At 71.7% G+C, this 57,671-nt stretch carries 50 protein-coding genes, 1 tRNA gene and 1 pseudogene (2 of these 52 cut by a window edge); 9 read left to right on the plus strand and 43 right to left on the minus strand.

The features are described 5' to 3' along the window. Both N3K63_RS07755 and lnt read left to right on the plus strand, forming a co-directional pair. Positions 1-1,931, plus strand: the 3' portion of a protein-coding gene (locus tag N3K63_RS07755; RefSeq protein ID WP_261579585.1) for a DEAD/DEAH box helicase. The gene continues 532 nt to the left of window position 1, outside the view; 1,931 of the gene's 2,463 nt are visible here — the last part of the coding sequence; its start codon lies off the left edge, out of view; its stop codon occupies positions 1,929-1,931. Further along, positions 1,931-3,529: an apolipoprotein N-acyltransferase gene (gene lnt / locus N3K63_RS07760; RefSeq protein ID WP_261579586.1), complete on the plus strand. Its 1,599-nt coding sequence runs from the start codon at positions 1,931-1,933 to the stop codon at positions 3,527-3,529. The genes N3K63_RS07755 and lnt overlap by 1 nt, the downstream gene beginning before the upstream one ends. A gap of 34 nt (positions 3,530-3,563) precedes the next feature. Here the strand turns inward: lnt and N3K63_RS07765 are convergent, their stop codons facing one another. The 4 genes from N3K63_RS07765 to N3K63_RS07780 form a co-directional block, all read right to left on the minus strand. Further along, a complete protein-coding gene (locus N3K63_RS07765; RefSeq protein WP_261579587.1) occupies positions 3,564-3,941 on the minus strand; it encodes an RNA polymerase-binding protein RbpA in 378 nt (125 codons plus the stop codon). A 137-nt stretch (positions 3,942-4,078) separates the two neighbouring features. Continuing rightward, the gene (locus tag N3K63_RS07770) at positions 4,079-4,849 is read right to left on the minus strand and encodes a glycerophosphodiester phosphodiesterase family protein (protein ID WP_261579588.1); all 771 of its coding nucleotides are present in this window, start codon (positions 4,847-4,849) and stop codon (positions 4,079-4,081) included. Then, positions 4,846-5,850 carry an SPFH domain-containing protein gene (locus tag N3K63_RS07775; RefSeq protein WP_261579589.1) on the minus strand — a complete coding sequence of 335 codons (1,005 nt, stop codon included), beginning with the start codon at positions 5,848-5,850 and terminating at the stop codon, positions 4,846-4,848. The genes N3K63_RS07770 and N3K63_RS07775 overlap by 4 nt, the downstream gene beginning before the upstream one ends. Continuing rightward, positions 5,850-6,341: an NfeD family protein gene (locus tag N3K63_RS07780; protein WP_261579590.1), complete on the minus strand. Its 492-nt coding sequence runs from the start codon at positions 6,339-6,341 to the stop codon at positions 5,850-5,852. The genes N3K63_RS07775 and N3K63_RS07780 overlap by 1 nt, the downstream gene beginning before the upstream one ends. A gap of 145 nt (positions 6,342-6,486) precedes the next feature. Here N3K63_RS07780 and N3K63_RS07785 point away from each other — a divergent pair, with 145 nt between their 5' ends. Beyond that, complete coding sequence (locus N3K63_RS07785) at positions 6,487-7,266, plus strand: SDR family oxidoreductase (RefSeq protein WP_261579591.1); 780 nt, start codon at positions 6,487-6,489, stop codon at positions 7,264-7,266. 2 nt (positions 7,267-7,268) lie between these two features. Then, complete coding sequence (locus N3K63_RS07790; protein WP_261580068.1) at positions 7,269-9,236, plus strand: S9 family peptidase; 1,968 nt, start codon at positions 7,269-7,271, stop codon at positions 9,234-9,236. A 68-nt stretch (positions 9,237-9,304) separates the two neighbouring features. Here N3K63_RS07790 and N3K63_RS07795 read toward each other — a convergent pair whose 3' ends face one another. Both N3K63_RS07795 and N3K63_RS07800 read right to left on the minus strand, forming a co-directional pair. Next, positions 9,305-9,865, minus strand: coding sequence for an HdeD family acid-resistance protein (locus N3K63_RS07795; protein WP_261579592.1), 561 nt, complete (start codon positions 9,863-9,865; stop codon positions 9,305-9,307). Positions 9,866-9,984: 119 nt separating this feature from the next. Next, a complete protein-coding gene (locus tag N3K63_RS07800; protein WP_261579593.1) occupies positions 9,985-10,908 on the minus strand; it encodes an AEC family transporter in 924 nt (307 codons plus the stop codon). Between the two features lie 100 nt (positions 10,909-11,008). Between N3K63_RS07800 and N3K63_RS07805 the strand changes: the two genes are divergently transcribed. Beyond that, a complete protein-coding gene (locus N3K63_RS07805) occupies positions 11,009-12,943 on the plus strand; it encodes a GMC family oxidoreductase N-terminal domain-containing protein (RefSeq protein ID WP_261579594.1) in 1,935 nt (644 codons plus the stop codon). Positions 12,944-12,950: 7 nt separating this feature from the next. Here N3K63_RS07805 and N3K63_RS07810 read toward each other — a convergent pair whose 3' ends face one another. Next, positions 12,951-13,112: a hypothetical protein gene (locus N3K63_RS07810; protein ID WP_261579595.1), complete on the minus strand. Its 162-nt coding sequence runs from the start codon at positions 13,110-13,112 to the stop codon at positions 12,951-12,953. A gap of 298 nt (positions 13,113-13,410) precedes the next feature. On the opposite strand from N3K63_RS07810, the gene N3K63_RS07815 reads away from it, so the two are divergent. Continuing rightward, complete coding sequence (locus tag N3K63_RS07815) at positions 13,411-13,827, plus strand: AAA family ATPase (RefSeq protein ID WP_261579596.1); 417 nt, start codon at positions 13,411-13,413, stop codon at positions 13,825-13,827. 261 nt (positions 13,828-14,088) lie between these two features. Here N3K63_RS07815 and N3K63_RS07820 read toward each other — a convergent pair whose 3' ends face one another. From N3K63_RS07820 to N3K63_RS07840, 5 genes are read right to left on the minus strand one after another with little or no spacing between them, the layout of a single operon-like run. Next, the gene (locus N3K63_RS07820; RefSeq protein ID WP_261579597.1) at positions 14,089-15,480 is read right to left on the minus strand and encodes a DUF1254 domain-containing protein; all 1,392 of its coding nucleotides are present in this window, start codon (positions 15,478-15,480) and stop codon (positions 14,089-14,091) included. Positions 15,481-15,522: 42 nt separating this feature from the next. Then, positions 15,523-15,978: an SRPBCC family protein gene (locus tag N3K63_RS07825; RefSeq protein ID WP_261579598.1), complete on the minus strand. Its 456-nt coding sequence runs from the start codon at positions 15,976-15,978 to the stop codon at positions 15,523-15,525. Continuing rightward, positions 15,975-16,760, minus strand: a complete 786-nt coding sequence (locus tag N3K63_RS07830) for an alpha/beta fold hydrolase (protein WP_261579599.1) — start codon at positions 16,758-16,760, stop codon at positions 15,975-15,977. The genes N3K63_RS07825 and N3K63_RS07830 overlap by 4 nt, the downstream gene beginning before the upstream one ends. A gap of 44 nt (positions 16,761-16,804) precedes the next feature. Beyond that, a complete protein-coding gene (locus N3K63_RS07835; RefSeq protein WP_261579600.1) occupies positions 16,805-18,052 on the minus strand; it encodes an RNA polymerase sigma factor in 1,248 nt (415 codons plus the stop codon). Then, positions 18,049-18,468, minus strand: coding sequence for a YciI family protein (locus tag N3K63_RS07840; protein ID WP_261579601.1), 420 nt, complete (start codon positions 18,466-18,468; stop codon positions 18,049-18,051). Before N3K63_RS07840 ends, N3K63_RS07835 begins: the two co-directional genes overlap by 4 nt. 198 nt (positions 18,469-18,666) lie before the next feature. Between N3K63_RS07840 and N3K63_RS07845 the strand changes: the two genes are divergently transcribed. Beyond that, complete coding sequence (locus tag N3K63_RS07845; RefSeq protein WP_261580069.1) at positions 18,667-19,923, plus strand: MFS transporter; 1,257 nt, start codon at positions 18,667-18,669, stop codon at positions 19,921-19,923. Between the two features lie 33 nt (positions 19,924-19,956). Here the strand turns inward: N3K63_RS07845 and N3K63_RS07850 are convergent, their stop codons facing one another. The 6 genes from N3K63_RS07850 to polA form a co-directional block, all read right to left on the minus strand. After that, positions 19,957-20,211 (minus strand): DUF6458 family protein, encoded by a 255-nt coding sequence (locus N3K63_RS07850; RefSeq protein ID WP_261579602.1) that lies wholly within the window; start codon positions 20,209-20,211, stop codon positions 19,957-19,959. A 75-nt stretch (positions 20,212-20,286) separates the two neighbouring features. Further along, positions 20,287-21,048 (minus strand): SGNH/GDSL hydrolase family protein, encoded by a 762-nt coding sequence (locus N3K63_RS07855; protein WP_261579603.1) that lies wholly within the window; start codon positions 21,046-21,048, stop codon positions 20,287-20,289. Positions 21,049-21,066: 18 nt separating this feature from the next. Then, a complete protein-coding gene (locus N3K63_RS07860) occupies positions 21,067-22,422 on the minus strand; it encodes an MFS transporter (RefSeq protein WP_261579604.1) in 1,356 nt (451 codons plus the stop codon). Positions 22,423-22,470: 48 nt separating this feature from the next. Continuing rightward, on the minus strand, positions 22,471-23,505 hold the full coding sequence (locus N3K63_RS07865; protein WP_261579605.1) for an LLM class flavin-dependent oxidoreductase: 1,035 nt from the start codon (positions 23,503-23,505) through the stop codon (positions 22,471-22,473). Positions 23,506-23,572: 67 nt separating this feature from the next. Beyond that, the gene (locus N3K63_RS07870) at positions 23,573-25,246 is read right to left on the minus strand and encodes a DUF885 domain-containing protein (protein ID WP_261579606.1); all 1,674 of its coding nucleotides are present in this window, start codon (positions 25,244-25,246) and stop codon (positions 23,573-23,575) included. A gap of 38 nt (positions 25,247-25,284) precedes the next feature. Further along, a complete protein-coding gene (polA, locus tag N3K63_RS07875) occupies positions 25,285-27,939 on the minus strand; it encodes a DNA polymerase I (protein ID WP_261579607.1) in 2,655 nt (884 codons plus the stop codon). Between the two features lie 60 nt (positions 27,940-27,999). On the opposite strand from polA, the gene N3K63_RS07880 reads away from it, so the two are divergent. Continuing rightward, the gene (locus N3K63_RS07880) at positions 28,000-28,428 is read left to right on the plus strand and encodes a hotdog fold thioesterase (RefSeq protein ID WP_261579609.1); all 429 of its coding nucleotides are present in this window, start codon (positions 28,000-28,002) and stop codon (positions 28,426-28,428) included. Between the two features lie 204 nt (positions 28,429-28,632). Here N3K63_RS07880 and N3K63_RS07885 read toward each other — a convergent pair whose 3' ends face one another. Next, complete coding sequence (locus N3K63_RS07885) at positions 28,633-29,253, minus strand: ANTAR domain-containing response regulator (RefSeq protein WP_261579610.1); 621 nt, start codon at positions 29,251-29,253, stop codon at positions 28,633-28,635. 57 nt (positions 29,254-29,310) lie between these two features. On the opposite strand from N3K63_RS07885, the gene N3K63_RS07890 reads away from it, so the two are divergent. Further along, positions 29,311-29,391, plus strand: a tRNA-Leu gene (locus N3K63_RS07890). A 10-nt stretch (positions 29,392-29,401) separates the two neighbouring features. Here N3K63_RS07890 and N3K63_RS07895 read toward each other — a convergent pair. The 24 genes and pseudogenes from N3K63_RS07895 to carA all read right to left on the minus strand — a co-directional run. Then, positions 29,402-29,785 (minus strand): SHOCT domain-containing protein, encoded by a 384-nt coding sequence (locus N3K63_RS07895; protein WP_315943084.1) that lies wholly within the window; start codon positions 29,783-29,785, stop codon positions 29,402-29,404. A 96-nt stretch (positions 29,786-29,881) separates the two neighbouring features. Beyond that, positions 29,882-31,330 (minus strand): pyruvate kinase, encoded by a 1,449-nt coding sequence (gene pyk, locus N3K63_RS07900; RefSeq protein WP_261579611.1) that lies wholly within the window; start codon positions 31,328-31,330, stop codon positions 29,882-29,884. A gap of 49 nt (positions 31,331-31,379) precedes the next feature. After that, positions 31,380-32,849, minus strand: a complete 1,470-nt coding sequence (locus tag N3K63_RS07905) for a glutamate synthase subunit beta (protein WP_261579612.1) — start codon at positions 32,847-32,849, stop codon at positions 31,380-31,382. Next, a complete protein-coding gene (gene gltB / locus N3K63_RS07910; RefSeq protein WP_261579613.1) occupies positions 32,842-37,425 on the minus strand; it encodes a glutamate synthase large subunit in 4,584 nt (1,527 codons plus the stop codon). Before gltB ends, N3K63_RS07905 begins: the two co-directional genes overlap by 8 nt. A 52-nt stretch (positions 37,426-37,477) precedes the next feature. Next, a complete protein-coding gene (gene lgt, locus N3K63_RS07915) occupies positions 37,478-38,449 on the minus strand; it encodes a prolipoprotein diacylglyceryl transferase (RefSeq protein WP_261579614.1) in 972 nt (323 codons plus the stop codon). Positions 38,450-38,485: 36 nt separating this feature from the next. Continuing rightward, complete coding sequence (trpA, locus tag N3K63_RS07920) at positions 38,486-39,268, minus strand: tryptophan synthase subunit alpha (RefSeq protein ID WP_261579615.1); 783 nt, start codon at positions 39,266-39,268, stop codon at positions 38,486-38,488. Next, the gene (gene trpB, locus N3K63_RS07925) at positions 39,265-40,521 is read right to left on the minus strand and encodes a tryptophan synthase subunit beta (protein ID WP_261579616.1); all 1,257 of its coding nucleotides are present in this window, start codon (positions 40,519-40,521) and stop codon (positions 39,265-39,267) included. Before trpB ends, trpA begins: the two co-directional genes overlap by 4 nt. Then, entirely contained in the window at positions 40,518-41,327 is an 810-nt protein-coding gene (trpC, locus tag N3K63_RS07930) for an indole-3-glycerol phosphate synthase TrpC (protein WP_261579617.1), read from the minus strand. The genes trpB and trpC overlap by 4 nt, the downstream gene beginning before the upstream one ends. 1 nt (position 41,328) lies before the next feature. Beyond that, positions 41,329-41,559, minus strand: a complete 231-nt coding sequence (locus tag N3K63_RS07935) for a DUF6704 family protein (RefSeq protein WP_261579618.1) — start codon at positions 41,557-41,559, stop codon at positions 41,329-41,331. A 33-nt stretch (positions 41,560-41,592) separates the two neighbouring features. Further along, the gene (locus N3K63_RS07940; protein WP_261579619.1) at positions 41,593-42,183 is read right to left on the minus strand and encodes a Trp biosynthesis-associated membrane protein; all 591 of its coding nucleotides are present in this window, start codon (positions 42,181-42,183) and stop codon (positions 41,593-41,595) included. Continuing rightward, positions 42,180-42,536 carry a phosphoribosyl-AMP cyclohydrolase gene (gene hisI / locus N3K63_RS07945; protein ID WP_261579620.1) on the minus strand — a complete coding sequence of 119 codons (357 nt, stop codon included), beginning with the start codon at positions 42,534-42,536 and terminating at the stop codon, positions 42,180-42,182. The genes N3K63_RS07940 and hisI overlap by 4 nt, the downstream gene beginning before the upstream one ends. Further along, positions 42,533-43,297, minus strand: coding sequence for an imidazole glycerol phosphate synthase subunit HisF (gene hisF, locus N3K63_RS07950; protein ID WP_261579621.1), 765 nt, complete (start codon positions 43,295-43,297; stop codon positions 42,533-42,535). The genes hisI and hisF overlap by 4 nt, the downstream gene beginning before the upstream one ends. Before the next feature lies 1 nt (position 43,298). After that, positions 43,299-44,141, minus strand: coding sequence for an ATP phosphoribosyltransferase (hisG, locus tag N3K63_RS07955; protein WP_261579622.1), 843 nt, complete (start codon positions 44,139-44,141; stop codon positions 43,299-43,301). A 69-nt stretch (positions 44,142-44,210) separates the two neighbouring features. Then, complete coding sequence (locus N3K63_RS07960) at positions 44,211-44,474, minus strand: phosphoribosyl-ATP diphosphatase (RefSeq protein WP_261579623.1); 264 nt, start codon at positions 44,472-44,474, stop codon at positions 44,211-44,213. 106 nt (positions 44,475-44,580) lie between these two features. Next, complete coding sequence (gene rpe / locus N3K63_RS07965) at positions 44,581-45,252, minus strand: ribulose-phosphate 3-epimerase (protein WP_261579624.1); 672 nt, start codon at positions 45,250-45,252, stop codon at positions 44,581-44,583. Positions 45,253-46,045: 793 nt separating this feature from the next. After that, positions 46,046-47,404: an RsmB/NOP family class I SAM-dependent RNA methyltransferase gene (locus N3K63_RS07970; protein ID WP_261579625.1), complete on the minus strand. Its 1,359-nt coding sequence runs from the start codon at positions 47,402-47,404 to the stop codon at positions 46,046-46,048. 146 nt (positions 47,405-47,550) lie between these two features. Further along, a pseudogene (gene fmt, locus N3K63_RS07975) lies at positions 47,551-48,471 on the minus strand (methionyl-tRNA formyltransferase); the annotation flags it as partial. Positions 48,472-48,479: 8 nt separating this feature from the next. After that, the gene (locus N3K63_RS07980; protein ID WP_261579626.1) at positions 48,480-50,435 is read right to left on the minus strand and encodes a primosomal protein N' family DNA-binding protein; all 1,956 of its coding nucleotides are present in this window, start codon (positions 50,433-50,435) and stop codon (positions 48,480-48,482) included. A gap of 16 nt (positions 50,436-50,451) precedes the next feature. Then, positions 50,452-51,645, minus strand: a complete 1,194-nt coding sequence (gene metK / locus N3K63_RS07985; protein ID WP_261579627.1) for a methionine adenosyltransferase — start codon at positions 51,643-51,645, stop codon at positions 50,452-50,454. Between the two features lie 119 nt (positions 51,646-51,764). Further along, positions 51,765-52,019, minus strand: coding sequence for a DNA-directed RNA polymerase subunit omega (gene rpoZ, locus N3K63_RS07990; protein ID WP_261579628.1), 255 nt, complete (start codon positions 52,017-52,019; stop codon positions 51,765-51,767). 80 nt (positions 52,020-52,099) lie between these two features. Continuing rightward, positions 52,100-52,996, minus strand: a complete 897-nt coding sequence (gmk, locus tag N3K63_RS07995) for a guanylate kinase (RefSeq protein ID WP_261579629.1) — start codon at positions 52,994-52,996, stop codon at positions 52,100-52,102. Further along, complete coding sequence (pyrF, locus tag N3K63_RS08000) at positions 52,989-53,828, minus strand: orotidine-5'-phosphate decarboxylase (RefSeq protein WP_261579630.1); 840 nt, start codon at positions 53,826-53,828, stop codon at positions 52,989-52,991. Before pyrF ends, gmk begins: the two co-directional genes overlap by 8 nt. A gap of 34 nt (positions 53,829-53,862) precedes the next feature. Further along, positions 53,863-57,153: a carbamoyl-phosphate synthase large subunit gene (gene carB / locus N3K63_RS08005; protein ID WP_261579631.1), complete on the minus strand. Its 3,291-nt coding sequence runs from the start codon at positions 57,151-57,153 to the stop codon at positions 53,863-53,865. Then, positions 57,153-57,671 carry the 3' end of a glutamine-hydrolyzing carbamoyl-phosphate synthase small subunit gene (gene carA, locus N3K63_RS08010; RefSeq protein WP_261579632.1) on the minus strand. It continues 633 nt past the right edge of the window, so only the last 519 of its 1,152 coding nucleotides appear in the window; its start codon lies beyond the right edge, outside the window; it ends in the stop codon at positions 57,153-57,155. The genes carB and carA overlap by 1 nt, the downstream gene beginning before the upstream one ends.

Genomic DNA, 57,671 nt, shown 5'->3' on the forward strand with positions numbered 1-57,671 from the left:
CGACCGTCTCCAACGCCGAGGAGTTCGGCGACTGGCTCGACACGGTGCGCGGCGACACCGAGGTGATCGTCTCCGAGACCCGTCCGGTGCCGCTCGAGCAGCACGTTCTGGTGCGCGGCGACCTGCTGCCGCTGTTCGACGACCGCGCCGGCATCGCCACCGCCCAGGTCAACCAGGAGCTCATGCGCATGCGCTCGGTGAATGGCGCGTCGTTCGAGAACAACCGCCGCGCCCAGGAGCACCGCTCCGGCGGCGGGCAGCGCCGCCCATTCAAGGGCGGCAAGCGTCCGATGCGCACCGCCAATGCGCAGCGCATCGAGCGGATGGACCGCCCGCAGGTCGTGCAGCTGCTCGAGCGCAGCACGCTGCTGCCGGCGATTTTCTTCATCTTCAGCCGCGCCGGATGCGACGGCGCCGTGCAGCAGGTGCGCCGCGCCGGCGTGCGCCTCACCAGCCGCGAGGAGCGCGACGAGATCCGGCGGGTCGTCGACGAGCGCACCCGCACGTTCGCCGACGAAGACCTCGGCGTGCTGGGCTTCTGGGAGTGGCGCGAGAACCTCGAGCGCGGCATCGCCTCGCACCACGCCGGCCTGCTGCCCGCGTTCAAGGAGATCGTCGAGGAGCTCTTCCAGCGCAAGCTGGTGAAGGTCGTCTTCGCCACCGAGACCCTCGCACTGGGCATCAACATGCCGGCACGCACGGTCGTGCTCGAGAAGCTCGAGAAGTTCAACGGCGAGGCCCGCGTGGCCATCACCGCGGGGGAGTACACCCAGCTCACCGGCCGGGCCGGGCGCCGCGGCATCGACGTCGAGGGGCACGCCGTCATCCAGTGGACCGAGGCGCTCGACCCGCAGGCGGTCGCCGCCCTCGCCTCCCGCCGCACCTACCCGCTCAACTCGAGCTTCCGGCCCACCTACAACATGGCCGTGAACCTCATCGACCAGTTCGGTCGCGGTCGGGCCCGCGAGATCCTGGAGTCGTCGTTCGCGCAGTTCCAGGCCGACCGCGCCGTGGTGGGCCTGGCCCGTCAGGTCAAGGAGGCCGAGGCCTCCCTCTCCGGCTACGCCGAGGCGATGACCTGCGATCGGGGCGACTTCGCCGAGTACGCCGCGCTGCGCAGCCAGCTCAGCGACGCCGAGAAGCTCAACCGCAGCGACCGCACCGCGCCGGCCCGCATCCGCGAGAAGCGTCAGCACGAGATCCAGTCGCTGCGCCGGCGGCTGCAGCGCCACCCCTGCCACGACTGCCCCGACCGGGAGCAGCACGCCCGCTGGGGCGAGCGTCACGAGAAGCTGCGCCGACAGGCCGAGAAGACCCGCCGTCAGATCCAGACGCGCACCGGCACGGTCGCGCGCATCTTCGACCGGGTCACCGACGTACTCGCAGCGCTCGACTACGTGCGGGTCGACGAGGCCGGCGAGGCCCGCCTGACCGAGGCCGGGGCCACGATGCGCCGCATCTACGGCGAGCGCGACCTGCTGGTGGCCGAGTCGCTGCGTCAGGGCCTGTGGCGCGCCCTCGACGCGCCCGCGCTGGCGGCCCTCGCGTGCTGCCTCGTGTACGAGCCGCGCCGCGACGAGAACGGGCCCGGCGAGCACGGCCTGCCGCGCGGCCCCTTCCGCGACGCGCTCGCGCGCACGCAGGAGCTGTGGGCGCAGCTCGACGACCTCGAGCGCGACCACCGTCTCCCCGGCACCGAGCCGGTGGCCACCGGGCTCGCCCCCGCGATGCACGCCTGGGCGCGCGGCGCCGCCCTCGACCGGGTGCTGACCATCGCCGACCTGCCCGCCGGCGACTTCGTCCGGTGGACGAAGCAGACCATCGACCTGCTCGACCAGCTCTCCCTCGTGGCCGAGCCCGACATCGCCCGCACCGCCCGTACCGCCCTGGATGCCGTGCGCCGCGGCATCGTCGCCTACAGCTCGATGTGATGGCCAAACCGGTTCTGCCGCTGTGGGCGGCCCTCCTCGTCGCGGCCGCCGGTGGCGCCGTGCTCGACCTCGCCTATCCCGACGTGGGCTGGTGGCCGCTGGCGTTCGTGGGCGTGGCCGCCGCCCTCGTGCCGCTGATCGGACGGTCGCTGTGGGGCGGTCTCGCCGTCGGCGCGGTGTCGGCGGCATCCTTCTACTTCCTGCACATCTCGTGGATCACCCGGTACCTCGGGCCGCTGCCGCTCATCGGGCTGGCCGGCATCGAGACGATCCTCACCGCCGTCGGCGGACTCGGCATCGTGCTGGCCTACCGCTGGCTGCCGCGCCTGGCCCCCGGCCGCTGGGTGCGCCTGATCGCGCTGCCCGCGCTGGTGGCGGGGCTGTGGACCGCACGGGAGCTGTGGGTGGGCTCCTGGCCCTATACGGGCTTCCCCTGGGCGCGCATCGGCATGAGCCAGTCCGAGAGCCCGCTGGCGCAGGTGGCGTCGTGGACCGGGGTGAGCGGGCTCACCTTCCTCATGGTGTTCGTGGTGGCCGCCGTCATCGAGCTGGTGCGCCTGGGCACCTGGCGCGACCTGCGCACCGCGCTGCCGGCCGCGCTGACGGTGCTCGTGCTGTTCGCCCTGCCGGCGTTCCCCACGCAGGATGCCGGGACGTGGCGGGTCGGGGCGGTGCAGGGCAACGGCCCGGCCGGCTACTTCGACGAGCGCGAGCCGTTCGCGGTGCTCGACGCGCAGCTGGCGGCCACCGAGCCGCTGCTGGACGAGGACCTCGACGTGCTGGTGTGGCCCGAGGGCGGCATCGACGGCGACCCGCTCAACAACGCGTCGGTGGCGCGGGTGCTCGACCGGCTCGCGGCCCGCGTCGACGCGCCGCTCATCGTCAACGCCGCCACGCAGCGCGGCGACGACGTGTTCAACACGTCGATGCTGTGGCAGCCGCGCGATGCCCGGGCGGCGGGGGAGGACAACCCCGTCGCGCTCCACGACAAGAGCCACCCCGTGCCGATGGGCGAGTACGTGCCCGACCGCTGGTTCTTCGAGCTGATCGTGCCCGATCTCATCTCCCTCATCCAGCGCGAGTACACCCCCGGCACCAACGCCCCGTTCTTCGATGTCGACGGCGTGGGGGTGGGACTGGCGATCTGCTTCGACGTCATCTACGACGACGTCATCTGGAGCGGCGCCCGCGACGGCGCAGAGCTCTACGTCTTCCAGACCAACAACGCCGACTTCCGCGGCACCGACGAGAACCTGCAGCAGCTCGCCTTCGCCCGCATGCGCGCCATCGAGACGGGGCGCAGCGTCGTCAACCTGTCGACGGTCGGCACGAGCCAGGTGATCGCGCCCGACGGCACCGAGATCGACGGTCTGCCGGAGGGTGAGGCGGGCGCGATGCTCACCGAGGTGCCGCTGCGCACCGGGCTCACCCCCGCGGTGATCGCCGGCCCCGCTGTGCAGCTGCTGCTGGGGTGGGGGAGCATCGCGGTGCTCGTCGTCCTCGGCGTGCTCGCCGGGCTGCAGCGTCGCCGGGCCGGTCGCGCCGCGCCGGAAACGACGATGCCGGCCCCCGAGGGGACCGGCATCGATCACGACTGAGTCGCGGGGCGGCGCCCGGTGCGGGCGCCGGAGCTCACGCGCTCAGGCGGGTGGTGTCGCCACCCTTGCCGCGACGTTCGCGCAGCAGCGCGAGGCGCTCCTCGAGGAGCTCTTCGAGCTCCGGGACGGTGCGACGCTCCAGCAGCATGTCCCAGTGGGTACGTGCGGCCTTGTCGCCGGAGTGGTCGATCTCGACGACGGAGTCGCCGACTCGCAGCACGGCCTCGGCGCCGCAGGTGCGGCATTCCCAGGCCTCAGGGACCTCGGCGTCAGCCGCAAAGGTCAGGGTTGATTCGCGTCCGCACTGGGTGCAGACGTAGGTGTGGTTCGCGCGCTCGTGGAACACGACGCCTTCCTCGCTCTGTAGGCTGGAAGCGCCGAGCCGGATGCCGCGCAGGCTGCGATCTGCCATTGTGTGGTCCTCTCGTCCGACGTTCAGGTATAACGCGTCCACCTGTGCGCATCATCCGAGCGGCGGCGTGGATACCGACTTTCACAGGGGATGCTCAGCCCCGTCTCCGGCCCGATCGGCGAAGATGCAGCGCGCCCTCACGCCCGCCCGGCCACGACGGCCAGCGCCAGGTCGGCGCGATCGGTCACCAGGCCGTCGACGCCCATCGCGAGCAGCCGTCGCATCGCGTCGGCGTCGTTGACCGTCCACACGTGCACCTCGACACCGGCGGCGTGCGCCGTCGCGACGAATCGGCGGGTGACCACCCGCAGGATGCCGTAGCGCTCGGGCACCTGCACAGCGTCCACGCCCCGCAGCGCACGGCGGGCGAGGGCGCGCGAGCGCAGCGTGTGCGCGAGCAGCAGGCGGGCGATCGTGCCCGTGCCGGCCGAGGCGGCGGGGGTGCCGCCGGCGGCGACGGCGGCGGCGACGGCCTCGCGGCGGCGCGCGTCGGAGAAGCTCGCCACGAGCACCCGGTCGGCGTGACGGGCGATGGCGCGGCCCAGCTGCTGCGCGGCCGAGGCCACCTTCACGTCGAGGTTGAAGCGCAGCGTCGGGAACGCATCCAGCGCCTGTGCGAGGGTGAGCAGCCCGCCCCGGGTCGACATGATCTCGGTGAGCTCGGCGGCGGTCACCTCGGCGACCTTGCGCGGGTCGCCGGTGACCCGCGAGAGGTCGTCGTCGTGGAAGAGCACGACCACGCCGTCAGCGGTCGTGTGGCAGTCGGATTCGACGTACTGCGCTCCGGCGGCGTGGGCGGCGGCGAACGCGGCGGCGGTGTTCTCGGCGATGCCCTCGGCGTCGGCGGGGACGAGCCCGCGGTGCGCGAGGATGCGCGGGGCCCTGCCCCGGAACCACGGATGCGTCACGACGATGCGGCGCCCTCGGCCGGCGACGGCGGAGAAGCGGCCGCCGGGGGAGCGGGAGCGGGGGCCTGGGTGGCCGGCGCTGCCGAGGCGGCACCGGCTGCCGCGGCGGCGCCCGCGCCGAACGCGCCGGTCATGCCCTTGAGCGCCTCGGTGAACTCGCTCGGGATGATCCACAGCTTGGAGGAGGCGCTGTCGGCGATCTTGGGAAGGGTCTGCAGGTACTGATAGGCCAGCAGCTTCTGGTCGGCGTCGCCGCGGTGGATGGCCTGGAAGACGGTCTCGATGGCCTCGGCCTCGCCCTGGGCGCGCAGGACCGCGGCCTGCTTGTCGCCCTCGGCGCGCAGGATCTCGCCCTGGCGGCGCCCCTCGGCCTCGAGGATCTGCGACTGCTTGGAGCCCTCGGCGGTGAGGATCGTGGCGCGACGCTCGCGCTCGGCGCGCATCTGCTTCTCCATCGAGTCCTGGATCGAGTGGGGCGGGTCGATCGCCTTCAGCTCGACGCGCGAGACCCGCAGACCCCACTTGCCGGTGGCCTCGTCGAGCACGACGCGCAGCTGACCGTTGATGTTGTCGCGCGAGGTGAGGGCCTCCTCGAGGTTCAGCCCGCCCACGACGTTGCGCAGCGTGGTGGTGGTGAGCTGCTCGACGGCGCTGAGATAGTTGGCGATCTCATAGGTGGCCGCCCGGGCGTCGGTGACCTGGAAGTAGACGACGGTGTCGATGGAGACCACCAGGTTGTCCTCGGTGATCACCGGCTGCGGCGGGAAGGAGACCACCTGCTCGCGCATGTCGACGAGGGGGCGCAGGCGATCGATGAAGGGGACGAGCAGGTTCAGTCCGGGGGAGAGGGTGCGCTGGTAGCGCCCCAGCCGCTCCACCACGCCGGTGTAGGCCTGCGGGATGATCCGGATCGAGCGGAAGATCACCACCACCACGAAGATCGCGACGACCAGCAGCAGGATCGCGATGAAGATCTGTCCGATCCACGGTCCGATGTCCATCAGGCGGGGCTCCCTTCACTCGATGACGTCGCGGGCGCCTCGGGGGCGACCTCGACGGTGGCACCGCGCACGGCGGTGACGATGACGCGCGACCCGGGAGCCAGACCCGGGTCGGCACCGATCAGGCGCGCCGTCCAGGTCTCGCCGTTGTCGAGGCGCACCGAACCGGCGCCCTCCACGAAGGGGACCATGACGCGGGCGCCCAGCCCGGGGAGGGCGTCGACGTTGGTGGGGTGCAGCACGCTCGAGCGGCGGAGCGCGCGCAGCAGCAGCGGCCGGATCGTGAACAGCAGCAGCGCCGAGATCAGGGCGGCCGCGCCCACCTGCAGCCACCACGGGCCGCCCAGCAGGTTCACCCCGAGCCCGCCGATCAGGGTGCCGGCGGCGAGCATGAGGAAGGTGAACTCGAGGGTGACCAGCTCGATGATCACGAACACCAGCGCGAGCACCAGCCACGCGATCCACAGATAGTCGGTGAGGTCGGGCAGCACTGTTGCTCCTCGGTCGCGTGCGCGGTGCGCGGGTCTTCTTCTCGCACCCTAACACCGGCTCCTCCCGGTGCGGCCGAAGCACGATCGGTAGACTCGACAGGCCCCGGCGCGCCCGCGGCGGGCGACCCCAGCACCAGGAGCACGCATGTCCCAGCCCATCCCTGCCGGCACCCTTTCGGGAAGGACCGCCCTGGTCACCGGATCGTCGCGCGGCATCGGCGCCGACACCGCCCGCTACCTCGCGCAGGCCGGGGCCGACGTCGTCATCAACTTCCGCAACAAGGCCCCGCGCGCCGAGAAGCTCGCCGCCGAGCTGCGCGAGCTGGGCGTCGAGGTGCTCGTGGTGGGCGCGGACCTCACCGATCCGGCATCCGTCGCCGAGATGTTCCGCCAGGTGAAAGAGACCTTCGGCTCGCTCGACCTGCTGGTGCTCAATGCGTCCGGCGGCATGGAGGGCGGCATGGCGGCCGACTACGCGCTCACCCTCAACCGCGACGCGCAGCTGAACGTGCTCGAGGCGGCCGTGCCGCTGCTGCACGAAGACGCCGGTCGCGGCGGCTCGCGCGTGGTGTTCGTCACCAGCCACCAGGCGCACTTCATCCGCACCACCCCGACCATGCCCGAGTACGAGCAGGTCGCGCTGTCCAAGCGCGCCGGTGAGGACGCGCTGCGCGAGCGCATCCCCGAGCTCGCCGAGAAGGGCATCGAGTTCGTCGTCGTGTCGGGCGACATGATCGAGGGCACCATCACCGCCACCCTGCTCGAGCGCGCCAACCCCGGCGCGATCGCCTCCCGCCGCGAGTCGGCCGGCAAGCTCTACAACGTGTCGGAGTTCGCCGCCGAGGTGGCCCTGGCCACCGTCGAGCCGATCGCCGCCGACAACACCCGCCTCGTGGGCGACATCTCGTCGTTCGGCGGCGAGTGACCGTGCGCCCCGTCGACATCGAGGGCCTCGTCACCGTCGGTCGCCCCACCATCGCGGCCGACGGCGGGTTCGCCGTGTTCGCCACCTCCCGCCCCGACGTCGCGGCCAACCGCAACGTCGGCCAGCTCTGGCGCGTCGACCTGCCCGGTGGCGCGCTGCGGCGGCTCACCCGCGGGGTCGCCGACCGCGCCCCGCAGCTGTCGCCCGACGCCAGGGCGGTCGCGTTCCTCCGCGCCGACGGCGCCGGCACGCCGCAGGTGTTCGTCATCCCGGCCGTCGGCGGCGAGCCGCAGCAGGCCACCGACGCACGCGGCGGGGTGACCGGCTTCGCCTGGTCGCCCGACGGCGCGCAGCTGGCCTTCACCGCGCGGATGCCGGAGGAAGGGCGCTACGGCACGGTCGAGGGGCTCGAAGCCACCGCCGAGGCACCGCGCCGCATCACGGGCGTGCGCTGGCACGCCAACGGCCTCGGTTACGCCCTCGACCGCCCGGCCCACGTGTTCGTGGTGGCCGCGCCCGCTCTCGACGCCGAGCCGCTCTACACCCCGGCCGCGCGCGTCGGCGAGCCGCTCACGCCCCGTGCCGTCGCCGCCGACGCGGTGCAGCTCACCACCGGCGCCGCCTCGCACGCGGGGGTCGTCTTCACCGCCGACGGCACCGAGATCCTCACCCGTCCCGACGAGATCGAGGCCGACGCCCGCGACCTGCGCAGCCGCATCATCGCCGTCCCCGTCGACGGCGGCCCGGTGCGCGAGGTGCTGGGTGCGCAGGCGGGGCTCGCCGTGGACGAGCTCATCGTCACGCCCGACGGCACCGTCGCCTTCCTCGCCGACGGGGTGGGGGAGTCGCGCGTCGATTTCGTCGCGCCGATGGTGGGACTGTGGCTCCTCGAAGACGGCGCACCCCGTCGCGTCACCGCCGACACCCTCGACCTCGGCGAAGCCCACCTCACCGCCGTCGGCGACGACGTGCTCGTGCAGGTGCGCACCCGCGGCCGCAACGACCTGCTGCGCGTCGCGCGCGACGGCACCACCCAGCCCGTCCGCACCGACGTCGAGGTGGTCGGTCACGCCGCCTCCGCCGACGGCGCGACCATCGTCGCCGCCGTCGCCACGCCCGAGAGCCTCGGCGAGATCGAGGTGATCGACGCCGACGGCATCCGCACGCTCAGCGACTTCGGCGGCGCACTGGCAGGGCGCGTCGTGCGCCCCCGAGAGCTCGAGGTCACCGCACGCGACGGTTCGCCGGTGCACGGCTGGGTCGCCACGCCCGACGGCGAGGGGCCGTTCCCGGTCATCCTGCAGATCCACGGCGGGCCGTATGCCTCTTACGGCATCCACCTGTTCGATGAGACCCAGGTGCTCGTGGCCGCCGGGTACGCCGTCGTGTACTGCAACCCGCGTGGCAGCGCCGGCTACGGCCGGGAGCACGGACGCAGCATCCGTCAGCAGATGGGCACGGTCGACTTCCACGACGTCATCGACTTCCTCGACGGCGCCGTCGCCGCCGACACGCGCCTCGACGGCGACCGTGTGGGCGTGATGGGCGGCTCGTACGGCGGCTACCTGACGGCGTGGGTCATCGCGCACGACCACCGCTTCGCCGGCGCGATCGTGGAGCGCGGGTTCCTCGACCCGGTCAGCTTCCAGGGCACGAGCGACATCGGCTCGTTCTTCGGCGACGAGTACGTCGGCATCGACCCGGAGCAGATGGCGCGGCAGAGCCCGATGGCCGTCGTCGACCGGGTGACGACGCCGACGCTCGTGCTGCACTCCGAGCTCGACTTCCGCTGCCCGCTCGAGCAGGCGACGCGCTACTACGCGGCGCTCAAGCGCCAGGGCACGCCCGCCGAGCTGCTGGTCTTCCCCGGCGAAGACCACGAGCTCACGCGGTCGGGTCAGCCGCGCCACCGGGTGGAGCGGTTCGACGCGGTGCTGGACTGGTGGCAGCGGCACCTGCCGGCCTCCTGAGCCGCAGCCGCACGACGAAGGCCCCCGGGATCACCCGGGGGCCTTCGTGTCGCTCAGGGCGCGGTGGGTCAGACCTTCGTCTTGCCGAACGTGAACGCGCGCACGACGTTCACGATGCCGACGACGATGAGGATGATGCCCAGCAGCCACCAGAGGGCGATCGCGCCGACGAACGGCGTGAAGATCAGGTAGATGCCCGCGATGAGCGAGATGATCGCGAAGATGACGGTCCACACCTTCGACGGCGCGTCACCGAGGGTCGAGAGCGAGACGATGCCCTCGATGATCCACGAGATGCCGATGAAGACCGCGACGAACACCGCGAGCCACGCGGTGGTGGCGCCGAGGTTCGCGAACGCGACGATGCCGGCGATGATGAACAGCAGACCGAGCACGATGTGCCCGACCCGCGCCCAGCCGCCCTTGGCCTTGGCGAAGATGCCGAGGCCGGCGTAGACCAGGCCCGCGGCGATGGCGTAGATGGCGAGGATGCCGGTGACGACGGCAGCGGTCTGGCCGGGCCAGACGAGGATGAGGATACCGGCCAGTACGGCCAGCACGCCCGCGATGCCGAGGGCCGTGCGGATGCCGTTGATGCTGGACTGCTCGAACGGTGAGGTCGTGGACATGGTCGTCCCTTTCTGAGCGTTTCCTGAGAGCTCTGGCCTCACGATAGCGCGCGCATCGGCGCACCGGTGGGATATGGGGGCGTGTTACGCCCGCGGCGGGGGAGCGGGCGGGTGGGCGATCACGGGGTCAGCAGCACCGTGGTCAGCAGCAGCACGGGCACGCATCCGAGCGTGGTGAGGAAGACGGTGTCGCGGGCGATCGTCTCGCCGACGTCGAACCGCTGCGCGTAGTTGAAGACGTTCTGCGCGGTGGGGAGGGCTGCCAGCACCGTGACCACGAGCACCTCCTGCGCGCTGAGGCCGAACGCGAAGCGGGCGACGGCCCAGGCGACGAGGGGCATCGCGATGAGCTTGAGCGCCGAGGCGAGCAGGATGTCGCGGCGCCTCCCGGAGGCACCCAGCACCCGCTGACCGTGCAGCGAGATGCCGTAGGAGATCAGCAGCACCGGCACGCACGCGTCGGCGAGCAGCTGCAGCGGGTCGAGCACGATCGGCGGCAGGTCGATGCCCGACACCGATACGAGCACGCCCAGCACCGAGCCGACGACGATGGGGTTGGTCACGGTGCGGCGCAGGATCGGGAACACCCGCCGCTGCCCGGTGGAGACCGCCTCGAAGATCGCCATGGAGATCGGGGTGAACACGAGCAGCTGCAGCAGGATGACGGGAGCGGGGTAGGCGGCGCTGCCGAGAAGGTAGACCGACAGCGGGATGCCCATGTTGTTCGAGTTCACCTGGCCCGCCGAGAGCACGCCGATGAGGGTCTCGCCGACGCCGCGGCGCCACACCCACCGCGCGATGACGAGGTACACGAGGAACACCGCCGCGGCGGCGATCGCCGACACCGGCAGCAGCGCCGAGAAGAGCGTGCGCACATCGGCTTCGGCCAGCACGACGAACAGCAGGAACGGCGACAGCACGAAGAAGGTGAGCCGGCCGAGCACATGGCGGGCGTGGGGGCCGAGCAGATCGATGCGCCCGATGAGCCAGCCGACGGCGATGGCCAGACCGACCACCACGAATCCGGTCAGCGCGTCCACCACCCCTGCAGACTATCGCCGCCAAGGTCGGGGGAGCGGGCCTCGGCCCGCCGCGGAGTGAATGCGTATTCACTTCTGGCGCAGGAATCGCTACAGTCCAGCCATGACCTTCACCGACCGGCACCGACGGGCCATGGCCCTCATCGCCGACACCTTCGCTCCCGGCAACGACGCCGGGATCCCGTCCGCCAGCGCCGTGGGCGCCCCCGAGATGGCACTGCACCTCGCGGCATCCGGCCCGCGCGTGGCCGACGCCCAGCAGCTCGAGAAGCTGCTGGGGCTGTGGGACTCGCCGCTGTTCGCCCTGGCGATGTTCGGCACACCGCGCCGCTTCTCCGCCATGTCGCGCGAACAGCGCGAGCGGGCGCTCGTGCGGCTGGGCGACTCGTCGTCGCCGTCGAAGCGCGCCCTGTTCCAGGCGTTGAAGGCCGGCGCCACGCTGCCCTACACCTTGGCGGTGGGGGAGCCGCTGTGGCAGACGATGGACTTCCCGGGTCCGCTGGGAGCACCCGCCAACGCCCCCGAACCGCCGCTGCATGCCGAGCACGTCACCGGCCCGACCACGCTCGACGCGGATGTCGTCATCGTCGGATCGGGAGCAGGCGGCGGCCCGGCGGCGGCGGTGCTGGCCGCCGCGGGCCTGTCGGTGATCGTGCTGGAGGCGGGGGAGTACTACGACGACCGTGACTTCGACGGCGACGAGGCCCGCGGGATCGGACAGCTCTACACCAACGTCGGCAGCGCCGACGGGCAGATCTCGCTGTTCGAGGGGCGCACGCTGGGGGGAGGGACCGTCGTCAACTATTCGACCGCGTTCCGCACGCCCGATCGCGTGCGCGCCGAGTGGGCGGCGCTGGGCGCCGGGCAGTTCGCGAGCGACGAGTACACGCGCGCGCTCGATGCGGTGTGGGAGCGCCTGGGCGCGACCCAGGACTACAGCACGCCCGGTCGACGCGATGCCGTGCTCGAGCGCGGTGCCCAGGCGCTCGGCTGGGACGCCGGCACGCTGTGGCGCAACGTCGACGGCTGCGATCAGGGCACCGTGTGCGGTCGCTGCGGACTGGGGTGCGCGCTCGGGGCGAAGAAGTCGACGGCCAAGACGTGGCTGCGCGATGCGCAGGATGCCGGAGCGCGCATCCTCGTGGGCGTTCAGGCACGCCGGGTGACGGTGGCCGGCGGCCGGGCGACCGGAGTCGAGGCGGCCACCGCCGACGGCATCCCGGTGACAGTGCGAGCCCGGGCGGTGTTCGTGGCGGCCGGATCGGTGCAGACCCCGTCGCTGCTGCTGCGTTCGGGCCTGGAGAACCCGAACATCGGCGCGCACCTGCGGCTGCACCCCGCCACGGCCGTGCTCGGTCTGATGGACGAGGAGGTGCTGCCGTGGACCGGCACGATGCAGGCCCGCTACGTCGATCGGTTCGCCGACCTCGATGGCGAGGGATACGGTGCGATCCTCGAGACCGCGCCGATCACACCCGCCCTCGGCAGCGCCTTCGTCAACTGGCGCAGCGGCGCGCAATACCTCGCGCGTCTGGCGGAGTGGCGCAACACCGTCGACGTCGCCGTCATCGTGCGGGACAAGGGTCCGGGCGGGCGCGTGCGCATCGGGGCCGACGGCGAGCCGATCGTCGATTACACCGTCGCGCCGCAGGATGCCGAGCACATGATGCAGGCGATGGTCGGTGCCGCCCGGCTCGTGGCCGCGGCGGGAGCGCGCCGGGTGCGCACCACGCACCAGCAGGACACCGTGTGGGAGCCGGCATCCGGCGGCATCGAGGCGTTCGAGCGCGACATTCGCCGTCAGGGCGTGGGACCGGGCCGACTGGGCCTGGTCGCCCTGCACATCATGGGGTCGGCGCGCATGGGCGGCGCGGCGGCGACCTCGGCGGTGAACCCGGACGGGCGCACCTGGGAGGTCGACGGGCTGTACGTCGCGGACGGGTCATCGTTCCCGACGGCATCCGGGGTGAATCCGATGGTGTCGATCCAGGCGATCTCGTACATGACCGCGACGCGCCTGGCGGCAGCGCTGAGGTGAGCGCGGCTCAGCCGGCCCAGTGGCCGCGGCGCTGATCGGTCGGCTCGTTGAACTGATCGTTCGGGGTGTCGGCCCGTGCGGACGGTCGGTTCTGACGCGTCTCGTACGTCTCGGTCTCGGGGCGGAAGAACCGCACCAGCCGTTGCCACAGTGAGGACTTCGCCGTCATCGCGTCTCCCGTCGTTGCTCGGAGTCTAGAGGCGCGCTCGCCCCTTCCGCGATTATTCGGCTTCGCTGATAATGCACATTATGTCAACTCTTAGGAGGATGATTTGCATGTTCCGCAGACAGTCCTCCTCCGGTGCGCGGCCTGGGCCCTCGATGAAACATCATTTGATCGGGACTTTTTCGTTTCAGAGCCTCGCGGCGAGCGCGCGCGACAGGCGGTCGCCCATGAGCGTCGCGATTGATGGGTTGACCTGGCTATTCACGACTGAACCTTGCCCGTGAGCTGACAAGATGAAGGCGTGACATCCGTCGGCAACGAATCCACTCGTCTCGTGATCCTTCGAGGAGACTCTGCCTCAGGAGAAACGACGACAGCGCTGGCGCTACGCGAGAAGCTCGGGCCGAAGGTCGCCCTCATCCACCAGGATTACTTCCGCCGCGAGATCTTGAGCAACGACGACAGGCCACAGCGCGCCCGCGACGCAAGCATCCTGATCGTCGGCGCTGCGCGCGACGCTCTGAACCTCGGATACGTGGTCATCATGGACGGAATCTTCAATCTGCGCGACTACTCAGCGCTGTTCAAGAGCCTGCACGACGACCACCGCGGGCAGACCCGGATCTACCAGTTCGACATCGGACTCGACGAGACGATCCGACGCCACGCAGGACGGCCACTGTCGAAGGAGTTCGGCGAGGACAAGATCCGCGACTAGTACGACGGGTGGCAACCGCTCCCCTGGCACGACGAAACACGCGTAGGTGGCGACGTTTCGACCGAAGATCTCGTGACGTCGATCCTGAAGGACCTCAACCTTCAACGGACACCACGGCGGGCGATTGCGGGCGAATAGTCCTCGCAGCGTAAGCCGGATATCCAGTCAGCGAACCTGGCCCCCCTCTCGTGCGACCGCGGTCACCCGCGCCGACGAGTGAGCGTGGGGCGCGCTCCCTCGGGCCGCGCGCCCCACGATGGCTCAGACCGGAGTGATGTCGCCGAGCTTCCAGCTGCGGTCGAAGTACGACTCCAACGGACCGTAGAACCGGAAGTACGAGAACCAGTGCCGGCCGGGGATCGTCTGCACCCAGTTCGACTCCCCCGCGTCGGGCGCGGTCGGTCCGAAGTGGAGGTCGACGGAGCCGTCGTCGTTGGTGACGAGCTCGGGATCGCGCGAGCCGCGGTCGCCGCGCTGCTGCGGGTTGTCGATCAGGCAGCGCGTGGCGACGTCGTAGACCGTCGCCGACCAGAACAGTTTCGCGGGCACGCCGGCCGGAACGTGCAGCGTGTAGTGGCGGCCGCCGTCGAGCCACTCCCCTGTGCCGTCGGTGTACGAGCCCAGGTAGGCCTGGCCGACCCCGGGCGTCTGGCTCTTCATCGCCTCCGAGAAGCTGACCGCCTCGTAGAACCACGACGCCCGCTCGAGAAGCTCGTCGTACCCGTCGCCGCGCTGTGCGGGGTTGTCGAGCACGATCGCCTGCTCCCACGCGCGGTCGGGCCAGTACGAGCCCTGATCGAACCGCTTGGCGAACGTGTTGGCCTGGGCCATCAGCTCGCCGGCGGCGGCACCCTGCTCGAGGATGCGCACGAGCCGATCGGACGGGGCGAACGGCTTGCCCTTCTCGATGCCGAGCTGCTTGAGCATCGCCAGGTAGAACCGGTCGCGCTCGTCGACGATCTCGCTCTGGTAGATGTCGTGGAGTACCTTCCAGTAGTCCAGGCCGCGGGGCTGGTCGCCGCTCCACGCGCGGCCGTCGGGCGACACGATCCGCGTCGGCGTCGGGTTCTCGCGCTGGTCGTAGGGGTAGATCCGCACCCCGTGCACCAGCGCGTCGGCGCGCGCGTGGTCGGGGTCGAGCGTGCGGAACCCGAACATGATGTTCACGCCGGAGGACCGCAGGGTGCGGTACTCGTCGCCGAGATCGGCCGGCGCGTCCACGCCCGGCGCGAGGATGACGTACTTGCCGCCCTCACCCCGATCGGGACCCATCTCGCCCATCGCGCCGACCTCGCGCTGCCAGAAGTCGGAGACGCCGCCGGCGGTCGGCCCCGCGGGCAGCTCGATGACGAGCGGGCCCGACGCGGACAGATCGAAGAAGTTGAGGATGTAGGGCGTCGTCGCGTTCGCGGTGATCAGGCCCAGGCGGTCGCGGTAGCTCAGGTAGCGCACGAGGTCGCTCCCGGTCGCGCCGAAGACGTCGTAGTGCTGGGTCTTCCACTGCGCGTACGAGACGAGCGGCAGCGCCCACAGGTACACCTGGCATGCGAACTGGTAGTCCAGCTCGTCGAAGATCGTCGGCAGCGAGGCGCGTGAGGGGATGTCCCCCTCGATCGCCACGTCGGCGAGCTGTCCGGGGAGGTCGGCGGCCATGAGGGGTCCTTCACAGATCGGTGGGGCGGTGAGATCTTCAGCCTAGAGAGATCCCGGGCGGCGAAGCGCGCTGAGGATCGTCTGCAACCGTCCGAGCGTGAACAGCCACCCCTCGCGATAGTCCTCCCCCGGCGTTTCGTCGGGCCACGGACCGGTGTGGCGCAGCGAGAGGCGGCATCCGGTCGGCGCCTCGGTCAGGTGCAGGTCGCATGACTCGTCGCGGGTCGAGCCGTCGTCGTCTTCCCACACCCACGTGAAGGCGAGGCGGTGCGGAGCGTCGACCGTCAGGTAGCGCCCCGATACCGCGATGCCTGCTCCGGGCGCGGCGAAGCGGTAGGCGCCGCCGGGCCGGGCGTCGACGGCGATGCGGACGTCGTCCCAGTGGTCCCACCACCAGGCGGCGACCCCGTCCGGCGTCGTGAGCGAGCGCCACACGACCTCCGGCGGGGCGGGCAGGTCGACCTCGATCTCGATCGCGCGCAGCGGGTGCCCGGTCATGCCGCCTCCGCAGGCACGCGGCGGGCGATGATCGCGGCGGCCTCGTCGCCGTCGAGGCGATGGCCGACGGATGCCGTCAGCTCGACGAACTCCGCGTGCGGCATCGCCTGGGCGAGGCGACGTGCGGCGGTCACGAGCACCGGGAAGGTCTGCGCGCCGCACAGGATCGTCACCGGCCGTACGGCGAGCATCGCCGCCGTCGGCGTCGACACCCGCGCGGTGAGCGCGGTGTCATAGACCGTCGACTGGCCGAGTGGGGCGACGACGTCGAACATCGGGCTCGCCGCGAACTGCGCGATCATCTCCTCGGGCAAGCCGACCGCCTCGCGCTGGAAGGTGGTGACCGCTTCGCCCGGCCGGCCGTCGTCGATCAGCTGCTGCAGACGTGCACCCAGATCGGCGGGCGGCTCGTCGACGCCGAAGCGCAGCGGCGGTTCGGAGAGGAACAGGTGCCTGATCGGCGTGCCCGACGACGCCGCATACAGGGCGAGCACGGCGCCCGACGAATGCCCGAGCACCACCGCCGGCCCCGCGGCGGAGGCGAGGACGGCGGCGAGGTCGTCGACTTCGCGATCGGGGTCGTAGGGCGGGGTGTCGCCGCTGTCGGCGCGGGCGCGTCTGTCATAGGTGAGCGCGGTGAACCCGGCCGCGGCGAGGCTATCGGCGATCGCGGCGGCATCGGCCGCGGTCGACAGGGCCCCGCCGACGACGACGACCGGCGCGCCGCTGCCCCGGGTGTGGACGGCGATGGGCGTGCCGTCGGCTGAGGTGACGTGCTGCATGCGCCCATGCAACCGCGCACCTCGGACATCGTCAACGGGGGGCGTCACCCCAGCGCGGCGATCTTGGTCTCCAGCACGCGCCGCTGCGCGTCGTTGGCGGTCAGCGCCGCCGCCCGGCGCAGCTCGTCGCGCGCCTCGCCGGTGCGCCCCAGCCGCGACAGCAGCTCGCCCCGCACGCTCGGCAGCAGCGGCGAACCGCGCAGCGCCCCCGATGCCGCGAGGGCGTCGACCATGCGCAGCGCCGTGGCGGGCCCGGTCGCCATGGCGACGGCGACCGCGTGGTTGAGGTCGACGACGGGGCTCGGGGCGATGCGCCCGAGCGCCTCGTAAAGCACGACGATCTGCTCCCAGTCGGTCTCGGCGACGCTCGGGGCGACGCTGTGGCAGCGGGCGATCGCCGCCTGCAGCGCATAGGCGCCGCGCCCCGTGCCGCGGGAGCGTGCGAGGGCGTCGGAGGCCGCCAACGCCGCGACGCCGCGGGCGATCTGGCCGTGGTCCCACCGGCCGCGGTCCTGGTCGGCCAGCAGCACGGGGGTGCCCTCGGCATCCTCCCGGGCCGCGAAGCGCGACCGCTGCAGCTCCATCAGCGCCACCAGTGCCGGTGGGTCGGGCTCCCGCGGCAGCAGTGCCCTGACCACCCGACCCAGGCGCAGCGCCTCGTCGGCGAGGTCGGGCCGCATCCACTGCTCGCCCGCGGTGGCGGCATACCCCTCGGTGAAGACGAGGTACACGACGCCGAGCACGCCCGCCAGACGCGCGCGCCACTCCGACGGGTCGGGCGTCTCGAAGGGCACCTGCGCGGCGGCGAGCGTCTTCTTGGCGCGCGTGATCCGCGCCTGCACGGTGGGCACCGGCACCAGCAGCATCCGGGCGATCTCGGTGGTGGACAGGCCGCCGACCACCCGCAGGGTCAGCGCGACCTGCGACTCGCGCGACAGCGCCGGATGGCACGCGGTGAACACGAGGCGCAGCAGGTCGTCGTCGATCGGCTCCCAGTCGAGGTCGGTCGCCTCGCGCAGCTCGTGCGCGATGGTGCGATGCCGTTCGTCGAGCCGCTCTCGCCGCCGCCACGCGTCGATCACCCGGCGCTTGGCGACCGCGGTGATCCACGCGCCGGTGTTGGCGGGCACGCCGTGCTCGCGCCACGACCCCAACGCCTCCACGCAGGCCTCTTGCGCGACGTCTTCCGCGAAGCCGAGGTCGCCGGTCATGCGGGCCAGGGCCGCGACGATGCGCGCCCCCTCGACCCGCCAGACCGCCTCGACCGCGCGGTCGACATCGCCAGCAATCACTGGCCTTCGCGCTCCCGCAGCACGGCTTCCTTCTGGATGTACTCGTTGTCGGCGTAGGCCGCGAAGTCGGACTCGTCGGTCACCCGCCGCACCTCGAGCTTGTTGCCGGGGCCGAGCGGGCAGCGCTTGGCCCACTCCAGCGCCTCCTCGGCGGTGGCCGTCTGCAGGATCCAGAACCCGTTGAACAGCTCGTGGATCTCGCCGTAGGGGCCGTCGGTGACCAGCGGCGCCTCATCGGCGGTGAACTCGACGACGTAGCCGGGCTCGGGGGCCAGGCCGTCGCCGGCGACCATCACGCCGGCGTTGATGAGCTGCTCGTTGTAGGCGCCCATCGCGTTGATGACGGCTTCGAAGTCCATCTCCTCGTACGCCTCGACCGCGGCGGCCGTCGCTCGCATGATCAGCATGTGCTTCATCGGTTCTTCTCCCTGTGTCGCGGGTGGTCGCTCCACCCTCCCACCTGTACGTCGAACGACGCACGGCGAAATCGACATCGTGCGCGAAGATTCCTCTCGGGCCGCCGCTAGCGTGGAGTGGTGACCGCCGCCACCGCCTCCGCCGCCGGTCCCGGGGCGCGGTCGTGGCTCATCTGGAGCGTCGGTGTGGCCGCCTACATGCTGGCCGTCGTGAACCGCAGCTCACTGTCGGCGGTGGGCGTCGACGCCGCCGAGCGCTTCCAGGCGGATGCCGCGACGCTGTCGATGTTCGCGGTGGTGCAGCTGGCCGTCTACGGCGGCATGCAGCTGCCGGTGGGTCTGCTGCTCGACCGCTTCGGCGCGCGGCCGGTGATGACGGTGGGCATGCTGCTCATGGCGGCCGGCCAGCTGACGATGGCCCTGTCTCCCAGCGTCGGAGTGGCGATCGTGGCGCGGATGCTGTTGGGAGCGGGCGACGCGGCCGTCTTCCCCGGCGTGCTGCGCCTCATCGCCACCTGGTTCCCCGCGCAGCGCGGTCCCGTGATGAGCCAGCTGACGGGTCTGGTGGGTCAGGCGGGGCAGCTGCTCTCGCTCGCGCCGCTGGCGGCCTTCCTCCACGCCACGAGCTGGCAGGTCGCCTTCGGCGGCATCGCCGGGCTGTGCGTGCTGTTCGCGGTGCTCGTGTTCGCCCTCATCCGCAACCATCCGCCCGAGGTCGCCGCCGATGTGTCGGTCGACACCGACACCGGGGCCATCCGGGTGGTGCGCTCCTCGGTCGACACCGGCGTCGGCATCCGGGCGGCGTGGGCCCACCCCGGCACCCGGCTGGCGTTCTGGTCGCACTTCACCACGATGTTCTCGGGCACGGCCTTCATCCTCCTGTGGGGGATGCCGTTCCTCACCGCCGGCGAGGGGTTGAGCCTGGGCACCGCGTCGCTGGTCACCTCGGTGTTCGTGTTCGCGGCCATGGCGTTCGGGCCCGTCATGGGCGCGCTCTCGCAGCGCATCCCCCACCGGCGCTCGCGCGCCCTCGTGCTGCCGGCCGTCGCGGCGCAGGCAGCCGTGTGGCTCGTGGTGATCTGCTGGCCGGGCACGGCGCCGCTGTGGCTGCTGATCGTGCTGGCGATCGCCATGGCCCTCGGGGGCCCCGCGTCGATGATCGCCTTCGACCACGCCCGCACGCACAACCCCGCCCACCGCCTCAGCACCGCCACCGGCATCACCAACGCCGGCGGATTCCTGGCCGCGCTGATCACGATCTTCGCGATCGGCGTCGCGCTCGACCTGCAGGGCGCCGGCACTCCCGCCACCTACGACCTCGACGCGTTCCGCATCGCCTTCCTCGCGCAGTTCCCGCTGTGGCTGCTGGGCGGGGCGTTCATCGTGATCGAACGCCGGCGCACCCGCATCCACATCGGGATGGACCCGCCCCGCACGCCGCGAGCCCGCCCCTGACAGCGGGACGGGCTCGCGGGATCGCGGGTGGGATCAGGGCTGGATGTCGCCGGAGGTGCGCGACTCGGTGCGGATGACCCGCTCGCCGGCAGGATCGCTGGTGCGCGTGACCGACTCGGTGGAACGGCGGCGGGCCAGCAGGATGATGCCGATGATGAACACGACGGCGCCGGCTCCCATCAGGATGTAGCCGATCATGTCGAGATTGACGAACTCGACGTCGACGTTGACGGCGAAGACGAGGATCGCGCCAATGACGAAGAGGACGATTCCGGTTCCGATACTCATGGCGACACCATCCCACGTCCCCGGGGCGCACCGCGCCCCCTTGACATTCGGCGCTGGGAGCGTTTCCGCGTCGGGTCAGTGCGGGTCGACCTGCACCCAGCCGCCGCCGAATTTCGGCTCGCGGCCGTCACCCGACGAGGTGCCGGTGAGGCGGCGCTGCACCCACGGCCCGAGGTGCTCGCGCATGTACTGGCTGCGCGCCAGGCGCACCGAATCGGGCAGATCGGGCTGCGCCCACCATCCGTCGGGCACCGCCTCGCCGAGGGCGTCGAGCACGCGCGCGGCCACGCGGTGATGGCCACGGGCGTTCATGTGCAGCCGGTCGACCGACCAGAACGAGGGGTCGGACAGCTCGGCATCCGGCCAGTTGAGGGCCTGCACCACGTCGTCGCGACCGGCCATGCGGGCCACGACCGCCATCGACATGAGGTCGCCGCGGCGCTGAATGACCCGGCTGAGCGGCAGCTGCGCCGACGGGTTGGCGCCGGAGAGCAGGATCAGCCGCACCCCCTCTTCGTCGCAGCGACGCAGCACCTGGCTGAACGCGTCGGCGATGTGCGAGATCGACGTGCGGGGGCGCAGCATGTCGTTGCCGCCGCCGTTGAACGACAGGTGCGTGGGGCGCAGGGCCAGGGCCCGCTCGAGCTGCTGATGCACGATCGGCCAGACGAGCTTGCCGCGGATGGCGAGGTTGGCGTACTCGATGGGCTCGCCGCGCGAATCAGCCCAGCCCTGCGCGACGAGGTCGGCCCAGCCGCGCACGGTGCCGTCGGGCAGTTCGTCGCCGACGCCTTCGGTGAACGAGTCGCCGATGGCGACGAAACGGACGGATGCCATCACGCCAGCCTACGGCCGTCAGCGGTCGTCGAGCGCGCGGCCGCGGGCTTCGACGAGCCCCCACGCCGCCACGGCGGCGATCGCGAAGAACACCGAGAAGACCGTGAAGATGAGCGGCGTGCCCCCGACCGTCAGCAGCACCGGCACCAGCAGCGGCGCGATGATCGAGGCGATGCGGCCGACGCCTGCGGCCCAGCCGGCGCCGGTGGCCCGCAGCGAGGTCGGGTACATCTCGGGGGTCACCGCATACAGCGCGCCCCAGGCCCCCAGGTTGAAGAACGACAGCGCCATGCCGGAGGCGAGGATCATCGTCTCGCCGGTGGCGGTGCCGAAGAAGATCGCCGCGACCGCCGAGCCCACCAGGAACACCGCCAGGGTCACCCGCCGCCCCCACACCTCGATCAGCCACGCCGCCGCCGCGTAGCCGGGAAGCTGGGCGAGGGTGATGATGAGCGTGAAGCCGAAGGAGCGCACCAGGTCGTGCCCCTGCGTGAACAGCAGCGTCGGGATCCAGATGAACGCGCCGTAGTAGGCGAAGTTCACGCAGAACCAGACCACCCACAGGCAAGCGGTGCGCACCGAGAACTCGCGCGACCACAGCGCCGACACCCGGCTGCGCGGGGCGGGCGCGTCGGAGGTCGCGGCGGGCACCGACACCGGCGCCGCACCGCCCGTGGAGCGGCCGACCGCGGGTGAGGCCTCCAGCATCCGCACGACCTGCTCGGCGCGGTCGTGCCAGCCGTGACGGGCCAGCCACCGGGGCGATTCGGGCAGGCCCCAGCGCACGACCAGCGCGTACACCGCCGGCACCGCGCCGATGAGGAACGCCCAGCGCCACCCGTCGGCGCTGGCGGGGATGACGAAGAAGCCGATGAGCGCCGCCGCCGTCCAGCCGACCGCCCAGAACGCCTCGAGCACGACGATGAGCCGGCCGCGGATGCGCGCCGGCGCCAGCTCGCTGACGTAGGTGCTGGCCACCGGCAGCTCGGCGCCGAGGCCCAGGCCCACGAAGAAGCGCAGGATCAGCAGGGCCACGAGCCCGCCGACCAGGGCGCTGGCGCCGGTGGCCACACCGTAGACGAGCAGGGTCAGCGCGAACACCCGTCGCCGCCCCAGCCGGTCGGCCAGGAGGCCCCCGACGCTCGCTCCCACGGCCATGCCGACGAAGCCCGCCGAGGCGATCCAGCCGGCCTGCTCGGTCGTCAGCGACCACTGCGCCACCAGCGCGGTGATGATGAACGAGATGAGGCCGACGTCCATGGCATCCAGCGCCCAGCCCATGCCCGACCCGCCGAGGATCCGCAGGTGCGCGCGGGTGAGCGGCAGGGAGTCGAGACGGGCCGGGATCGACCCGGTGGCGGCGTCGGTGGTCATGAATGCATCATGACGGATGCCGGGACGCCCGGGGTCATCGACGCGGCGTCAGTCGCGGGCGAGCATGTCGGCCACCAGCGGCGCGACGGTGGCGCCGTAGAGCTCGATGGAGTGCAGCATGCGCGCGTGCGAGAGGGTGCCGTTGGAGAACTTGAGGTCGAACCGGTCGATGCCCAGCGCCCGCGCGGTCGCGGCGATCTTGCGCGCAACCGTCTCGGGAGAGCCGGCGTAGACGGCGCCCTCCGGGCCGACGTCGTGCTGGAACTGCAGCCGGCTGTAGGGCGGCCAGCCCCGCTCGGCGCCGATCGCGTTGCGGTTGGCCTCCATGGCCGGGTAGAGCTCTTCCCACGCCTGCTCGTCGGTGTCGGCGATGTGGCCGGGCGAGTGCACGCCGATCGGCTGCCGTTCGTGACCGAACGAGTCGAGCGAGCGGTGGTAGAGGTCGACGAACGGGCGGAAGCGCTCGGCCGCTCCCCCGATGATGGCGAGCATCAGTGCGTAGCCGTGGCGGGCGGTGCGCACCACCGATTCGGGGCTGCCGCCCACGCCGACCCAGGCGCGCAGGCCCGCCTCCGTCTTGGGGAAGACGTCGGCGCCCTCCAGCGCCGCCCGGGTGGTGCCCTGCCAGGTGACCGGCTTCTCGGCGCGCAGCTGCGAGAACAGCTCGAGCTTCTCGTCGAAGAGCACCTCGTAGTCGCGCAGGTCGTAGCCGAACAGCGGGAACGACTCGATGAACGACCCTCGGCCGAGGATCACCTCGGCGCGTCCCCGCGAGACGGCATCCAGGGTGGCGAAGCGTTCGTAGACGCGCACCGGGTCGTCGCTGGAGAGCACGGTGACGGCGGTGCCCAGGTGGATGCGCTCGGTGCGGGCCGCCGCGGCGGCCAGCACGATCTCGGGACTGGAGACGGCGAACTCGTGGCGGTGGTGCTCCCCCACGCCGAAGAACGCCAGGCCCACCTCATCGGCGAGCACCGCCTGGTCGACGACGTCGCGGATGGTCTGCGCGTCGGAGAGACGCTGCCCGTCCTCGCCCACCGTCACGTCGCCGAAGGTGTCGAGGCCCAGCTCTAGTTCATGCATGTGAATGAGAACCGCGGGGCCGGCCGCGACATTCCCGTCGCCGCCGACCCCGCGTGTGCGTGTGCGATCAGGCCGTCAGCGCCGCACGCAGCGTGTCGAGGCCCACGCCGCCCAGACGCAGGGCGCGCATGTGGAAGCGCTTGATGTCGAAGGCGTCGCCCTCGCGCTCGGCGACCTCGTCGCGGATCTGCTCCCAGATGCGCTGGCCCACCTTGTACGAGGGGGCCTGTCCCGGCCAGCCGAGGTAGCGGTTCACCTCGAAGCGCACGAACTCGTCGGGCATGTTGACGTTGCGGCGCATGAACTCCAGCGCGTAGTCGGCGTCCCAGACGCCCTGACCGTCGAGGCGGTCCTTGCCCAGGTGCACGCCGATGTCGAGCACCACACGGGCCGCACGCATGCGCTGGCCGTCGAGCATGCCCAGGCGGTCGGCGGGGTCGTCGAGGTAGCCCAGCTGCTGCATGAGACGCTCGGCGTACAGCGCCCAGCCCTCGGCGTGACCGCTGGAGCCGGCCAGCAGGCGGCGCCACGAGTTGAGCTCGGCGCGGTTGTAGACGGCCTGCGCGATCTGCAGGTGGTGGCCGGGGACGCCCTCGTGGTAGACGGTCGTCAGCTCGCGCCAGGTGTCGAACGAGGTGACGCCGTCGGGCACCGACCACCACATGCGGCCGGGACGCGAGAAGTCGTCGGTCGGGCCGGTGTAGTAGATGCCGCCCTCGTTGGTCGGGGCGATCATGCACTCGAGGGTGCGGATCGGCTCGGGGATGTCGAAGTGGGTGCGGCCGAGCTCGGCGACGGCGCGGTCGCTGGTCTCCTGCATCCACTTCTGCAGCTCCTCGGTGCCGTGGAGCTTGCGTGCGGGGTCCTGCTCGAGGAAGGCGACGGCCTCTTCGACGCTCGCGCCGGCCTTGATCTCGTGGGCGATGGACTCCTGCTCGGCGACCATGCGGGCGAGCTCTTCCACACCCCACTCGTAGGTCTCGTCGAGGTCGATGGTGGCCCCGAGGAAGCGGCGCGAGTGCAGCGCGTAGAGCTCGCGGCCGACGGCATCCTGCTCGGTGGCGGCCGGGGCCAGCTCGGACTGGAAGAACGACGCCAGCTCGTCGTAGGCGACGCGGGCGGCGCCGGCGTTGTCGGAGAGCTCGCGGGCCAGCGACGCGGGCAGGTGCCCCTCGGCGGGCGCGGCGTCGCCGGCGAAGGTGGCGAAGAAGCCGTTGTCGGCGGTGTAGCGGCCGATCTGCGACACGACCTCGAGCACCTGACGGCGCGCCGGGACGACACCGCGGTCGATGCCCTCGCGCAGGGTGGCGATGTAGCCCGAGAGCGCGGTGGGCACGGCGGCCAGGCGCGTGGAGACCACCGACCAGTCGTCGATGGTGTCGGTGGGCATGAGATCGAAGACGTTGCGCAGCTCCTGCGCGGGCGAGGCGATCACGTTGACGTCGCGCAGGTGCGCGCCGGCCTCGTGCAGGTCGATGTCGAGCTGCAGGTCGCCGAGCAGGTCGGACTTGGTCACCTCGTCGACCTCGTCGGCGGGGGTGGCCGCCTGCAGCGCCTGGAGGGTCTGCTTCGTGGCGTCCAAGCGCCGCTCGAGACCCTCGGGCGAGATGTCGTCGAGTGCGCCGTTGTACTCGAATCGTCCGATGTAGGTGGCCAGGGCCGGGGAGAACTCGGCCGCGGTGTCGACCCAGGCGTCGGCGATCCGATCGATCTCAGACGGGGTGCGTGATGCGTTGGTCATGAGTCGAGCCTAACGCGGCTGTGACCGGTGTCAGGGGGTCAGTGTCCTGCCTCGTCCCAGTTGGCACCCCGCCCGATCTGCACGTCGAGCGGCACCGAGAGCTCGGCGGCGTCGCCCATGCGGTCGTGCACGATGCGCTCCACCGCGTCCCACTCCCCCGGAGCGACCTCGACGACCAGTTCGTCGTGGATCTGCAGCAGCACGCGCGAGGCGAGGCCGTCGGTGCGCAGCTGGTCGTGGATGCGGAACAGTGCGATCTTCATGATGTCGGCGGCGCTGCCCTGGATCGGCGCGTTGAGCGCGGCGCGCTCGGCGTTCTCGCGCAGCACGCGGTTCATGCTGGTGAGGTCGGGGAACGGGCGGCGCCGGCCGAAGATTGTCTCGGTGTAGCCGTCGACGCGGGCCTGCTCGACCGACGTGCGCAGGTAGTCGCGCACCGCGCCGAAACGCGCGAAGTACTCCGTCATCAGCTGACGGGCCTCGGACTGGTCGATGCGCAGCTGCTTGGACAGGCCGAAGGCCGACAGCCCGTAGACGAGGCCGTACGACATCGCCTTCACCTTGGTGCGCATCGCCGGGGTGACCTCGGCCGGGTCGACGCCAAACACCCGCGCGCCGACGAAGCGGTGCAGGTCTTCGCCCGAGTTGAACGCCTCGACCAGGCCCGGGTCGCCCGACAGGTGCGCCATGATGCGCATCTCGATCTGGGAGTAGTCGGCCGTCAGCAGCGTCTCGTACCCCGCGCCGACCTCGAACGCGGCCCGGATGCGTCGCGACTCCTCGGTGCGGATGGGGATGTTCTGCAGGTTGGGGTCGGTGCTGGAGAGGCGCCCCGTCTGGCTGCCGGTCTGCACGTAGGTCGTGTGGATGCGCCCGTCGCCGGCCGCATCGGCCGGCCCCGCGCCGACGGCGGCGTCCAGCGACTCGATGATCTGCCGCAGCTTGGTGGCCTCGCGGTGCTGCAGCAGCAGGTCGAGGAAGGGGTGGGGGTTGGAGTCGCGCAGGTCGGCGAGCACGGCGGCATCCGTGGAGTAGCCGGTCTTCGTCTTGCGTGTCTTGGGCAGGGCGAGCTGGTCGAACAGCACCTCCTGCAGCTGCTTGGGCGAGCCGAGGTTCACCTCGCGGCCGATCTCGGCGTAGGCGAGCTGCGCCACGCCGTCGGCGCGGGCGAGCAGCTCGGCGGAGAAGCCCGAGAGCTTCTCGTGCGAGACGGCGACCCCCGCCAGCTCCATGTCGGCCAGGGCGTCGAGGGTGGGCAGCTCGATCTCGGCGAGCACGCCCGCCACCGAAGCCGGCAGCTCCGCGCGCTGGGCGACGGCCACTCGCAGGGCGAACCAGGCCAGCTGACCCGGGGTCGCCCCCTCGGTCTCGGGCACCAGCTGCGTGGGATCGGCTTCGGGCAGCTTCTCGTCGAGGTGTCGCTGCACGAGGTCGGCGAGGGTCTTGTCGGGGAAGCTCGGGCGCTCGAGCCAGCCCGCGAGGATCGGATCGAACGCGAGCCCGCCCAGCCGGATGCCGGCACGACGGAGCGCCTTGAACTGCGGCTTGGCGTCGGCGAGCACCTTCGGGGCGTCGGACTCGAGCCAGGGGCGCAGCGCCGCGGCGACCTCGTCGGACCAGGACGCCTCGACGGGGCTGTCGCCGTGGGCGAGGCCGATGCGGGTGGGCAGGCCCGCAGCGGTGACGACGGTGAGCGCGACGTCGCCGCCGGCCTCGGCCGCCCACGCGGCCAGTGCGTCGGCGTCGAGTTCGGCGGCGGCCGGCACGGCGACGGCCGCGGGCGCTTCGTCTGCGGGCTCGCCCGAGCCCACCGCCTCGAACACGCGCGGCAGTAGGGTGCGGAACTCGAGGCGCGCGAAGATGTCACGCACCGCCTGCGCGTCGATGGGCTGCATCTTCAGGTCGTCGGGGGTGACCTCGAGCTCGACGTCGCGCAGCAGCGCGTTGAGGCTGCGGTTGCGGGTGACGTCGTCGAGGTGCTCGCGCAGGTTGCCGCCCACCACGCCGGTGATCTTGTCGGCGTTGGCCAGCAGGTTCTCCAGCGACCCCCACTGGGTGAGCCACTTGACCGCGGTCTTCTCCCCCACCTTCGGCACACCGGGCAGGTTGTCGCTGGTCTCGCCGACGAGTGCGGCGATGTCGGGGTAGTTGGCCGGCGGCAGCCCGTACTTCTCGACCACGGCATCCGGGGTGTAGCGCTTGAGCTGCGAGACGCCCTGCACGCTCGGGTAGAGCAGCGTGACGTCGTCGGTGACCAGCTGGATGGTGTCGCGGTCGCCGGAGCAGACCAGCACGTCGTAGCCCTCGGCGGCGCCGCGGGTGGCGAGGGTGGCGAGGATGTCGTCGGCCTCGATGCCCTCTTTGGTGAGCACCGTGACGTTCATGGCCGCCAGGCACTCCTGCAGCAGCGGGATCTGCCCCTTGAACTCGGCCGGCGACTCGGACCGGGTCGCCTTGTACTCCGGATACTGGTCGGTGCGGAACGAGTGGCGTGAGGTGTCGAAGGCGACGGCGAGGTGGGTGGGCTGCTCGGCCTTGATGAGGTTCACGAACATCGACAGGAAGCCGTAGATGCCGTTGGTGTGCTGCCCGTCCTTGGTCGAGAAGTTGTCGACCGGGAGCGCGAAGAACGCACGGTATGCGAGCGAGTGGCCGTCGACGACCAGGAGGGTAGGCTTGCCGGAGTCCGTCACCCTGACAGCCTAGACGTCGGGTGGGACACCCCCGCAGGCCCCGTTGCGAAGGCGTACATCATGAGCGAATCCGACACCGTCGACGGCCGGATCGACGGGCTCGAGTGGGCCGCGCAGCGCGGGATGGGGGCCCTGGCCGAGAAGATGGGCCTGCACTTCACCGAGTTCACGGTGGAGCGGTGCGTGGCCACGATGCCCGTCGAGGGCAACACGCAGCCGGTCGGTCTGATGCACGGCGGGGCATATGTCGTGCTGGGCGAATCGCTCGGCTCGATGGCCGCGAACCTGCACGCCGGCCCCGATCGCCTCGCCGTCGGCGTCGACATCAACGCGACCCACACCCGCTCGGCCACCTCCGGCATCGTCACGGGGGTGTGCACCCCCGTGCACCTGGGACGCAGCATCACGGTGCACGAGATCGTCGTCAGCGACGACCAGGGCCGCCGCTGCTCGACCATCCGCATCACCAACATGATCAAGGACCGCTGACCGCGGCATCCGCCCGGCCCTGCCGCGCCCGCCGGTGCGCCGCGCCCTGCCGTGCCCCGCCCTGCCGGGCCCGCACCGTCGGCGAGAGAACAACGCGGCGCCGAGGGAACGGGTGGTGACCGTTCTCTCGGCGCCGACGTGTTCTCTCGCGGCCGGGCCCCGGCCGCGGGGCGGCGGGGGCGTGCGAGGGAGGGGGCTGGGGGGTCAGGACTTCTTGGGGGCCAGCTGCTCGATGATCGCCTTGGCGACGTCCTGCATCGTCAGGCGGCGGTCCATCGAGGCCTTCTGGATCCAGCGGAACGCCTCGGGCTCGGACAGGCCCATCTTCTCGTTGAGCAGGCCCTTGGCCCGGTCGACGAGCTTGCGGGTCTCGAAGCGCTCGACCATGTCGGTCACCTCGGCCTCGAGCGTGATGATCTGCTCGTAACGGGCCAGGGCGATCTCGATCGCCGGCAGCAGGTCGTTGGGCGTGAAGGGCTTCACGACGTACGCCAGGGCGCCGGCCTCGCTGGCGCGCTCGACGAGCTCCTTCTGGCTGAACGCGGTCAGCAGCACGACCGGCGCGATGTGCGCCTTGTTGAGCTTCTCCGCCGCGCTGATGCCGTCGAGCACGGGCATCTTCACGTCCATGATCACCAGGTCGGGGCGCAGTTCGGTGGCCAGCTGCACGGCGGTCTCACCGTCGCCGGCCTCGCCGACGACGTCGAAGCCGTTGTCGCGGAGGATCTCGACGATGTCGAGACGGATCAGCGACTCGTCCTCGGCGACGACGACCCGTCGCGGGGCGGTGGCGGTGGGCGTCGTGCTCGGTTCCTGCTCAGTCACCTGTACATCCTATGGCCAGCGGCCGGTGTTGCCTGCGGTATCGTCGAATCCACGTGCGCCGGTGTGGCGGAATGGCAGACGCGACCGACTCAAACTCGGTTGTCTTCGGACGTGTGGGTTCGACTCCCACCACCGGCACGTCGTGCGCTCAGGCCCCGAAGTACTGGTTTCCGAGCGCCTTGCTCTTGAGCGCGTCGAACTCGCCCTGCGAGATCGTGCCCTCGTCCAGCAGCGCCTTGGCGCGTGCGATGTCCTCCGCCGGCGACGAGGATGCCGCGGGCCGGTAGGCGTCGTCTTCGGCGGGACGCGACCGCGTCGCGTGGGCGCGCGCGGCGATGCCGCTGCCCCGAGCGATGAGGTAGACCAGCGCGGTGAGCACGGGGAAGAAGATCAGGAAGAAGATCCACACCGCCTTGCCCCAACCGCTGACGGTGTCGTCGCGGAACAGGTCGGAGACGATGAAGACCAGCACGAACACGTACGACACGACGTACACGGCGACCAGCATGAACCAGAACAGATCCCAGAACACGGCATTCTCCTTCGCAGCGGGGTGCCGCCGGAAACGCCGGACGGCCACGCTCAGCATAGTGAGCGTGGCCGTCGCGGTGTCGGTGCGATCGGAGTGTTACTGCTCCGACTTGTAGATGGGCGCCTTGCCGTTCTTGGCATCGCCGATCTTGTGCACGCGGATGTCGTTGGTGCCGCCGACGATTCCGGGAGGGGATCCCGAGATCACGACGACCTTGTCGCCCTCGGCGGCCAGGCCGTTGCCGAGGAAGTAGTCGTCCACCTGCAGGAACATCAGGTCGGTGTGGGCGACGTGCTCCACGAGCGAGGACTGCACGCCCCAGGTCAGCGCCATGCGGCGACGGATCGCCGGGTCGACGGTGAAGGCCATCATCGGGATGCCCGAGCGCAGGCGCGACATGCGGCGCGCGGTGTCACCGGACTCGGTGAAGATGGCGACGTACTTGGCGCCGACGAACTCGGCGATGTCGTACGCGGCGAGGGTGAGGATGCCGCCCTGCGTGCGGGGCTTGGTCACGAGCGGGCGGATGCGGTCCAGCCCGTGCTCCTCGGTGGACTCGACGATGCGGGCCATGGTCTGCACCGTGACGACCGGGTAGTCGCCGACGCTGGACTCACCGGAGAGCATGACCGCGTCGGCGCCGTCGAGCACGGCGTTGGCGACGTCGGAGGCCTCGGCGCGGGTGGGCACCGGCGAGTGGGTCATCGACTCGAGCATCTGCGTGGCGACGATGACGGGCTTGGCCATGCGGCGGCACAGCTCGATCGCCCGCTTCTGCACGATCGGCACGGCCTCCAGCGGCAGCTCGACGGCGAGGTCACCGCGGGCCACCATGATGCCGTCAAAGGCGTCGATGATCTCCTCGAGGTTGTCCACGGCCTGCGGCTTCTCGATCTTGGCGATCACGGGGACCTTGCGGCCCTCCTCCGCCATGATCTCGTGCACGCGGGTGATGTCGGCGGCGTCACGGACGAACGACAGCGCGATGAGGTCGCAGCCGGCCTTCAGGCCCCAGCGCAGGTCCTGCTCGTCCTTCTCGGACAGGGCGGGGACGCTGACGGCGACGCCGGGCAGGTTGATGCCCTTGTTGTTGGAGACGGTGCCGGCGACGACAACCTGGGTGGTGACGACGGGACCGTCGACGCTCGTGACCTCGACGCGCACCTTGCCGTCGTCGATGAGGAGCGAGTCGCCGGGCTTCACGTCGCCGGCGAGGCCCTTGAAGGTGGTGCCGACGAGGTCGCGGGTGCCCACGACGTCTTCGGTGGTGATGCGCAGCGTCTCGCCGACGGCGAGGTCGTGGGGTCCGTCGGAGAACTTGCCGAGGCGGATCTTGGGTCCCTGCAGGTCGACCAGGATGGCGACCGGGCGACCGGCGTCATCGGCGGCCTTGCGCACGTTGGCGAAGCGCACCTCGTGCTCCGAGTAATCGCCGTGGCTGAGGTTCAATCGGGTGACGTCCACGCCCGCCTCGATGATCGCGCGGATCATCTCGTACGACTCCGTGGCCGGTCCCAGTGTTGCGACGATCTTCGCGCGTCTCACTTCAATGACTCCGGTTCCTTGTGGGATCTACTGACGCTGGCCAGCCTACTCACGCAGGCTGCAGGCCGATGGCGATGTCCGTCGGCCGGACAGGGGACGGCAGCGTCGTCCGCCCCATGAGATATTCGTCCACTGCGGCTGCAGCGGCACGACCTTCGGCGATCGCCCAGACGATGAGCGACTGGCCGCGGCCCGCGTCTCCGGCGACGAACACGCCGGGCGTGGTCGTCTGATAGTCGTCGGCGCGGTCCACGTTGCCCCGGGCACTGAAAACGGTACCCAGCTGGTCTTCCAGCTCTGCGCGCTCTGGACCGGTAAAACCCATCGCGATCAGCACGAGGTCGGCGGGGATCTCGCGCTCGGTGCCGCTCTTGGGGACACGGCTGCCGTCGGGCAGGTACTCGGTCTCGGCCAGGCGCAGTGCCCGCACCTCGCCGACGCCGTTGGTGAGGAACTCGACGGTGGAGGCGAGGAACGTGCGCTCACCGCCCTCTTCGTGGGCCGAGGAGACCTCGAACACGTTCGGCGTCATCGGCCAGGGCTGGCTGTCGGGACGCGCGGTCGGGGGCTGCTTGCCGATGGCGAGGTTGGTGACGCTCAGCGCGCCCTGACGGTGGGCGGTGCCGATGCAGTCCGCGCCGGTGTCGCCACCGCCGATGACGATGACGTGCTTGCCCTCGGCGTGGATCTGGTGGGGCACCTGGTCGCCGGCGACGGCGCGGTTGGACTCGACGAGGTACTCCATGGCGAAGTGCACGCCGGCCAGGTCGCGACCGGGGATGGCGATGTCACGCGGCATGGTGGAGCCGGTGGCGATGACGACCGCGTCGTACCGCGCCCGCAGGTCGCTCCACGTGATGTCCTTGCCGATCTCCACGCCCGCGCGGAACCGGGTGCCCTCGTCCTGCATCTGGCGCAGACGCGCCTCGATGACACGCTTCTCCATCTTGAAGTCGGGGATGCCGTAGCGCAGCAGACCGCCGATGCGGTCGTCGCGCTCGAACACGGCCACGGTGTGGCCGGCGCGAGTCAGCTGCTGCGCGGCGGCGAGGCCGGCGGGGCCGGAGCCCACGACGGCGACGGTCTTGCCGGTGAGGCGCCCCGGCGGCTCGGGCTCGACCCAGCCGTGGGAGAAGGCCTCGTCGGCCAGCGTCTGCTCGATCTGCTTGATCGTCACCGCGGGCTGGTTGATGCCGAGCACGCACGAGCTCTCGCACGGTGCCGGGCACAGCCGCCCGGTGAACTCCGGGAAGTTGTTCGTGGCGTGCAGACGCTCGATGCCGTTGCGCATCTCGCCGCGCCAGGTGAAGTCGTTCCACTCCGGGATGAGGTTGCCCAGCGGGCACCCCTTGTGGCAGAACGGCACCCCGCAGTCCATGCAGCGGCCGGCCTGGCGACGGAGCACGGCCGAATCACCCGGTTCGTACACCTCTTTCCAGTCCATGATGCGGACGGGGACGGGCCGGCGCGGCGGAAGCTCGCGCTCGGTGACTTTCAGGAAGCCTTTGTAATCAGCCACCGGTCACCTCCATGATGCGGTTCCAGACGACGTCGCCGTCGGGGTCGAGCCCCTCGGCGGCCGCCTCCTGGCGGGTCTGCAGCACCGCGGCGTAATCGCGCGGCAGGACACGGACGAAGTTCGCGGCCTCGGCCTCGAAGTCGCCCAGGATGGCGGCGGCCAGCGCCGAATCGGTCTCGGCCAGGTGCCGCTCGAGCAGGTCGCGCAGGATCTCCACGTCGGCCGAGTCGAGTTCGAGAAGCTCCAGCTCGCCGCTGGCGATCGCCTCGCGGTTGACCAGAGCGCGGTCGAGGCGGTGCACATAGGCCGTGCCGCCCGACATGCCGGCGCCGAGGTTGCGCCCGGTCGCCCCGAGGATGACCGCCAGGCCGCCGGTCATGTACTCGAGGGCATGATCGCCCACGCCTTCGACGACGGCGGTGGCGCCGGAGTTGCGCACCAGGAACCGCTCGCCGACGACGCCGCGCAGGAACATGGTGCCCTGGGTGGCGCCGTAGCCGATGACGTTGCCGGCGATGACGTTATGCGAGGCGTCGAAGGCGGCGTCGCGCGGCGGGCGCACGACGATCTGACCGCCCGAGAGGCCCTTGCCGACGTAGTCGTTGGAGTCGCCTTCCAGGCGCAGCGTGATGCCGGCCGGGAGGAACGCGCCGAACGACTGGCCCGCGGAGCCCGTGAGGGTGATCTCGATCGAACCGGTCGGCAGGCCGTTCTCGCCGTGGGCGAGGGTGACCTTGTTGCCGAGCATCGTGCCGACGGCGCGCTCGGTGTTGCGGATCGGCAGCGCGATCTCGATGTGGCCGCCGTGGGCGACGACATCCTGAGCGCGCTCGATCAGCTGCACGTCGAAGTGCTCGTCGAGCTCGTGGTCCTGGTCGCGCAGGTGACGACGCGGGGTGTTCGGCGCGAACGCCGGCCCCTCGAGGATCGGCGCCAGGTCGAGGCCGCTGGCCTTCCAGTGCTCCACCGCGCCGTTGACATCGAGCAGCTCGTTGTGGCCGACGGCCTCGTCGAGCGAGCGGAAGCCGAGCTCGGCGAGGTACTCGCGCACCTCCTGGGCGATGAACTCCATGAAGTTCACGACGAACTCGGGTTTGCCGGTGAAGCGCTCGCGCAGCACGGGGTTCTGCGTCGCCACGCCCACGGGGCAGGTGTCGAGGTGGCAGACGCGCATCATGATGCAGCCTTCGACGACGAGCGCCGTGGTCGCGAAGCCGAACTCCTCGGCGCCCAGCAGGGCGGCGACGATCACGTCGCGCCCGGTCTTGAGCTGGCCGTCGGCCTGCACCACGACGCGATCGCGCATGTCGTTGAGCATGAGCGTCTGCTGGGTCTCGGCCAGGCCCAGCTCCCACGGGGTGCCGGCGTGCTTGAGCGAGTTCAGCGGGCTCGCGCCGGTGCCGCCGTCGTGCCCCGAGACCAGGATCACGTCGGCCAGCGCCTTGGCGGTGCCGGCGGCGACCGCGCCGATGCCCGACTGGCTCACGAGCTTGACGTGCACACGGGCGGCGGGGTTGGCGCGCTTCAGGTCGAAGATCAGCTGCTTGAGGTCTTCGATCGAGTAGATGTCGTGGTGCGGCGGGGGCGAGATGAGCCCGACGCCGGGCGTGCCGCCGCGGGTGCGGGCGATCCACGGGTACACCTTGGCCGGCGGCAGCTGACCGCCCTCGCCGGGCTTGGCGCCCTGGGCGAGCTTGATCTGGATGTCGTCGGCGTGGGTGAGGTACATGCTCGTCACACCGAAACGGCCCGAGGCGACCTGCTTGATGGCGCTGCGCCGCTGCGGGTCGAGCAGACGGTCGACGTCTTCGCCGCCCTCACCGGTGTTCGACTTCGCGCCGATGCTGTTCATGGCGATCGCGAGCGTCTCGTGGGCCTCGCGGGAGATCGAGCCGTAGCTCATCGCGCCGGTGGAGAACTTCTTCACGATCGACGAGACCGGCTCGACCTCGTCGATGGGCACCGGCTGCCGCTCCCCCGTGCGCAGGCGGAACATGCCGCGCAGGGTCTTCAGCTCGGCGGCCTGGTCGTCGACGAGCTTGGTGTACTCGCGGAAGATGTCGTAGCGCCGGGTGCGGGTGGAGTGCTGCAGGCGGAACACCGTGTCGGGGTTGAACAGGTGCGGGGCCCCGTCGCGGCGCCACTGGTACTCGCCGCCGGTCCACAGCCGTTCGTGGGCGCGCGCGGCGCCGTCCTCGGGGTAGGCGTAGTCGTGCCGCGACCGGTTCTCGGCGGCGATCTCGGCGATGCCGATGCCGCCGAGCTTGGTCTCGGTGCCGGTGAAGTAGGTCTCGACGAAGGCATCCGAGAGGCCGACGGCCTCGAACACCTGGGCGCCCGCGTAGGAGGACACCGTCGAGATGCCCATCTTCGACATGATCTTCAGCACGCCCTTGCCGAGCGCGTAGATGAGGTTCTTGACGGCCTTCTCGGGGGTGAGCCCGGTGATGAAGCCGGCGCGCACCAGGTACTCGACCGTTTCCATGGCGAGGTAGGGGTTGACCGCCGAGGCGCCGTAGCCGATGAGGGTGGCCACGTGGTGCACCTCGCGCACGTCGCCCGCCTCGACCACGAGGCCCACCTTCATGCGGTTCTCCTTGCGGATGAGGTGGTGGTGCACCGCGGAGAGCATGAGCAGCGACGGGATCGGCAGGAGGTCCTTGTTCGAGTCGCGGTCGCTGAGGATGAGGAACTCGGCGCCGTCGGCGATGGCGCGGTCGGCCTCGGCGCACATCTCGGCGATGCGCTGCTCGAGCGCGTCGGTGCCGAGGTCGGCGCGGTACAGGCCGCGGATGGTCACCGAGCGGCGGCCGGGCAGGGCCTTCTCGATGTGCTGGAGCTTGGCGAGCTCGTCGTTGTCGATCACCGGGAAGTCGAGGGTGATGACCCGGGTGTGCTCGGGGCCCCACGACAGGAGGTTGCGCTCCGGGCCGAGGCCGAGGGAGAGCGAGGTGACGACCTCTTCGCGGATGGAGTCCAGCGGCGGGTTGGTGACCTGCGCGAACTGCTGCGTGAAGTAGTCGAACAGCAGGCGCGGGCGCTCGCTGAGCACGGCGATGGGCGCGTCGGAGCCCATGGCGCCCAGCGGCTCGGCGCCGGTCTGGCCCATCGGGGTCAGGAGGATGCGCACTTCCTCCTCGGTGTAGCCGAAGGTGCGCTGACGGCGGGTGATCGAGGCGATCGGGTGCACGATGTGCTCGCGCTCGGGCAGCTCCTTCAACCGCACCCGACCGGCATCCAGCCACTCCTGCCAGGGCTCGGCGGTGGCGAGGTCGTGCTTGATCTCGTCGTCTTCGATGATGCGCTGCTGCTCGGTGTCGACGAGGAACATGCGGCCGGGGCGCAGACGTCCGCGGCGCTTGATGCGCTCGGGGGCGAAGTCGAGCACACCGGCCTCGCTGCCGATGACGACGAGGCCGTCGGTGGTCTCGGTCCAGCGGCCCGGACGCAGGCCGTTGCGGTCGAGGGTGGCGCCCACGACGGTGCCGTCGGTGAAGATGAGGGCGGCGGGGCCGTCCCACGGCTCCATCTGCATGGCGTGGAAGTCGTAGAAGGCGCGCAGCTCGGGAGAGATGTCGGACTGCTTCTCGTAGGCCTCGGGGACCATCATCATGATCGCGTGCGGCAGGCTGCGGCCGGTGAGGGTGAGCAGCTCCAGCACCTCGTCGAAGGAGGCCGAGTCGCTCGCGCCGTCGGTGCAGATGGGCAGCAGCGGGCGGATGTCGCCCAGCAGCTCGGACTCGAGCTGGGACTGACGCGCCCGCATCCAGTTGCGGTTGCCGTTGACGGTGTTGATCTCGCCGTTGTGGGCGAGCATGCGCAGCGGCTGGGCGAGCGGCCACGACGGGAACGTGTTGGTCGAGTAGCGCGAGTGCACGACGGCCAGTTCGGAGGTGAACCGCTCGTCCTGCAGGTCGGGGTAGAACGGCTCGAGCTGGAGCGTCGTGACCATGCCCTTGTAGCCGAGGGTGCGGCTGGAGAGCGAGACGAAGTAGGCGTCGTACTCGTGGCGGGCGCGCTTGCGCAGCCGGTACACACGGCGGTCGAGGGCGATGCCCGACAGTGCCGCCTCGTCGCCGACGGCCGGGCGCGAGACGAACAGCTGCTCGAAGCTCGGGCGCGCGTCGCGGGCGAGCTTGCCGAGGTTCTCATCTTCGGTGGGCACCTCGCGCCAGCCGAGCACGGTGAGGCCCTCGGCGGCGGCGAGCTTCTCGACGCCCGCCTTCACGGCATCCCGCGCCTCTTCCTCGCGCGGCAGGAAGGCCAGGCCCGCGGCGTACTCCCCCACCGGCGGCAGGTCGAAGTCGACGACGGCGCGCAGGAACGCGTCGGGCATCTGCGTGAGGATGCCGGCGCCGTCACCGGTGCCGGAGTCGGAGCCGATCGCGCCGCGGTGCTCGAGGTTGCGCAGCGCGGTGAGGGCCAGGTCGACGATGTCGTGCCCGGGCTCGCCGCGCAGCGTCGCGACCATCGCGAGACCGCACGCGTCCTTCTCGAACGCGGGGTTGTACATGCCCTGCTTGGGGGGCATCCCTGCCAGGGTGCCGATCAGGTCACGACGGGGGCTCGGTGCCATTCCAACCGTCCTCAGAAATGTTGCTTAACGGGGACGTCGTCGGCCCAGCGGGTTATTTGGTGTCGGCAGTGCTTGTGGCAGTTTCCGAGATGGATTCGGACGGCGGGGGTGCGCTGACGTCGACGAAATCATCGGTGTCCTGCGATTGTACAGCCCCGGCCGGGTGCCACTCGCGTCCCTTGAGATACGGCGAGGCCTCGAGGCCGGTGTGACGGCGCCGCTGGACGATGAGGATGGTCAGGCCCACGATGACGCCGAGGATGGCCGCCCACACGTTGGTGCGCAGTCCGAGGAACACCTCGCTCGGGTCGATGCGGATCGACTCCCACACGATGCGGCCCGACGAGTACCAGACGAGGTACAGGCCGAACAGGCGGCCCCACTGCATCGAGACCTTGCGGCCGGCCCACAGCAGCACCAGCACGCCGAGCGTGTTCCAGATGACCTCGTAGAGGAACGTGGGGTGGAAGAGGGTGTCGGGGGCGAGGCCTGCGGGGAAGGCGGGGTTTGTCGAGTCGATCTCCAGACCCCACGGCACGTCGGTGGGCAGGCCGAACAGCTCCTGGTTGAACCAGTTGCCGAAGCGGCCCATCGCCTGGGCCAGCAGCAGGCCGGGGGCCAGCGCGTCGGCGAAGCTCCAGAACCGGATGCCGGTCCACTTGCAGCCCAGCCACGCGCCCACGGCGCCGCCGATGAGGGCGCCGTAGATGGCGATGCCGCCCTCCCAGATGAAGAAGATCGCCCAGATGTTCTTGCCTTCACCGAAGTAGAAGTCCCAGTGGGTGATCACGTGGAAGATGCGCGCGCCGATGATGGCCAGCGGCACGGCGAGCAGGCAGATGTCGATGACCACCCACGGCTCGGCCCCGCGCTTGGTGAGGCGGTGGTTGGTCAGCAGCGTCGCCACGACGATCCCCGCGAGGATGCACAGCGCGTAGAAGTGGATCGTGAACGGTCCGACCTGGAACGAGCTGATGGACGGGCTCGGGATGCTGGCTACGACGAGCGCGGTGGGAGAAAGCACGAGGGGAAGTCTACTTCGCGGTGCCGGTGCAGCCGGTCACCCGTGCGTGCCGGCGGCCAGGGCCCGCGCCTGGGCGCTCAGGCCCTCCAGCCCGCCGTCGCGCAGCGCGCGCACGAGGGCGGTGCCGACGATGGCGCCGTCGGCGTAGTCGAGCACGCCCGCGACCTGCTCCGGGGTGGAGATGCCGATGCCCACGCAGGCGTGGTCGACGCCGTGGGCGCGCAGTCGCGCCACGAGCGTGCGGGCGGCGGCGTCGAGCTCGGCCCGCTCCCCCGTGATGCCCATCGTCGAGACGGTGTAGACGAACCCGGTGGACTTCTCGGCGATCAGCGCCAGGCGCTCCTCCGTCGAGGTGGGCGCGGCCAGGAACACGCGGTCCAGGCCCGTGCGCTCGGAGGCGGCGATCCAGTCGGCGGCGGCGTCGGGGGTGATGTCGGGCGTGATGAGCCCTGCTCCCCCGGCGGCGAGCAGGTCGTCGGCGTAGCGGTCGACGCCGTACTGCATGACGGGGTTCCAGTAGGTCATCACCAGCACCGGCACGTCGACGCGGGCGGTGATCTCCCGCACGGCCGTGAAGGTGTCGCGCAGGCGGAACCCGCCGGCGAGGGCGGCGTGGGTCGCCTCCTGGATGACGGTGCCGTCCATGACCGGGTCGGAGTAGGGCGGACCGAGCTCGAGCACGTCGGCGCCGGCCTCGGCGAGGGCGACGGCGGCGTCGATGCTGGTCTGCAGGTCGGGGAAGCCCAGCGGCAGGTAGCCGACGAACGCGCCCCGGCCGGCGGCCTTGGCGGCGTCGATGGCGGCGGCGACCCGGCTCACAGCTCGGTCCCCTCTCCCGCGGCGGCCTCGTCGGCGGGCGGCACCTCGACGGGGCTCTCTTCGTCGTAGAGGCCGAACCACCGCGCGGCGGTGTCCATGTCCTTGTCGCCGCGGCCCGACAGGCTCACCGCGATGATGGCGTCGGGGCCGAGCTCGCGGCCCAGGCGCAGCGTGCCGGCGAGGGCGTGCGCCGATTCGATGGCCGGGATGATGCCCTCGGTGCGGCTGAGCAGGCGCAGGGCGTCCATGGCCTCGGCGTCGGTGGCCGGGATGTACTCGGCGCGGCCGATGTCGGCCAGCCACGCGTGCTCGGGGCCCACGCCGGGGTAGTCCAGGCCGGCCGAGATCGAGTGCGACTCGACGGTCTGCCCGTCCTCGTCCTGCAGCACATAGGTCCGCGCGCCGTGGAGCACCCCCGGGCGACCGCGCTCGATCGAGGCGGCGTGCTTGGGGGTGTCGACGCCGTCGCCGGCGGCTTCGACGCCGTAGAGCTTCACGCCCTCGTCGTCGAGGAAGGCGTCGAACATGCCGATGGCGTTGGAGCCGCCCCCCACGCACGCCACGACCGCGTCGGGCAGGCGCCCGGTGTCGTCGAGCAGCTGCTGGCGGGCTTCCTCGCTGATGACCTTCTGGAAGTCGCGCACCATCGCCGGGAAGGGGTGCGGGCCGGCGGCGGTGCCGAAGATGTAGTTGGTCGTCTCCACCGAGGCCACCCAGTCGCGGTACGCCTCGTTGATGGCATCCTTCAGCGTGCGCGACCCGGTGGTGACGGCGATGACCTCGGCGCCCAGCAGGCGCATGCGGGCGACGTTGAGAGCCTGCCGCTCGGTGTCGACCTCGCCCATGTAGATGGTGCAGTCGAAGCCGAACAGGGCGGCCGCGGTGGCCGTGGCCACGCCGTGCTGGCCGGCGCCGGTCTCGGCGATCACGCGCGTCTTGCCCAGCCGCTGGGTGAGCAGGGCCTGACCGAGCACGTTGTTGATCTTGTGCGAGCCGGTGTGGTTGAGGTCTTCGCGCTTGAGGAACACCCGCGCGCCGCCGGCGTGCTCGGCGAACCGCGGCACCTCCGTCAGCGGCGACGGGCGCCCGGCGTAGCTGCCCAGCAGGTGGGCCAGCTCGGCGCGGAAGGCCGGGTCGACCTTGGCCGCGTCGTACTCGGCGGTCAGCTCGTCGATCGCGGCGATGAGCGATTCGGGCATGAACCGCCCGCCGAAGTCGCCGAAGAAGGGTCCGTGCTGGTCTCGCAGACTCATCGCGATGCGCTCCGCTCGGTTCGTGCCGCGCCCGAGCCCGCCGCGAGGAACGCGTGCAGGGTCTCGACGGGGTCGCTGGTGACGAGGGCCTCGCCGATGAGCACGACGTCGGCGCCGGCGGCGCGGTAGTGCGCGACGTCGTCGGGGGTGAGCACGGCCGATTCGGCGATCTTCACGGCATCCGCGGGCAGCTGGTCGTAGAGGCTGCCGAACAGGTCGCGGTCGAGTTCGAACGTGGAGAGGTTGCGGGCGTTGACGCCGATGAGGCGCGCACCGATGTCGGCGGCGCGGTGCACCTCGTCGAGGGAGTGGGTTTCGACCAGCGGTGTCATGCCGAGCTCGAGCACCAGCCCGTGCAGCTCGCGCAGCAGCGGCTGCTCGAGGGCGGCGACGATCAGCAGCACGAGGTCGGCGCCGGCGGCGCGGGCCTCGAGCACCTGGTAGGGGGTGGCGATGAAGTCTTTGCGCAGCACGGGCAGCGTCACACGCTGCCGCACCGCATCGAGGTCGGCCAGCGAGCCCTTGAACTTGCGGCCCTCGGTGAGCACCGAGATCGCCGAGGCGCCGCCCTGCTCGTAGCGGGCGGCCTGCAGGGCGGGGTCGGGGATGTCGGCGAGGTCGCCGCGCGAGGGGCTCGCGCGCTTGACCTCGGCGATGATCTTCACCCGGTCGGCGGGAGCCAGAGCCGCGAGGGCGTCGACTGCGGGCGACTGGGCCAGGGCGAGCTTCTCGACGACCTCGAGCGGCCGGTCGGCGGCGCGCTTGTGGGCATCCTCCACTGCACCGGCCGTGAGGTCGGCCAGCATGTCAGTGCTGCTTCGGCGTGTACTTGGAGCCGTTGACGCCGTACCCGGCCTTGGCCATGCCCCAGCCGACGAGCGCGCCGACGACGATGAGGGCGACCGAGGCCCACACGAGCACGGGCAGGTCGAACCAGAAGAACAGGGTGCCCAGCGTGACGCCGACCAGCATGATCACCACGGCGGTCCAGGCAGCCGGGGAGTGTCCGTGGCCGGGGTCGTCGATGGGGTTGCTCATGGTTCTCCTTACGCGGGTGGGGCTGCGGTCAGTCTAGCGGGCGGTCGGGTCGTCGCCGCGCGACAGGTCGTCCCACGAGTCGATGGCGTCGTGGGGTCGGGCGCCGGGGCCGGTGGTGCCGGCATCCGTGCGGTAGCGCCTGCCCGCGCCGCGCCAGCGGTGGGCCGTGGCCAGCGTGAACACGCCGCCCACGATCACCAGCGCACCGGCGCCGACGGTGACCGCCGGCCACGGCGTCTCGGTGATGGTGGCCACCAGCCGCGCGATGGTCGCGTCGCCCGACAGACCGGTGGCGGTGGTCACCGCGGCGGCGACGGCGCCCACGGGCACCTCCACCGCGATGCGCAGGGATGCCACGACCACGGTCACGCCGATCGCGAGGGCGAGCACGCCGAACACGTAGCGCAGCACGGTGCCGACGATCGAGAGAGCCAGGCCCAGCGCGAGGGCGGCCAGCGACAGCGGCGCGAGCATCGCGACGGCCTCGGCGCCGGGAACGGCGAGCGGTTCGTCGCCGCCCTGGGCGAGGGTCACCGACAGCCAGGTCTGCGTCGACGAGATGAGCGCGAGCGCACCGCCGAGCAGGATGAGCAGCACGCTGAGCGTGCGGGCGCGGCGGATCACGCGGCCCCGACGACCGGGTGCAGGTCGTCGGCGTCGAAGCAGGTGCGCGTGCCGGTGTGGCAGGCCGCGCCGACCTGGTCGACGAGGATCAGCAGGGTGTCGCCGTCGCAGTCCAGGCGCGCGCCCTTCACGAGCTGGATGTGGCCCGAGGTGTCGCCCTTGCGCCAGTACTCGCCGCGCGAGCGCGACCAGAACGTGACGCGGCCGGTGGTGAGCGTGCGGCGGATCGCCTCGGCATCCATCCACGCCAGCATCAGCACCTCGCCGGTGTCGTGCTGCTGGATGATCGCCGGGGCCAGGCCGTCGGCGGTGAAGGTGACGCGATCCAGCGTCGCCTGAAGGTCATCGCTCATCGGCGCACCTCGATCCCGTCCTGGGCGAGCGCGTCTTTGACCTCGCCGATGGTCAGCTGTCCGGAGTGGAAGACGGATGCCGCCAGCACCGCGTCGGCGCCGGCGTGCACCGCCGGGGCGAAGTGCTCGGCGGCTCCAGCCCCGCCGGAGGCGATCACGGGGACGCTGGAGATCTCGCGCATGAGGCCGACCAGCTCGAGGTCGAAGCCGTCGCGGGTGCCGTCGGCGTCGATGGAGTTGACCAGCAGCTCCCCCGCACCGCGCTCGATGGCCTCGCGCGCCCACTCGAGGGCGTCGAGGGTCGTGAGCGTGCGGCCGCCGTGGGTGGTGACCACGAAGCCGGAGGCGGTGCCGGGAGCGCGGGTGACGTCGAGGCTCAGCACCAGCACCTGCGCGCCGAACCGGTCGGCGATCTCGCCCACCAGGTCGGGGCGGGCGATGGCGGCCGAGTTGACCCCGACCTTGTCGGCGCCCACCGACAGCAGCCGGGCGACGTCGTCGGCGGTGCGCACACCCCCGCCGACGGTGAGCGGGATGAAGACCTCTTCGGCCGTGCGGCGCACCACGTCGTAGGTGGTGGCGCGGCCGTCGACGGTGGCGGTCACGTCGAGGAAGGTGAGCTCGTCGGCGCCCTGCGCGAAGTAGCGGCGGGCGAGTTCGACCGGGTCGCCCATCTCGCGCAGGTTCTCGAAGTTGACGCCCTTGACGACCTTCCCGTCCTTCACGTCGAGGCAGGGGATCACGCGTCGTGCGAGCGACATGTCAGAGCCTGGCGTTGTGGATGGGGGTGACCAGGATCGCGCGGGCGCCGATGGCGTAGAGCGCGTCCATCACCTGGTTGACGGTCTTGCGCGGGCTCATCACCCGCACCGCGACCCACTCCGGGTCGCGCAGCGGCGAGATCGTGGGCGACTCGATGCCGGGCGCGAGGGCCACGGCCTCGTCGACCAGCGCGGCCGGCAGGTCGTAGTCGATGAGCACGTAGCGGCGGGCCACCATGACGCCCCGCAGGCGCCGCAGCAGCGTCTCGGTGCCGGGCGCCTCGATCGGGGCGCCGATGAGCACCGCCTCGGACTCCAGCAGCACCGGGCCGAAGATCTCCAGGCCCGCCTGCTTGAGGGTGGTGCCGGTGGACACGACGTCGGCGACGGCGTCGGCAACCCCCAGCTGCACGGCCGACTCGACGGCGCCGTCCAGCGGCACGAGGTCGACGGCCACGCCCTGCTCGTCGAGGAAGCCGTCGACCAGGCCCGGGTAGGCCGTCGCCACGCGCAGGCCGTCGAGGTCGGCGAGCTCGTGGAAGCGCCCGGGAGGGCCCGCGAAGCGGAACGTCGACCCGCCGTAGCCGAGCTGCTCGATCTCCCGTGCCCCCGGCATCCGGGCGTCCAGCAGCAGGTCGCGGCCGGTGATGCCCACGTCGAGGGCGCCGGAGCCGACGTAGGTGGCGATGTCCTTCGGCCGCAGGTAGAAGAACTCGACCTCGTTCACGGGGTCGATGACGTGGAGGTCCTTGGGGTCGCGGCGACCGGTGTACCCGGCCTCGGCGAGAAGCTCGGCGGACGTCTCGGCGAGCATCCCCTTGTTCGGCACGGCGATGCGCAGCATCTGGAGTCTCTTTCGGTGTCGTCGGGTGCGCGGCGGGGGCGCACCGGGATCGTGTCGGTGGCGGCCGGTTCAGAGATGGCGGTAGACGTCGTCGAGGGTGAGCCCCTTGGCGACCATCAGCACCTGCAGGTGGTAGAGCAGCTGCGAGATCTCCTCGGAGGTCTCCTCATCCGTCTGGTACTCGGCAGCCATCCAGACCTCGGCGGCCTCCTCGACGATCTTCTTGCCGATCGCATGCACGCCGCGGTCGAGCTGCGCGACGGTGCCCGATCCCTCGGGGCGCGCCTGGGCGATCGCGGTGAGCTCTGCGAACAGGGCGTCGAACGTCTTCACCCTGACAGGCTACCGGTCGCCGGAGGGGCTGCGGATGCCGGGGGTGGTTCGGGGGTGGTCGGGGGGCTTGCGGTCGGGGGTGGGGTGTGGTGGGGCTGGGTGTGGGTCAGTGCCGGTGGTGGCGGGCGGCGCTCGAGCGCAGCGCCGCGATGGCGGCATCCGGCTCGGCCGCGCCGAACACGGCCGACCCGGCCACGAAGGTGTCGGCGCCGGCTTCGGCGGCCTGCGCGATCGTCGACTCGGCGATACCGCCGTCGACCTGCAGCCATACCTGCGACCCGCGGCGGCGCGCCTCGTCGTGCAGGCGCGCGAGCTTGGGCATCTGGTCGGCCATGAAGCTCTGCCCGCCGAAACCGGGCTCGACGGTCATCACGAGGATCTGGTCGAACTCGTCGAGCACGTCGTACAGGCCCTCCACGGGGGTGGCCGGCTTGACGGCGACACCGGCGCGCGCCCCGATCGACCGCAGCCGGCGGGCCAGGGCGACGGGGTCGGTCGCCGCCTCGAGGTGGAAGGTCACCGACGCGGCGCCCAGCTCGGCGTAGTCCGGGGCCCACCGGTCAGGGTCGCTGATCATCAGATGCACGTCCAGCGGCACCGGGCTGGTCGCCTGGATGCGCTCGACCATCTGCGGGCCGAACGTCAGGTTCGGCACGAAGTGGTTGTCCATGACGTCGACGTGCACGTAGTCCGCGCCCGGGATGCGGGCCAGCTCGGACTGCATGTTGACGAAGTCGGCGGCGAGGATGCTGGGGTTGATGCGAGGGCCGTCGGTCACGGTCGCCAGCCTAGTTGGGTGGGGTGGCTGGGGTGGGGTTGCGGTGCGGGGGTTGCGGTGCGGGGATGAGGCGGACGGGTGAGCCGCGGCATCCGCAAACCGCCGATTGTGGGACGTGGGTGTGGGGCGTGTCCCGCAGAGTGCGGGTGCTGCGGCTGTGGCCCGCCGTTTGCGGGACGTGCTGGGGGGTGGGTCCCGCGGTGTGTGGGTTGCGGCATCCGCAGTCGCCGGTTGCGGGACATAGGTGTGGGGCGCGTCCCGAAGAGTGCGGTGCGCGCGGTGAGATCCGCTGAGGGCGGCTGCGCGGTTCTCCACCCGCGGGTAATGGGACGCGCTCGCCGGGTTGGTCCGGGGATGTGTGGGTTACGGCACCCGCAGTCGCCGGTTGTGGAACGTGGGTGTGGGGCGGGTCCCGCAACCTGCGGGTGCTTGGTCCCAGGCTCGCCGTTTGCGGGACATGGATGCCGGGCGCGTCCCGTGGATGGCGGGTGCTGCGTCTCGGGCTCGCCCTATGCGGGACGCGCAGCGGTGGTGTGTCCCGCGGTGTGTGGGTTGCGGCATCCGCAGTCGCCGTTTGTGGGACATGGATGCGGGGCGCGTCCCGCGGATGGCGGGTGCTGCGGCCCAGGCTCGCGGTTTGCGGGACGTTCGGGGGTGGCGCGTCCCGCGGTGTGTGGGTTGCGGCATCCGCAGTCGCCGTATGCGGGACATGGATGCCGGGCGGGTCGCGCCATCGGCGGGTGCTCCGGCCCGAACCCTTCGCCGACGGAGCCGCCGACGGAGGCCGTGCCGGTCAGCGGCGGCGGAGGAGGGTGATGGACATCGCGTCGGTGCCGTGGCGGTGGGGCCAGAGCTGGGCGCGCCCGGAGCCGTCGGTCTGGGCGGGGAGGTCGATGGGGGCGGTGGAGACCGCGGCGACGACGGCGCGGGCGTCGAGTTCCTCGAGGCGCTCGCCGGCGCGGCGCACTGCCTCGGCGACGACGCCGGCGGTCTCGGCCAGGTGCGGCGAGCAGGTGACGTAGGCCACCACTCCCCCGGGTGCGAGCGCATCGACGGCGGCGGTGAGCAGCTCGCCCTGCAGCTCCGACAGCTCCGGGACATCGCTCGGCTGCTTGCGCCACCGCGCCTCCGGGCGGCGGCGCAGCGCACCGAGGCCCGTGCACGGGGCGTCCACGAGGATGCGGTCGTAGCGGCCCTGACCGGCGCGGACGCGGCCGTCCTCCTCCGAGACCGGCACGTCGAGCGGTACGCCGGCGACAGAGTCGCGGACGAGCCCTGCGCGCGCGGGCGAGAGCTCATTGGCCTCGAGGGTCGCACCGGCGGCGAGGGCCTCGGCGGCCATCACCGCGGTCTTGCCTCCGGGGGCGGCGCACAGATCGAGCCAGCGCTCGCCGCGGCGCACCGGGAAGGCCCGGGTGAGGGCGAGCGCCGCCAGCTGCGATCCCTCGTCCTGCACGCGGATGCGCCCGCCCGCGGCGGTGACCACCGGGCCCGGGTCTCCCCCGGCCAGGCGGAAGCCGATCGGCGAGTAGGGCGTGGCGACCACCCCCTCGGGGATCTCGGCGACGCCCGGCAGCGCGGTCATCGTCACGGTCGGCGGGGCGTTGTCGGCGGCCAGGAGTGTATCCAGCTCGTCGGTGCGGCCCTCGGCGGCCAGCGCGCGGCGCAGCGCCCGGATGATCCACACCGGATGCGAATGGCGCAGACCGAGCCGTTCGTCGTCGGAGCGGGCGTCGGCCTCGAGCAGGGCCAGCCACTGGTCGAGGGTGCGCTCGGACACCCGCCGCAGCACCGCGTTGGCGAAGCCGGCGGCGCCCTTGCCGGCTGCCTGGCGCACCTGGCGCACGGTCTCGTTCACGGCCGCGTGCGCCGGCACACGCATCGACAGCAGCTGGTGGGTGCCCAGCAGCAGCGCATCGCGCACCGCGGTGTCGATCGTGTCGATCGAGCGTCCGGCGGCGTGGGCGATGATCGCGTCGTAGGTGCCCTCGCGGCGCAGCGTGCCGTAGGTGAGCTCGGTGGCCAGGCCCGCATCGGGTCCGTGGAGGCCCGCCTTGGCGATCTCGCGCGGCAGCAGCAGGTTGGCGTACGCGTCGGAGGTGTGCACGGCGCGCAGGGTGTCGAACGCGACCCAGCGCGGCGACCCGCTCACGAGCGCCCCTCTCGGCGACCCGCCAACTCGGCACCCACCGACTCGGCACCCACCGAACCGGAGCCCACCGACCCGACATCCCCCGAACGGGCACCCGCAGACTCGGCACCCACCGCCCCGGCATCCCCCGCCGCGTCCCGCGACTCCGGCAGCTCGGCGCGCGGCGGGTCGCCGCGGAGCCCCCGCCACCAGTCCCCCGCCGCCATGGCGCTCTTGCCGGCGGGCTGCACGGTGCGCAGCACGATGGTGCCCTCGCCGGTGCCGACCTGCACATCGCGGCCGGCGGAGACCATCTCCCCCGGGGCGAGTGCGGGCTCGTCGGGACCGCGCAGCGCGAGGTGCACCTTGAGGCGCTGCCCGCCGACGGTGAGGTGCGCGCCCGGCTCGGGCGTGGTGCCGCGGAACCGGTCGATGACGGCATCCGCGCCCTGGCGCAGGTCGAGGGCGCCGTCGACGAGCGACAGTTTGGGGGCGAGGGTGGGCTCGCCCTGCTGCGGGACGGCCACGGCGGTGCCGGCGGCGATCTCGTCGACCACGCGGGTGAGGAGGTCTGCTCCGGATGCCGCGAGGTCGGCGAGCACGTCGGCGGCGGTCGCCCCGCGCGGCACGTCGTAGCGCACCTCGCCGTACACGTCGCCGGCGTCGAGTGCGGGGACGAGCTGGAAGACGCTCGCGCCGGTGACCCGGTCGCCCGCGATGAGCGCGTGCTGCACCGGGGCTGCGCCGCGCCAGGCGGGAAGGAGCGAGAAGTGGAGGTTGATCCAGCCGTGACGCGGCGTCGACAGCAGCGGCTCGCGGACGAGCCCGCCGTAGGCGACGATCACGCCGAGGTCGGCGCCGAGCGCGGCGATCTCGGCGGTCGCATCGGCGTCGAGACGGTCGGCCTTGACGATCGGCAGCCCGAGCTCGGCGGCGGCCACGGCCACCGGCGAGGGGGTGAGCACGCGCTTGCGGCCCAGCGGCGCGTCGCGGCGCGTGACGACGCCGACGATCTCGTGTCCGGTCGCGGCGAGAGCGCGAAGCGAGGGGACGGCCGGTTCCGGCGTCCCGGCGAAGACGATGCGCATGGGGCTCCTCACAGGTCGAGCTCGGGCACGTCGAGCCGGACTCTCAGCGTAGTGCGCGGGGCGGCGCGGTCTTTGCGTGCCCGCCGGCCCCGCAGGGCCTCGGCGACCACGCTCGCCCGCAGCGTCTCGGCGACCGTGCGCCCCGCGCCGTAGTCGAACCGCACGAGCGCGCGCACGAGACCCTCGTCGGCGGGCACGGGGCCGAGGACGGCGGTGACCGGCAGCTGCGGAAGTGCGGCGCGCAGGTCGCCGAGGGCCGTGGCCACCGCGCCGGTGGTGCCCTCGACGCTGGCCACGCGCACGGTGGGCGGCATCGCCAGTGGTGAGCGCTCGGCGAGCTCGGACCGCGCATAGGCGGGCTGGGTCCAGCTGGCGAGCGCCCGCGACAGCGGCCCCTCCACCCCCACCAGGTGCACCGGCGCGCCGGGCGCGGCCAGGGCGGCGGCGTTGGACCACCACCGTAGGCACGACTCGCCGATGCGCAGCTGCTCGGCCAGCAGCATCCGGTCGCCGTCGAGCAGCAGCACTGCGCGGTAGCCGCCCTCGGCGATCGGCTCGGCGCCGCGCGTGGCGATGACCAGCGCCGGGCGGGCGTCGACGGTGGTGACGGCATGCTCGCCGTCGGAGACGATGACGCGGGTGTTCGGGAAGGCGCGGCCGAGTTCGTCGGCGGTGCGCTCACTGCCCGACGACACCATCCGCAGCCGTGCGCCGTTGCACGATGCGCAGCGCCATGCCGGCACGGTGCGTCCGCACCAGGAGCACTCGGGCACCGCGCCCGGCCGGCGGGCGCGCAGCGGCCCCGCGCACTGCGGACAGCGGGCGGGTGTGCGGCAGTCGGCGCAGGTGAGCACGGGCGCGTAGCCGGGCCGGGCGACCTGGACGAGCACCGGGCCCTGCGCGAGGGCGTCGCGCGCAGCGGCGAAGGCGGCCGAGGGCACGCGCATGCCGGGGCCGTCACGGTCGGCGGTGAGCACGACCCGCGGGCTCTCGCGACGGACGGCGGTGACCTCGCGCACCCAGCCCAGCTGCACGAGGCGCTCGACGTCGGTGGTGCGCGTGTGGCCGGCGAACAGGAGCGCCGACCCCTCGAGCTCTTGGCGCACGAGGGCGGCATCGCGCGCGTGCACCCCCGGCGACAGGGGCTCGGCCAGCAGCGGGTCGCCGTCGTCCCACACCACCACCGCGCCCACGTCGTGGGCGGGCGCGTAGACCGTGGACCGGTTGCCGACCACCACGCACGGGACGGCGGTGCGCAGGCGCAGGTAGGTGCCGTAGCGCTCGGGGCCGGAGCGGCGTGCGTCGTCGCGCACGACCGCGTCGACGGGCAGGTGCACCTCGAGCACGGCGAGCAGCTGAGCCTGGTCGCGGTGGTCGGGGACGACCAGCACGGTGCTGCGGCCGGCGGCGAGAGTCGTCACCGCGATGGCGGCCAGAAGTTCGGCCCAGGCCCCTACCGGCAGATCGGCCGCGGGCCGCGGCGGCGCGTCGAGGGCGAGGCGCTCCCCCGCCGCGACGGCCTCTGCCAAGCCGGGGTACCGCGCCAGGGTCTCGGTGGCCCACTCGTGCGCTGCCGGGGAGACCTCGGGGGTGGCCGGCTCGTCGGCGGCGAGCCAGGCCTTCTCGGCGCGCACCATGCGCTTGGGGATCGCGAGGCGGAGGATGTCGGATGCCGAACCGGCGGCGCGGTCGGCGCACCGGCGCGCGAGCGTGTAGAGCGAGGGCGGGAGGGCGGCGACCGCGGAGACGACGGCGTCGACCTCGGACAGCGGACGCGGCGGCTCGGTGATCTCGTCGACCTCCACCGCCCAGCCCTCCACCACCCGGCCCGCCGTGCGCAGCGGCACCTTCACGCGCACACCGGCCACCACCTCACCGGCGAGGGAGGCGGGGATGGCGTAGTCGAAGAGCCGGTCGAGCTGCGGCAGGGGCGAGTCGATCAGCACCCGTGCGACGGCGACCACGACGCGCCCGGCCGGATCAGAGGCCGGCGGCGCGACGGAGGTCGTCGACGCGGTCGGTGCGCTCCCACGTGAAGTCGGCGAGCTCGCGGCCGAAGTGCCCGTAGGCGGCCGTCTGCGCGTAGATCGGGCGCAGGAGGTCGAGGTCGTCGATGATGGCCTGCGGACGCAGGTCGAACACGTCGCGGATGGCTGCGGTGATCGCCTCGTCGGACACGTGCCCGGTGCCGAAGGTCTCGACGTACAGCCCCACCGGCGCGGCGCGGCCGATCGCGTAGGCCACCTGCACCTCGAGGCGGTCGGCGAGGCCGGCCGCGACGGCGTTCTTGGCGACCCAGCGCATCGCGTAGGCGGCCGAGCGGTCGACCTTGGACGGGTCTTTGCCGCTGAACGCGCCGCCGCCGTGCCGGGCGGCGCCACCGTAGGTGTCGATGATGATCTTGCGGCCGGTGAGCCCGGCGTCACCCTTGGGCCCGCCGGTGACGAACGGGCCGGCGGGGTTGATGACGTAGCGCACGCCCGAGGTGTCGAGCCCCGTGGTCGCCAGGATCGGGTCGATGACCTCGGCCTGCACGGCCGCGCGCAGCGCGGGCAGCGAGATGTCGGGGTTGTGCTGGGTGGACAGCACCACGGTGTCGACGGTGCGCGGGACGGCGCCGTCGTAGCCGAGGGTGACCTGGGTCTTGCCGTCGGGGCGAAGGAACGGCAGCGCGCCCGAGCGACGCGCCTCGGTGAGGCGCTCGGCGAGGCGGTGCGCCGTCCACACGGCCATCGGCATGAGCTGCGGGGTCTCGGTGGTGGCGTAGCCGAACATGATGCCCTGGTCGCCCGCGCCGAGCGCGTCGATGGGGTCGGTCGAGTCGCCCTCGCGGTGCTCGATGGCGGTGTCGACGCCGGCGGCGATGTCGCCGGACTGCTCGCCGATCGACACGGTCACGCCGCACGAGTCGCCGTCAAAGCCGGTCTCGCTGGAGGTGTAGCCGATGCGGTTGACCACGCGGCGGACGATGCCGGGAATGTCGACGTAGCCGTCGGTGCGCACCTCGCCGGCCACGTGCACGAGCCCCGTGGTGACCAGCGTCTCCACCGCGACGCGGCTGTGCGGGTCGACCTGGAGGAGGGCGTCGAGGATGGAGTCGGAGATCTGGTCGCAGATCTTGTCGGGGTGACCCTCTGTCACGGACTCGGACGTGAACAGACGCAGCGAACTCATCGATACTCCAGACGGGGGCGGGCGGGGCTTGACACCATCATGCCCGCGTCCCCCGACATCGTCGGGATCGCGGGCATGTCGACGCCATCGGGCGTCACGGTGAGGTTCAGGTCAGGACGTCACTCGACGTGACGCAGGCGCAGCTTGTCCTCGTGGATCTCGTGCAGCGCGATCGTCAGCGGCTTGTCCTCGACGGTGGAGTCCACCAGCGGGCCCACGTTGTCGAAGAGGTTGCCCTCGTGGAGGTCGGAGTAGTAGTCGTTGATCTGACGCGCGCGCTTGGATGCGTAGATGACGAGCTGGTACTTCGAGTCGACCTTCTCGAGGAGCGAGTCGATCGGCGGGTCGATGATGCCCTGGTCGCGAGTGGCCATGCGGGACCTCCTGAGTGGGATGGCGGGGATGAAGCGGGAAAGTCGGAGCGCGGATCGAGCCGCGGCATCCGATCAGTCTATCAGCGAGCGAGCGAGGCGACCTCGGCGGCGGCGCGCGTCACGTCGTCGTTGACGACGTGGTGGTCGAACTCGCCCTGCGAGGCCAGTTCGACCTTCGCCGTCTTGAGGCGCCGGGCGCGCTCCTCCTCGCCCTCGGTGCCCCGGCCGACCAGCCGCTGCACCAGCTCGTCCCAGCTGGGCGGCAGGAGGAACACGAGGGTGGCGTCGGGGGCGGCGGCGCGCACCTGACGCGCGCCCTGCAGGTCGATCTCGAGCAGCACGGTGCGCCCCTGCGCGAGGGCCGCGTCGATGGGCGCCTTCGGGGTGCCGTAGCGGAAGCGGTTGTGCACGGTGGCGTGCTCGAGCAGCTCGCCGGCCTCGATCATGCGGTCGAACTCGGCGTCGTCGACGAAGTAGTAGTGCTCGCCGTCGACCTCGCCGGGGCGGGGCGTGCGCGTGGTGGCCGACACCGACAGCAGGATCTCGGGGTGGTGGGCGGCGATCGCCGCGGCGACCGTGCCCTTGCCGACGGCCGTGGGGCCGGCCAGCACCACGAGGCGGCTGCGGCCCTCGCGGGGTGTGGGCTCGGGCCAGCGGCCGTCGAGGAACCGGCGCAGCGCCGCGCGCTGCCGGGCGCCGAGCCCGCCGACGCGCTTGACGGGCGAGATCTCGAGGTCGGCCAGGATGCGGTCGCGCTTGCCCTCGCCGATGGCGGGGAGGGCGGTGAGGAAGTCGGTGATGCGCATCGTGCCGGCCGCCGAGGCGGGATCGGCGATGGCGCGGCGCAGCAGCTCCTGCGGGGTGATGACGCGGGTGGCGACGTCGCGCTTCAGGGCGGCGCGTTCGCGTCGCACCGCGACGGCGCGACGAGAGGCCGCGGCGCGGTCGACCTCGGGCGGGGTGCGGGAATCAGCCATGGGATCTCCCACGGTACAGCGCCGCGCGCTTCTCGATCCGCGCGGCCACGCCCTCGGGTCCCGCCGAAAGGATGCTGCGGCTCTCGCTGGCCAGCACCCCGTCGGCGAACGGGCCGAACACGCGTGCCAGGTCGCCCGGCTCGGCGCCCTGTGCGCCGAACCCGGGGGCCAGCAGCGGCAGCGTGCGCGCGAACGGTGCGACCAGTCCGCGGGCGGCCAGATCGACCGTCGCGCCGACCACCAGACCCAGCGACGACCAGGCGCCGTCGGCGGCCTGCGCGTCGAAGGCGGCCACCTCGGCGGCCACCGCCGCCGCCACCGGCACCTCCCCCATGCGCGCCGACTGCAGGGCGGCGGCCTCGGGATTGCTCGTGGCGGCCAGCACGAAGGCGCCCTTGTCGTGGCGGAGGGCGAAGCGCAGCGTCGAGGCGAGCGCGCCCACGCCCAGGTAGGGGCTCACGGTGAGCGCGTCGGCCTCCAGCGGCGAGCCGGGCGTCAGCCACGCCGCGGCGTAGGCGTCCATCGTGGTGCCGATGTCGCCGCGCTTGGCGTCGGCGACGACCAGCAGCCCCGCCGCGCGGGCGGCGGCCAGCACGTCTTCGAGGGCGGCGAAACCGGCCGAGCCGTACCGTTCGAAGAACGACACCTGCGGCTTGACGACACCCACCCGTTCGGCGGCGGCCTCGACGACCCGCAGGCCGAACTCGCGCGCACCCGCCGCCGTGGCATCCAGCCCCCACTCGGCCAGCAGCGCCTCGTGCGGGTCGATGCCCACGCACAGCGGGCCGCGTGCGGCCACCGCCTGCTGCAGGCGTGATCCGAACGCGGTCATCGCTTCTCGCTCCCCTTCGTCACGTGGCGCGCGCTCACCGTCCGGCGGCGGCGCGGTCGGCGGCGTACTCCTGCAGGCTCTTCACCTCGAAGCCCTCCCGCAGCACCGGCAGGGCCGACACGGCGGCGCCCAGCACCGCCATCGTGGTGAACAGCGCCTTGTCGGCGGCCACGGCCGCGGCGCGGATCTCGTAGCCGTCGGCGCGGGCGATGCCACCCGAGGGGGTGTTCACGACGATGTCGATCTCGCCGGCGTTGATGAGGTCGACGACGTTGGTCTCCCCCGATTCCTGCGTGGCCGAGTACTTGTTGACGACGTCGACCCGGATGCCGTTGCGGGCGAGGATCTCGGCGGTGCCCTCGGTGGCCGTGAGGCGGAAGCCGAGCTCCTGCAGGCGGTGGGCCGGGAGGATGACGGCGCGCTTGTCGTCGTCGGCGACCGAGAGGAAGACGGTGCCCGAGGTGGGCATGCCGCCGTAGGCCGCGGCCTGGCTCTTGGCGAAGGCGGTCGGGAAGTCGCGGTCCATGCCCATGACCTCGCCGGTGGAGCGCATCTCGGGGCCGAGCACCGAGTCGACGGTGTGCCCGTCGGCGGTGCGGAACCGCTTGAACGGCAGCACGGCCTCCTTGACGGCGACGGGGGCGTCCAGCGGCACCCGCGAGCCGTCGTTCTCGGGCAGGAGCCCCTCGGCCTTCAGCTCGGCGATGGTGGCGCCGGCCATGATGCGCGAGGCCGCCTTGGCCAGCGGGATGCCGAGGGCCTTCGACACGAACGGCACGGTGCGGCTGGCGCGGGGGTTCGCCTCGATGACGTAGAGCACGCCCGCCGAGACGGCGAACTGCACGTTCAGCAGACCCCGCACGCCCACACCCTCGGCGATGGCGAGGGTGGCGGTGCGCACCCGGTCGATCTCGGTGCGGCCGAGCGAGACCGGCGGCAGCGTGCACGACGAGTCGCCCGAGTGGATGCCGGCCTCTTCGAGGTGCTCCATGACACCGCCGATGTAGAGCTCGTGGCCGTCGTAGAGCGCGTCGACGTCGAGCTCGATCGCGTCGTCGAGGAAGCGGTCGACCAGCAGCGGCTTGCCCTCTTCGATGACGACCTCGCCGGCGGTGCGCACGAAGTAGTCGCGCAGGCTCTCGGTGTCGTAGACGATCTCCATGCCGCGGCCGCCGAGCACGAAGCTCGGGCGCACCAGCACGGGGTAGCCGATCTCCTCGGCGATCACGATCGCGCCCGCCTCGTCGACGGCGGTGCCGTGACGCGGGGCGATGAGACCGGCGCGGTCGAGCAGCTGCGAGAACAGCTCGCGCTCCTCGGCGATGTCGATGGCGGCGGGGCTCGTGCCGAGGATCGTGTAGCCGGCGTCCTCGATGCCCTTGGCCAGGCCCAGCGGGGTCTGCCCGCCCAGCTGGCAGACGACACCGTGGATGGTGCCCGACTGCGACTCGGCGTGCAGCACCTCCAGCACGTCCTCGAGGGTGAGCGGCTCGAAGTAGAGCCGGTCGCTGGTGTCGTAGTCGGTGGACACCGTCTCGGGGTTGCAGTTGACCATGATCGTCTCGAACCCGGCATCCGACAGCGCGAACGACGCGTGCACGCACGAGTAGTCGAACTCGACGCCCTGGCCGATGCGGTTCGGGCCCGAGCCGATGATGACGACCTTGCGGCGCTCCGACGGGGTGACCTCGGTCTCGGCGTCGTACGACGAGTAGTGGTACGGGGTGAGGGCGGGGAACTCGCCCGCGCAGGTGTCGACCGTCTTGTAGACCGGGCGCACCCCCAGGCCCCAGCGCAGGCCCCGGATCTCGGCCTCGGTGCCGCCGCGCAGCTGCGCGAGCTGGGCGTCGCTGAAGCCGTGCTCCTTGGCCAGGCGCAGGGTCGCGGCGTCGAGCTCGGGAGCGGCGGCGATGAACGCGGCCACCTCGTTGATGAGCACCATCTGGTCGATGAACCAGGGGTCGATCTTGGTCGCCTCGAACGCCTGCTCGGGGGTGGCGCCCTTGCGCAGAGCCTGCTGCAGCACGACGATGCGGCCGTCGGTGGGGATCTGCGAGACCTCGAGCAGCTCGTCGACCGAGCGCTCTTCGGGGCCCCAGTGGAAGCTGGAGCCGCGCTTCTCGAGGGAGCGCAGCGCCTTCTGCAGCGCCGTCGTGTAGTTGCGCCCGATGGCCATCGCCTCGCCGACCGACTTCATGGTGGTCGTCAGCGTCGCATCCGCGTTGGGGAACTTCTCGAAGTTGAAGCGCGGCACCTTCACCACGACGTAGTCCAGCGTCGGCTCGAAGCTGGCGGGCGTGGCCTGGGTGATGTCGTTGGGCACCTCGTCGAGGCGGTAGCCGATGGCGAGCTTGGCGGCGAGCTTGGCGATCGGGAAGCCGGTGGCCTTCGAGGCGAGCGCCGACGAGCGCGAGACTCGCGGGTTCATCTCGATGACGATGATGCGCCCGGATGCCGGGTCGACGGCGAACTGGATGTTGCAGCCGCCGGTGTCCACGCCCACGGCGCGGATGATGTCGATGCCGATGTCGCGCAGCTTCTGGTATTCGCGGTCGGTGAGGGTCAGCGCGGGGGCGACGGTGATGGAGTCGCCGGTGTGCACGCCGACCGGGTCGACGTTCTCGATGGAGCAGACGACGACCGTGTTGTCGGACGTGTCGCGCATGAGCTCGAGCTCGTACTCCTTCCATCCGAGGATCGACTCCTCCAGGAGCACCTCGGTGGTCGGCGAGTCGCGCAGGCCCGCCCCGCCGATGCGGCGGAGGTCGTCTTCGTCGTAGGCGAAGCCCGAGCCGAGGCCGCCCATTGTGAAGGAGGGGCGCACCACCAGCGGGTAGCCCAGCTGCGCGGCGCCGGCGAGCAGGTCGTCCATCGTGTGGGCGATGACGCTGCGGGCGACGTCGGCGCCGGCGTCGAGCACCAGCTGCTTGAAGATCTGGCGGTCCTCGCCCTTGCGGATGGCGTCGACCTTCGCGCCGATGAGCTCGACGTCGTACTTCTCGAGGATGCCGCGGTCGTGCAGCGCCATGGCGGCGTTGAGCGCGGTCTGGCCGCCCAGGGTGGGCAGGATCGCGTCGGGCTTCTCCTTGGCGATGATCGTCTCGATCACCTCGGGGGTGATCGGCTCGATGTAGGTTGCGTCGGCGAAGTCCGGGTCGGTCATGATCGTCGCCGGGTTGGAGTTGACGAGGATGACGCGCACGCCCTCCTCGCGCAGCACGCGGCACGCCTGGGTGCCGGAGTAGTCGAACTCGCACGCCTGACCGATGACGATCGGGCCGGAGCCGATGACGAGGACGCTGTTGATGTCGTCGCGCTTGGGCATTACTTGCTGGCCTCCAGGGTGGCGACGACCAGGTCGCGGAATCGGTCGAAGAGGTAGTTGGCGTCGTGCGGGCCGGCGGCGGCCTCGGGGTGGTACTGCACGCTGAAGGCGGGGATGTCGAGGGCGCGCAGGCCCTCCACGACGTTGTCGTTGAGGCCCACGTGGCTCACCTCGACGCGGCCGTAGCCGTTCGGGCTGTCGACGGCGCCCTCCAGGGGCGCGTCGACGGCGAAGCCGTGGTTGTGCGCGGTGATCTCGACGCGGCCGGTCTGCTTGTCGAGCACCGGCTGGTTGATGCCGCGGTGGCCGAAGGGCAGCTTGTAGGTGCCGAAGCCCAGCGCGCGGCCCAGCAGCTGGTTGCCGAAGCAGATGCCGAAGAACGGCAGCTTCTGGTCGAGCACGGCGCGCAGCAGTTCGACGTGGTCGTCGGAGGCGGCGGGGTCGCCGGGGCCGTTGGAGTAGAAGACGGCCACGGGGTCGATCGCGCGGATGTCGTCGATGGTGACCGACTGCGGCAG

Origin of the sequence: Microbacterium festucae, from assembly GCF_025421715.1 — a bacterium.
Classification (GTDB): Bacteria; Actinomycetota; Actinomycetes; order Actinomycetales; family Microbacteriaceae; genus Microbacterium; species Microbacterium festucae.

Bases quoted from the DNA above. Each gene is read 5' to 3' on its own strand.
- lnt (WP_261579586.1), top strand. From the start codon at position 1,931: ATGGCCAAACCGGTTCTGCCGCTGTGGGCGGCCCTCCTCGTCGCGGCC.
- N3K63_RS07765 (WP_261579587.1), bottom strand. From the start codon at position 3,941: ATGGCAGATCGCAGCCTGCGCGGCATCCGGCTCGGCGCTTCCAGCCTA.
- N3K63_RS07775 (WP_261579589.1), bottom strand. From the start codon at position 5,850: ATGGACATCGGACCGTGGATCGGACAGATCTTCATCGCGATCCTGCTG.
- N3K63_RS07785 (WP_261579591.1), top strand. From the start codon at position 6,487: ATGTCCCAGCCCATCCCTGCCGGCACCCTTTCGGGAAGGACCGCCCTG.
- N3K63_RS07795 (WP_261579592.1), bottom strand. From the start codon at position 9,865: ATGTCCACGACCTCACCGTTCGAGCAGTCCAGCATCAACGGCATCCGC.
- N3K63_RS07805 (WP_261579594.1), top strand. From the start codon at position 11,009: ATGACCTTCACCGACCGGCACCGACGGGCCATGGCCCTCATCGCCGAC.
- N3K63_RS07810 (WP_261579595.1), bottom strand. From the start codon at position 13,112: ATGACGGCGAAGTCCTCACTGTGGCAACGGCTGGTGCGGTTCTTCCGC.
- N3K63_RS07820 (WP_261579597.1), bottom strand. From the start codon at position 15,480: ATGGCCGCCGACCTCCCCGGACAGCTCGCCGACGTGGCGATCGAGGGG.
- N3K63_RS07825 (WP_261579598.1), bottom strand. From the start codon at position 15,978: ATGACCGGGCACCCGCTGCGCGCGATCGAGATCGAGGTCGACCTGCCC.
- N3K63_RS07830 (WP_261579599.1), bottom strand. From the start codon at position 16,760: ATGCAGCACGTCACCTCAGCCGACGGCACGCCCATCGCCGTCCACACC.
- N3K63_RS07840 (WP_261579601.1), bottom strand. From the start codon at position 18,468: ATGAAGCACATGCTGATCATGCGAGCGACGGCCGCCGCGGTCGAGGCG.
- N3K63_RS07845 (WP_261580069.1), top strand. From the start codon at position 18,667: ATGCTGGCCGTCGTGAACCGCAGCTCACTGTCGGCGGTGGGCGTCGAC.
- N3K63_RS07850 (WP_261579602.1), bottom strand. From the start codon at position 20,211: ATGAGTATCGGAACCGGAATCGTCCTCTTCGTCATTGGCGCGATCCTC.
- N3K63_RS07855 (WP_261579603.1), bottom strand. From the start codon at position 21,048: ATGGCATCCGTCCGTTTCGTCGCCATCGGCGACTCGTTCACCGAAGGC.
- N3K63_RS07860 (WP_261579604.1), bottom strand. From the start codon at position 22,422: ATGACCACCGACGCCGCCACCGGGTCGATCCCGGCCCGTCTCGACTCC.
- N3K63_RS07865 (WP_261579605.1), bottom strand. From the start codon at position 23,505: ATGCATGAACTAGAGCTGGGCCTCGACACCTTCGGCGACGTGACGGTG.
- N3K63_RS07870 (WP_261579606.1), bottom strand. From the start codon at position 25,246: ATGACCAACGCATCACGCACCCCGTCTGAGATCGATCGGATCGCCGAC.
- N3K63_RS07880 (WP_261579609.1), top strand. From the start codon at position 28,000: ATGAGCGAATCCGACACCGTCGACGGCCGGATCGACGGGCTCGAGTGG.
- gltB (WP_261579613.1), bottom strand. From the start codon at position 37,425: ATGGCACCGAGCCCCCGTCGTGACCTGATCGGCACCCTGGCAGGGATG.
- trpB (WP_261579616.1), bottom strand. From the start codon at position 40,521: ATGAGTCTGCGAGACCAGCACGGACCCTTCTTCGGCGACTTCGGCGGG.
- trpC (WP_261579617.1), bottom strand. From the start codon at position 41,327: ATGCTGGCCGACCTCACGGCCGGTGCAGTGGAGGATGCCCACAAGCGC.
- N3K63_RS07935 (WP_261579618.1), bottom strand. From the start codon at position 41,559: ATGAGCAACCCCATCGACGACCCCGGCCACGGACACTCCCCGGCTGCC.
- hisI (WP_261579620.1), bottom strand. From the start codon at position 42,536: ATGAGCGATGACCTTCAGGCGACGCTGGATCGCGTCACCTTCACCGCC.
- hisF (WP_261579621.1), bottom strand. From the start codon at position 43,297: ATGTCGCTCGCACGACGCGTGATCCCCTGCCTCGACGTGAAGGACGGG.
- hisG (WP_261579622.1), bottom strand. From the start codon at position 44,141: ATGCTGCGCATCGCCGTGCCGAACAAGGGGATGCTCGCCGAGACGTCC.
- metK (WP_261579627.1), bottom strand. From the start codon at position 51,645: ATGAGTTCGCTGCGTCTGTTCACGTCCGAGTCCGTGACAGAGGGTCAC.
- rpoZ (WP_261579628.1), bottom strand. From the start codon at position 52,019: ATGGCCACTCGCGACCAGGGCATCATCGACCCGCCGATCGACTCGCTC.
- gmk (WP_261579629.1), bottom strand. From the start codon at position 52,996: ATGGCTGATTCCCGCACCCCGCCCGAGGTCGACCGCGCCGCGGCCTCT.
- pyrF (WP_261579630.1), bottom strand. From the start codon at position 53,828: ATGACCGCGTTCGGATCACGCCTGCAGCAGGCGGTGGCCGCACGCGGC.
- carB (WP_261579631.1), bottom strand. From the start codon at position 57,153: ATGCCCAAGCGCGACGACATCAACAGCGTCCTCGTCATCGGCTCCGGC.